We start from the raw sequence: 57,671 nt of genomic DNA, 5'->3' as shown, positions 1-57,671 counted from the left end.
CGTTTGTTTCTGCATTCAGTTCGTCGTATCTTCCCTTCTTCGGCACCATAATATAGTCACTGTTTTGCATTGCCTCCTTGTCGATGATGATGGCAGAGCCGCCAATGTGGTCGTAGGGGAGGAAACTGAATGTTCCTGCAACGGGATAGTCGGTTTGCATTTTCAGCATACCGTTGTGGATTATGTCTAATTCCTTGTATCTCCTATACGTACTCTCATTAAGCAACACAAATCTGCTGCGGTCGGCATTTCCCGGCAACCATTTCACGTCGATATTCATGAATTTCAAGAATGCCATATCACTTACGACATACGAATACAAGTTTCTGGTAACGAGTTGTTGATCTTTCAGGTCTTCCCTTTCGTGCAGTTCGTTTATGTACATCCAACAGGTTTGCATGGGAATCAGTTTGTCGATGCTTGGCAATTTGCTGAGACTATCCTTGAATTCGATGCCGTTGTATTCTCCGAACGGGACGCACAACAGGCATTTCTTGTAGAAGCTGTCGTTGTCAGGAATCTGGTATTGCTTATATTCCAGCTCCGTCGTCTGATAAATGTGGATTGTGGAGCAAACGAAGAAGATGCTCACAGCCAACTGTATGGTGAGCATGGCATTGCGCATAAAATGGGTGCGACTGCGACGCAACGATGCGGCAAGTCCACCTTCCGACTTGCATATACGCCTGATGGTGAGCCAAATAATGAGTGAGCTGATGACAAATAAAATGGCTCCGATAATCAGAGCGGAAATATATATCGAGGATGTTTCGATATAGTCATGTTTAGTAATATGCAAAAGGTTTGACCTGTAGAACCCTTCAAGCCATACGCCCAACAATATCGACATAAGCATCGAAAGCAGCAAGACAATCGTCACCTCAGTGGAAAGAGTGAGGAATATCTGACTGCGCCTCGCACCGTTGACGATGCGCAGGGAAATCTCGCGCCGGCGCATCCACAGCAGTTGCATCTGCATACGCAGGAAACCTATGATGGCAGCAAGAAGTATCAGTGAGCCAACCACATACACACCGCTTATGACGGAGAAATAAAATCGCTCGTATTTGTCGTTATAAAATAAGGGTCTTGTCACCTCGAAGGAGTAGTTGTGAGGTTTCAGCACTCGTCCGATTTCTTTCTTCAGTTGCTCCACGGTACGTCCTTCGTGCATCACAACATACATGCGGTAGGAATAATAAATCTCATTCTCCGGCATTCCCGTATATTGGGTGGAAACACACAGTGGGCCGGCACTATAATATATGTTACTTGATTCAATGAGGTGTTCAATCAGTGAGACATCCTCAAAGACATCGCAGATAGTGAGAACAGGATTTTTTGACCACGTCTTATTGTCGTTCTTAATCTTTATTCCCACGGGATTGATGTCGCCGAAGAGCTGCTTTGCCATACGTCTGCCGATGACGGCCTCGCCGGGTTTCAACACCTTTATCTTCTTGCCTGTCAGAGCCGAACGTATGCCAAAGATATTCAGGTAGTTGTCGTCTGTGGCAATAAGCTCAATGTCCTGTTTGGCTATGAGTTCGTCTCCGAGGTAAAACGCAGGCAAGGAGTATGTCTGCAAACCGTTTGGAAACGTCACTTTTTCTGCTGAGGGCAATGCTCCCGCTGCCTTCATCTCGCGCATTATTTCGAACGAGATGTTGTTGCGCAATTTGTTTTCGCCTGACTGTTCCTTGTCAATAATTGCCACCTCATACAGTCGGTCGAAATAAGGCTCGTTTATCACGGCAGGTCTCTTGAACTCGTGCAACACGGTATGCACGACGGCGAGGGTCAATATGCCGATGGCTATCGACAGTATGCTCACCACGGTCTGCAACTTGTACTTCATCAAGTTGCGCAATGCTACTAATAAATTGTGTCTAATCATATTTTTAATTTAAGTTTCGTATGTGCTCAACTCTCAGAAGTTAAGGAAGTTAAAGAAGTTAAAGACAATAGTCTTTTCGCTTCCTTTCGGGAGTTTTCTGGGCTTTGACATACGTCTTTAACTTCCTTAACTTCTTTAACTTCCCTTTCCTGCGAAAGTTGAGTTTTTAACTATTTCGATTTGGGGAAGTCTTTTCATTATTTAACATATACTTCATTCTCACCATTTAACTTGTCGTAATCCCCGATGATCACTCGGTCGCCAGCCTTCAATCCTGATAGGATCTCTATCTGCTGCGGATTCTGACGTCCCGTCTCTATCTCCGTCTTCACGGCACGACTACCGTCTGCATCGAGCTTGTATATCCACAGACCTCCGGTGGTGGAGAGGAAGTCGCCTCGGGGGATGACAAGCGTGCGCTCCTTAATGCCAAGCCCTATCTGCACACGATAGCTCTTGCCTATGCGGATGTTCTCAGGCATCTCACCCGTGAAGACGAGGGAGCAGTCGAACTTCTTCTCCTTCACCTCGGGCACCACCTGCGATATGCGCATGGGATAGGTCTTCTCCTCATATTTCACACTCGCGGGAAGTCCGTTGGCTATGCGGTCGATGTAAAATTCATTCAACGACACCTTTATCTTGAATTGAGTCATAATCTTTATCTCTCCCACCTTCACTCCAGAGCCCACTTGCTGACCGGGAGTGACGCCGAGGAAACTAAGTTGTCCTGCCACTGGTGCCCTCACCACGAGATTTCTTGTGCGAGCGGCGGAGCGTGCTCTCTTCTTGTCGCTCGCCTGTCGGTTGGCTACTGCCATCTCGCGCATCAGTCGGGCGGAGACGGAGTCATGTCCGAGACTCTCCAACTGCAGCAACGCCTTCTTCTTCTGATACTCATAGTTCTTCTCGGCAACTTCCAGTTCCGCCTTGCTCTTTATGCCCATCCGATACTCTTCACGGCTCTGTTGCAAGGATTTCTCGATGCTCGCCAACTGATAATTGGCGTCGAGAGACTGCTGGCGCAACACTATCGACTTCTGCTGCATCTCTATCTCCTGTTCGCGATACCGCCTCTCGCTGTCTTCCCAAGCGTCGTTCTCATCCTCGATGGAGTGGAGCAGTTCGGGATTGCCCAATATGAGTATTGTGTCGCCCTCGTTGAGCATCGCCCCGTCTTCTGCCACTATGCGCTCCACGAATCCGCTTTCCATCGTGTTCACCTGTATGGTCATTATCGGTTGGACAATTCCCTCCACGTCGAGATATTCAGTGAAATCCCTCATTTCCGCCGAAGCCAGCACCTCCTTGGTGTCGGATAATTTTACCTTCTGAGGCTCAAGGCTTATTATAGTGGCATATATCACCAATGCCGCCAATGCGGTGCCTCCTGCGATGTGGTACAAGTACCGCCTGTACCAAGGCTTTTTCTTTATTCTGATATCCATAATTCCGTATTGTTTTCAAAGTCATATCCAGTGATGCTGCGCAGTGTGTGATACAGTGTCCAGTATGTCTGCTGCGCTGAGATGCAGTTGCGGTGGGCCGCGTTCTTCTCGCTGACGGCGGCATTGAGGTCGAGGATGGAGTTGCGCCCCATCACGTAGAGCCTTTGCGCCACAGCATGTCGCTGGGTGGCTCGCTGGTCGGTGAGGCGCGACATCTTCACTCTTCGCACCTGCATGTTGAATTGCGCCACTATGCGCGCCACGTTCTGTCGGAAGTCGCTCATACCCTGTTCCACCTGGGTGTTCGTCAGTGCGAGTTGCGACTTAGCCACTCTTATTCGTCCTTTCCCCCGTCCCCAGTCGAGGATGGGCAGTGAGAGGGAGATGCTGGCATATTCCTGATGCATTGGCGAGCGATAGGAGTCAGAGATGTTAGGTCCTGTCTGCGAGAGTCCGAACTGCATGTATATGTCAGCCCTTAATCCCGCATTTGCCCTTGCCACGGCGAGGTTGCTCTTGCTCTCCTGCATAATCCTGTTGTAGTATTCTGGGTCAGGACTCTTTTCCATTGCCTTGCTCATTGCGATGTCTATTGGCACCTCAAACTGCGGTACGGAGTCGGGCAGGGTGAGCGCAATATCCATGTCGTTATCTATTCCGAGGAAGGAGCGCATGGCGAGGGTTTCTTCCCTCAGTGCGATGTCGGCGTCCATCACGTTTGTCTCCTCGTTCAGTCGGTTTATTTCAAGTTGAAGCATCTCGTTTTCGGTGATTGTGCCGATGGCATATCGTCCCTGAGCCATACGGTAGAGAGTGTCGGCAGCTGCATAGTTCTGCCTTGCCATTTCAAGTTCCATCTGTGCCGAGGCGAGGGTGAAAAAACGGCTGCAGGTATTGGCAGCTACGAGTTCGATAGCCTCGGCATACCGTTTTCTTGCCTCGCGGAATCTCACCGGCTCTATGCGCTTGTCCCATTTCAGTGAGTTATATCCGAAGAGACTTTGCTCATATCCCACGACGAGCGGTTCGGCACTATACTCCGTGGTGTTCATCTCTCCCTCATGCAGTCGCGAGAGACTGCTTTTGAGAAACAGACTACCACCCGTCAACGGTATGTTTTGTGCTATCTTCAATGCCATGTCGCTGCCTTGCTGGTTTTGCTTCAGGAAGAGAGCCGTACCGTCGGATTGCGTGATTTTGTTCACCACCTTGTTTATATAATGCGAGGAGGTGAGAGTGACAGATGGCAGATAATTTGCGAGATGATAGCGGTAGTTCCACTTTGCCGCAAGATACGCGTTGCGCGCACTCTGCACAGATGGTGATTGCCTTTGCGCAAGCTCCACGGCATCGCGCAAGGTGAGTCGCAATATGTCCTTTCCCGTTGCCACTTGCCTTTCTGTTGCTCCGTATATGGTTGTCATCACCATAAGGAGCACTCCCGATGCTACTATATGTTTCTTTATCTTCATACCAATACCTAAGCAATATCCGTGCCAAACTGATAATTATCTAATAATCAGTACATTAATGTTTTTTGGGCGATTTCTGTAGCGTGCGAATCCGCACGATGAGTGTGCGAAATCGCACGTTCTGCACTTCTATATTCATGAATCATCGCGTAAGCGTCTCCACGATGACGTATTGCATATATCAAAAAAACCGCTAAGAGGCGAGCTTAGCGGTTTTCTTTCCATTTGTCAGGCAGAAGCATCCTGTATTTTTCCAGCGGCGTGTTTGGCGGCAAGGCTGCCGCCTTGTTAATCACGTCTGATATGTATTCGAAGAAGTTCACGCCGTTGAGTCTGTCTTCACGGTCATCTTAAGTGCCTCATTGAGTTTTTCGAAGAGATTCTCTGTTTTTGCCAGAAGGCCGTGCGCCGTTGTTGGTGTGCGGTCTCTCCTTTTTGCCATGAGACTCTTCCGTTGCTGTATTATTGTTGTTGCCGGGTGTTTCAGTCTCCTGTGCGGGCGGTGTCTGCTTCTCCGACTTGTTGCGGTTGAGCTTGCCGAGGACCTTCAACGCCCTTTTCGTCTTTTCCTCCTCATCTCCCTTTTGGACGAGAAGCACCTTAAGGCTTGCCCGCGGATCCTTGTTGAGAAGCTCAAGATAACTGTTCCAAGTCTCCTCATAACGTCCTTCTGCTGTTTTCATTGTTACCTCTTTAAAAAAACGCGGCAAAGGTAAACAATTAATTTGGACAACGCAATACGTCATCGTGGAGACGCTTACCACCCCACTATCCTTATATGTATCGTATCGGTATCATAATGGTTAGTCCTCATTATCCTCTGTTGGTGGCAACAGATAGTCGCTTGCCTTTGCTGACGAGATAGCCGACTTGCCTGTCTTGCTTTCCAATTGCTTTCGCGCAGCCTTTGCAACACTGCCACCCTCCTTGGCTATTTTCGCACTCTGCGTGTAGCCTTTGGGATTCTTTTGTTTGGATATTTCTGTAGTCGAAGCCTCTGCCAACATATTGAGAGCAAGCTCCACGTTGGTCATGTTGTCTCGAAGATTCTCTTTCTTCAATCCCTTGTATTGCTTGTACTGACGTGTGGTCATGCCGCTCCATTCACGTGTGATGATGTCGGTCAGTAAAGCGTACTGTTGTCCTTGCTTTGACATCGCCAGAACACCTTCTTTGTCAGTGCTCAATGCAAGACGCTGAAAGAGGGAACTGTTGATTTGTCTTTTCAGTTCTTTTACCTTCCATCCTTCATTGATGGCTTGCACCATGTAGAACTGCATTTCGAGAGAATCATCACATTTGAGAAGTTCGAAATAATGGCTCCATGTCAATTTGTGAGAAATCGTCTCACATTTTGGGAATGCAAGATAGAACTTACGCATATATGTGAGGTTGGAACGACTGAAACCACGTCCCCTCAGTCTTGTTAAGTCCTTGGAAAGGTTCACAAGGAGTCGTTCGCCATATCGCGCCTTGGCATTACCTTCTTGCTCAAATTCTACTATATATTGACCTGTTTCCCAACTTGCCTTCAGCAATGACTCGTTAACAGCTGTAATGGCATTGTTGCGAGCATCTTCCCAAAGATTAGCAATATGTGAGACGAGACTCACATATTCTTGTGTAGGTTCCGGGGTAATTACGACTAATTCATACGTTTACTTCATTATTTCGTCCAACAATTCATCGGTATCGCGCTCTATGCTGCGGATGTCCTCCATGAAGGCATTTTAACCGATAGAACTTCTTAACTTCCATCTTCGTATTATTTATGGTGCAAAATTACACAATAATAATGAATAATGCAACTGTTTGGTTGTATTTCTTCTATTTTACGAAGAAAAACTTGTGAAGGACACAGAGTTTCCATGCGGCAAACTATCTCTTAAACTCTGTGGTTTTATAAACATTTGCAAAAGTTGAGTAATATAATATAGTATGTAGTCGCTCGAAACATGCCTTTTTTATATCGTTTTTGAACGGTTTTGAGCGTGTTTTCGCTGAATTAACATAATTTTAACACGGAAATTGATGCAAATTTGCTCATAATTGCGCAGAAAATGCTCAAAAAATAGCCATTTTTATCAAAAAATGGCCTTCTTCTATCACTTCTATCACTCTTCTATCACTCCTTCTATCACTCATTAACTCTATGAGTATTAGATATTTAACCCCTATAGTGATAGTAGTGATAGTAAAATTAATAAAAAACATAGTATAGGGGAGGAGTGACAACAGTCTTAATGACGTTATCATAATAGTAGTAATAAAGGTATATGGACAAGGGAAGTGAAGTTATAAAAATAGTCGAGTGGAATTTAAAAGGGCAGGGTACTTGTTTTATATTCCGCACTGCGGAACGTACGTTCCCCATTGCGGAATATACGTTCCCCACTGCGGAATGTACGTTCCGCAGTGGGGAACGTAAACAAGAAACTCTATCCTTGCAAATTCAAGACGGGTTTATATAGAAATTGTAATAGTAATAACTCAAAGATTCAAATACCGCAAAATTATGGTATCTTTAATAGGTAGGCATTTGGAGAAAGCAGTGGCTGATGCATCCTTTGGAATGCCTTTGTAGGCACCGTCGTTTCCTACATTGCAGTCAACGGCAGTGGGATTGGCATCCATGTCCCACAATGGCACCCAATCGTCAGAAGTCTCTTTCAGACGCTTCAGGTAAATGTCGGTCACCTTCTCTGCAAAGTCTAAGAACTTTCTGTCCTTTGTGAAACGATAAACCATAGTATATCCATATATTGCCCACGACTGTCCTCTCGACCACATGGAATAATCAGCACATTAGTGTCCCGTTAAAATCGGGACACTAATGTTTTTATCATACAAATGTAACTTTTCCAAGGTATTTTGCCTTCATTTATGTAACTTTTCCAAGGTGTTTTACCCCTGTTTGTGTAACTTTTCCAAGTTTTTCTGCAGCAAAGATAAGGTTTTCCCTTGAATAATCAATAAAAATAATGAGTAAATCATTCATTATTTACATACCTTTAACGGACATTATTTTAAAGTGATCTTCTGTTGTCTCTGTTGTCGAAAATTACATTGGCAACTGCAAGGAGAAGACGGTGTTTTTGCCTGGAGTGGATGACGCGGTGATGGTGCCGCCGTGCAGGGAGACTATCTGACGGCAGATGCTGAGTCCAATGCCTGAACCATTGGACTTTGTGGTGAAGAAGGGGACGAAGATGCGGTCTAGAACTTCGGGCATGATGCCACAACCGTTGTCCTCCACCTTTATTAGTATGACATGCTGAGACTTATCTGCTCTTGCCGATAAGGTGATGGCTTTTTCTTCGACATCCCTTACCGCCTCCTGAGCATTCTTCAAAAGATTGATAAGCACTTGCTCTATCTGACTGCGGTCGATATGCACTGTATCTTCCGCCTCTTGAAGATCGAAGTGGAAATAGGGTTCAGGGAAGAGTTGGCGAAGGTCGGAGATTAGTTCCGAGAGTCTTACGTCTGAGAATTGCGGAGTGGAGATATGTTGCAGTTTGCGGTAGTTCTCCACAAAATGCAGGAGTCCGCTGCTGCGCCTGTTGATGGCTTGCAATGCCTGGGTGATGTCTTCTTGCGAGAGAGAATCATCCTTCATCCCTTCGGCGATAGTGTCACTCAGCGAGATAATTGGCGTAAGGGAATTCATAATCTCGTGGGTAAGTACCCTCACAAGTTGCTGTTGCGCCTCACTCTCACTCTTCTGCACCACCTCGTGAATGTTTTGCAGCGAATAGAGCTTATAATAGAAGCCACGGTCGAAGAAGTATGTGACGGTGATGGAGAATTCCTTTTCCTCTGTATTATTACCGTTTCTTACTCTCAACTTTGTCACCTTTTTTATTCCGGGACGCAGGTCGTGCATCAGTTGCGGCAAACTGCTATTGACAGCGGCAAGGTTGTCGATGTCAGAAATACGGAATCCACAGAGACTGTTGATAGCCATGCGGTTCATCCAATGGATATGTCCTTTGTCGTCGGAGACAATCAGACAGTCGCCTACGGTATTGAGCAGTGTGTCGAAATATTGGTATTGTGACTCTTGTTGTAAAGTTTTCTCCCTAAACTCATTCACCACGGCATTGATTTCCTCGGCAAGCAATCGCTCCTCTCCATGCAGTTTGTCGAGCGCAAAATGCAGTGAGAAGTCGCGAGTGCGAATGGCATGTATCATCTGCCTGAGGCGACGGATGCTTTTGTTGTAGAAAGGATTTAAAGAGAATGTCATAACTAAATGCCGAGTTTGTCAATCTTGCGATACAGTGCAAAACGAGTGATGCCAAGTAGTTCGGCAGCCTGGGTGAGATTGCCGTTGCTCATAGAGACGGCACGCTTGATGGCGTTTCTCTCCAGTTCCTCAAGGTTGAGAGTCTGCCGAGTGTCTTCGTTGCCGGCAGATTGAGTGTTTGGAGTAATCTGAATGTCAGAAGCCGAAAGTGTGGGGGAGCTGCAAAGGACTAATGAACGCTCTATCGAGTGTTGCAGTTCGCGCACGTTGCCAGGCCACGAATGGTTAAGCAACTTGGTGCGGGCATCGTCAGCGAGGCGCACTCCTTTCCGGTCATACCGCATGGCGTAGATGCTCAGGAAGTGTTCAGCCAAGAGTATGATGTCGTCGCCACGCTCGCGCAGTGGCGGGATATGCAGTTCGATGGTGTTGATGCGATAAAAGAGGTCCTGACGGAATGTGCCTTCGCTTATTCTCGCAGCAAGGTCAGCATTGGTGGCGGATATGATTCTCACGTCCACCTTTTTCTTCTTCGACGAACCAATGCGCAATGTCTCCCTTTTCTCTATCAGTGTAAGCATTTTCTGCTGCATCTGTAGCGACAGGTTGCCAATCTCGTCGAGAAACAGCGTACCGTCATCTGCCTGCTCTGCACGTCCTTCCTTTGCCTCGCGGGCATCGGTGAAGGCACCTTTTTCATGTCCGAAGAGTTCACTTTCGAACAGGGTCTCGGGAATACATCCGAGGTCTATACTCACAAAGGGTTTTGTCCTTCTGTGTGACAGTTGGTGAATGGCATGAGCCACCACATCCTTGCCCGCTCCGTTCTCGCCAGTGATGAGCACATTAGCGTCCGTGGCTGCCACTATTGCTATCTGCTGTTTCAGATTGCGCATGGCATCGCACTCACCAATGAGGTTGGGGAATAACACCTCGTCGTCAGATGTCCCGGGATCAGAGTCTTCGGTGTTGCGTGACTGCCTCAGTTCCAGGGCACTCCTCACAGTGTCGAGCAGTTTCTTTCTATCCCATGGCTTTGGTATGAAATCCACCGCTCCCGCCTTTATCGCCCTCACCGCCTTCTCGGTATCCACGTATGCCGTGATGAACAGCACCACGCTCTTCGGGTCGTGCTCCAATATGCGGGCGAGCCATTCATATCCCTCCTCGCCGCTTATTGCATCGCGGCTGAAGTTCATGTCGAGAATGATGACGTCGGGATGGAACGAATCCATAAACTCGATGACACGCTCCGGCTTGGCCGTCACCCTTACTGCCTCCACGTATGGCTTGAGCAGCATATTGAGCGACAGCAACACATCCTCGTTATCATCGACAACAAGTATTCGTCCTTTGGGAGATTCTACAGTTTTCATCACTATGACTTATGAGAATATATTTAATTTCACATTTGCCCAACCTTAGTAGTTAAAAGGAGTTCCTTGAGCATTGCGAAAAAAGTTGAATAATCAATACTTTTTTATAACTTATCGGGTGCAAAAGTAATATATAAAGGTAATATATGCAAACCTGTTGACATGTTTTAATAAGATTATCCATTTTTTTTATTGAAAATCTATTTGCCGGATGGCAGAAAAGCTGTAAATTTGCAGTCAGAAACTAAAAACATTTGTTTATGAACAAGAGATTTATATATTTTATCTGTCTTGTGGCTGCCATAGGCGGACTGCTCTTCGGCTACGACTGGGTAGTGATAGGTGGTGCAAAGCCATTCTACAAAGTATTTTTCGGCATTACCGACAATCTCAAGGTGACGACATCATATATGGCTGTAAACTCGAAATACGACTTTGAGGGCGGCTACGAGAACAACACCAAAGGCGGCATGCTCCACGTAGCAAACCACCATCTCAGTCCTGGAAAGAAAAAATGGACATCAACCATATCGGAATAATGCAATTCAAGTCGATGATAGAAAAAATATAAATCATGAAACATATAAAGAAAACAATTACTACGTGCCTTGCTGCACTATGCTTAACCGCTCAGGCTTACGCCACATCAGTACCTGAAGTGAAATGGGACAGCAAGAGTTTGATAATCGACGGACGGCGAGTAGTGCCCGTCATGGGCGAGGTGCATTTCTCGCGCATTCCCGCAACGGAGTGGAAGGACGAGGTGAGGAAGATGAAAGAGGGCGGAGTGACCATTATTGCCACCTACGTATTCTGGAACCACATCGAAGAACAGGAGGGCATCTTCAACTGGAGCGGACAGCGCGACCTCAGACGCTTCATAGAGATATGCAAGGAGGAACAACTGCCTGTAATATTGCGCATCGGCCCGTTCTGCCACGGCGAGGTGCGCAATGGAGGTATTCCCGACTGGGTTTTTGCTACTGGATGTAAGACTCGTTCGCAGGATCCTGTGTTCCTGTCATTTGTAGATAAGCTCTACCGACAGATATTCTCACAGATACAGGGACTGCAATGGAAGGACGGCGGACCGCTTATGGCTTGCCAGTTTGACAACGAATATCGTGGGTCGGGCGACTATCTAATGGCACTGAAACGCATTGCCAAAGGCATAGGTTTCGACCTTCCTTTCTACACCCGCACCGGCTGGCCGGAACTCTCCAAGCCAGTGCCATTCGGCGAGATGCTGCCTCTCTATGGCGACTATGCCGACGGATTCTGGGAAAGGTCGATAGAGGAAACGGCGGGCAACTACTTCAAAGCTTTCAATTTCAAGGCGTTCCGATCCTCCACAGCCATTGCCACCGAGCAACTTGGCAAGCAAAAAGAACAACTCAACGAGGGCGACGAGCAGTATCCGTATTTCACTTGCGAGCTTGGCGGTGGTATGATGCAGGCCTATCACCGTCGTCCTTTTGTCTATCCCGAAGATGCCTATTCCATGGCTTTGGTGAAACTCGGCAGCGGCTCCAACCTTCTCGGATACTATATGTATCACGGAGGAACAAACCCTGAAGGACTGACATGGCTGAACGAGATGCAGCGCACAATAGCAACCAACTACAACGACATGCCGGTGAAGAACTACGACTTCCAGGCTCCGCTTGGCGAATTCGGACAAACACTGCCCCACTACTACCAGCTGCGCAAACTGCACCTCTTTATGCACGACTACGGCGAAATGCTTGCCCCGATGGAAGCCACATTTCCTTGCCCGCAGGACATCAGCAAGGGCGACGACTCTTTCCTCCGCTGGTCATACCGCTCGCAGGACAACAGCGCGTTCATCTTCATCAACAACTACGAACGCCTCCAAAACCTCAGTGCGAAGCGCGGTGTGAGGCTCTCGGCATGCGGTGTGAAATTGCCAAAGCTTAACATACCGGCTGGCACAATGTGCATACTGCCTGTGAACATCGACGGCATCAGGTACGCCACGGCGCAAATCATAGCAAAGCGCGACGGAAAGATATACATGGAACAAATAAAGGGCATACCCACTACCATTGCAATGCAGAACGGCAAGGTGCTGAAAAACCTCAAGCCGCAAGGCACCACAAAACCTGTCTGCGGAAATATCTATCTGCTGACAAGCCAGGAAGCCGAGCGACTTTTCCTTCCGCCACATGCCAAAGAGGACATTCGGATTGAGGTGGAATACTCTAAGGTGAAAGAAGCAGGGCAGCTGCGCAAGATAACCATCGGCGCAAAAGGAGTGGCGGAAGAGCCCACCGACGAGGACTTTGATAATGCCGCAGTGTATAAGATTACACTGCCTTCAGAGGCAATCTCAAAGTCGAACCGACTGCTCAGCATAGAATACCAAGGCGACTGCGCCCGCCTCTATGCCAACGGTAAGCTCATTGCCGACCAGTTCCAATACGGTCGTCCCTTCATGTTTGGTCTGTGGCGACTACCCGAAGGCACCACAGAGCTTGAGCTCCGCATCCTGCCACTGCAACCCGATATGCCCGTCTATCTGCCGCGAGAGGCTGACAAAACTGCGGGCGAAGGAGTGAAGAGGATATACGTTCAATGTAAAAAGTCTTTTATCACTCCCATCGACTCCTCAAACTCATGAGGCTTGAAGCCGTGGCCGGCACCGGAGATAACATGCAGGCTGGAAGTCTTGTAGTTCTTAACGGCACGGCGTGAGTCGTCCATCGACACAACAGCATCGGCATCGCCCTGCACAATCAAAACCGGCTTCTTAAACCGCTTTATGGTCTTGAACACGTTCATGTCGCGAATTTCCATGAAGAAACGGCGACCCATGGGCACGTTCCACAGCTTTGTGGTCTCGGGAATGTCGGACACCTTCGGATAGCGTTTGTTCCAGTTGTCGGGAATGCACAATGCGGGGAACACGAGCACCAGCTTCGCCACATCCTTAGACAGCGAGGCGGCGGTGAGCGCCGACACCAGTCCGCCCTGGCTCTCGCCTATCAAGACGATGTTGTCGGCGTCGATGTCGGGTTGTCCCTTGAAGTATTTCACTATTGCCTCCAGGTCGCTTTGCTCGTCGAGGATAGACATGTTGTGGGTGTTGTTGTCGCTGCGGCTGTTAAGCGAGCCGCACGGGAAGTCGAAGGCGTAGCACTGGTAGCCCATCTTGTTCAGCTCGTTGAAATAGGCGAGCGAGTAGGCGTGGGTGCCGTTGAAGCCGTGGGCAATTATGGCTATAGGCTGTTTCTTTCCCGTGTAGCGCGGCTTGCCGATGATACCGAAGATGTTGCGGTCGCCGTTCTTTATCCAAAGGCTCTTGAAGTTCTTCGTGGCACGCTTCAGCGCATCCACAAGAGCTGGTGTTACCCATTTGCCGTCGTGTGCGCCTTCATCGACAAACATAGAGAAGTCTATGCCCTTCGTCTGCAAGGCTTTTGCAAGATCCATATTGCCCTGGAGCGTGAAGTCGTGGTCGCCCACCGAAATCTTCCAGTCCACCTTTCTCCACGCGTCAACGTCCTCGTCCGACCCGTTCTCAATGCGCGTCACGGGGTCGTTGTCGGCAATAGCCTGCTGGCGCCATTCCGCCGAGGGATCATCCTTGAGGAAGTCGAGCGGCTGGCGACGCAAGTAGCCCGAAATGTCATATACCATGGAGAACATCTCCGGATGATGGACACCATACACCGTGGCAGCGCCGCCGCCCATGGAAAAACCAGCAATGGAGCGGCCTCCCTTGTCGGTGCGCGTCCTGTAGGTCTTTTCGATGAAGGGTATCAGCTCTTTGAAGAAGTAGTCCTCATACTGCCAGTCGGGTGCTCCCGCCCTGCCTTCCACGGTGTTGAAATACATCATGTTCTGCTTGTTGCCTTCGGGCATCACGATTATCATGTCGCCGATAGCCCCGCAGTCGATGAGGCTGTCTGCCATGTGCGAAATCTGGTGGTAGTGCTCGAAGTCGGTGTGCGCCCCGCCTCCGCCGTGCATGAGGTAGAGCACGGGGTAGCTCCGCAGCGTGTCGGTGGCGTAGCTTCCCGGCAGGTAGATGGAGTAGTCGCGCTCCTTGATGCCCTTAAGCAATTGGCACGGCATTTTCAGCGACATTAGCTTGCCCGGACGCTGTTTGAAGTTCTTTGCCTTCACGTCCCATCCCTTGTAGTTTTTCAGGTCGCCCTTAAGGAAAATGTCGGCATTCTCTTTCTTTCCCTTCAGCTGCCAGTCGAGCCAGTCGATGACCATTCGTCCGTAGTCGCCGCCGTATTGCTCGTGATAGGTGCCGCCGTGTCCCGATGCGGGGTGGTTGGCAAGAGCCACGGGCACGTGGTGAATCCTGTCGTAGTCAAGCTGCGCGTTCTGGTACGCCACGTCGTCAGGACCTCCCACGACATAAAGTATCGGGGCGTGGACGTTGGGCAGCGACTCCTTGCTGGCGTCAGCCATCTCCATGTCGCCCATACCGGCATTTAATATAAGATAAGTCTTGAGACGTGCATCGGCGGCATTGGCGAGCACCTGTGCGCCGCCGCATGAATGGCCTGCCGCCGCCACACGGTCGGGGTCGATGTTCTGATAGTAGTCGCTTCCCTTGGTCTTGCTCTGCTCGACAATCCAGTCGAGGCCGCGCTTGAGTTCCGACGAAGGGGTGTGTCCCTCCGGACGGTCAAGACGCTTGTCCTGCATCTCGCCGATAGCCACCACCACATATCCGTGTGACGCTATTTCGGTCAGCATGCGTTCGTAGCCGATGCTTGTGTCTGAGCATCCGCCGTTGCCGAACATGAGTATTGGCAATGCACCTTGACGCGCGTGGGTATGCAGGAAGTCCTTCGGGCGGTAGATGACGAAGTCGGGCAGTCCTTTCTCCTTCACTGCCACAGCCTTGAACATGCCGCTTCCTCCTTCGTCAACAATCTTTTGCTTCAGAATCTGCTTGCTGACCAGCTTGTCACCGCCTTGCGCCACGACCATCATGGCAACCGCAAAGAGGCTCAGTAGGGTAATAAATCTTTTTTTGTTCATTGTTGTTATTGTTTTAATTGGTTTGTATGCTTGATATATGCTGACGGCGTCATGCCGTAAGCGTCTTGGAAACATTTGGAGAAGTAGCCCGACTTGGTGAATCCCACCATGTACATCACCTCGGAGATGGAGAATTTGCCTTCCCTCAACAGCAGTCCTGCTTTTTCCATCCTTATATTTCTGATGTATTCCACGGGCGAGACACCCGAGAGCTGCTTGATTTTCCTGTAGAGCAACTTCTGGCCCAGGCCCGTGATTTCCTGAAGCTTTGCCACGTTGAAGTCGGAGTCGATGAGGTTGCGCTCGATGGCTATCGTGATGTCGCGCAGCAACTTCTCGTCCCTCTCGCTGATTTCCGCCGAAGGCTTTTCCGCGTTTCCGCCAGAAGTGTCAAGAGCGCGCTTCACTTCCACTGCCATCGTGTTGAACGTCATGACGAAGTCGGCTCCTCCATCCGTGGCGGTTTCCACGGCAATCTTTCCGCCCAGTTCGTCGATGAACGACTTTGCCTGTGCGAGTTCCGACACCATGCCTATCGTTTCCACGGGCGACTCCTTGGCAGGCGCGAAATACTGGAAGAGGTGGGGGACTGCGGTTTCGGGTATGGAGAGCGAGTCGCTGTTGAGGCGTATCGTCAGCTTCCGCCGGGGCTCGTCGTGCGTCAGCGCGACGGTTATCCTGCTGTCGGGGCGCGAGTTGCCGATGATGTTTTGCAGCAGGATTGAGAGGATGGCGTCGAATTTCAGCACCTCCGTCTCCATCGTTATCTCCTCCTTGTCGGAGCGGAAGGTGAAGCTGGCGCCGCGAGTGTCGGCTTGCTGCCTTATAGCCTCCATCGTCTCCTTGCAGAACCTGACGGCGTTTATGTGCGTCGGTTCCAGCTGACGGCTTGACTCGGAGATGTCGCCCATGTCGAACGCCTTGCGGATCAGGGTGTTCATCTGCGTCGTCTGGCTTCTCACCGCCGAGACGGTGCTGCCGCAGTCCGCGGTTGCCTGTCCGTGGGTTTCCGCTGCGAGCGTCATTATCTTGTGAAGTGCCTGGCGGAGGTTTTGCGACACGTTGTTGTAGAAGTCCATGCGGGCGCGCGACTGTTCGAGGAAGAGTTGTTTTTCGCGTTGCTCCTTTGCCAGTTGCTTGCGCATCAGCCAGAAGCGCGCTGTCCACACGCCGGCTGCCAGTAGCAGCAGCACGTACAGGGACTTCGCCCACCACGAGAGATACCATGGGGGCAGGATCTCGATGTCGGCGCGAAACACTTCCTTGCCGTTGTCAAGGTCGCTCTCTATCGAACGTATCGTCAGCGTGTATCGCCCGTGCGGCAACGCCCTATACACCAATGGCTCCTTGATGGACCGCATCAGGTGCCACCTGTTGTCGATGCCCTTCAGCTTGTAGGCGTAGGAGAGCGACACGTCGCCGCTGTGGGGAAGGTCGGAGAAGCACAGGTCGATATTGTTCTCGTTGTGGCGCAGCGTGACCGAGCTGCCGGAGAAGTGCAGCTGCCTGCCGTTGACGTGGAAAGCCGACAGCAGGAGGTTTCTTCGCTTTATCCTCCCGTCGATGCCCGAAGGGTTGACGGCAACCATGCCGTCTTGACCGCCGATGAAGTAACGACGCTCGGAAGGGGAGTAGAATGCACCGTAGGCGTTGACGATGGGGATGCGCAAACGGCTGTAGCGCCGGCTCTCGGCGTCGCTCAGGATGATGCACTCGTCGCTCGTGCAGACCCACATCTTGCCGTCGATGTCGCAGAGGGCGACGGCCTCCACGTCCTCGTTGTTCATGCCGTACGGAAAGTGGCGGATGGAGCCTGACGGGCCGTAGCACGTCAGCTCGCCGGTGTTGGCGGTCCAGATGTTGCCGTGCCGGTCGGCAGCCATGCGTCCCGGGGGAGTCTTGCTGACGGTGGTCACTTTCAGCGTCGCGATGTCGATGCGTTCGAGGCCGTCGGCGGTCCTTGCCCATACGTGTCCGTTGCCGTCCTTGGCCAGCTGTCGCACCCACACGTTCTTTGAAGCTCCGCGGTCGAAACTTATGATATTGTCGGCGACCACAAACTCGCCGCAGCCCGTCAGCCTCTTTTTTGACACGATGAAAATGCCGCCGCTGTAGGCAGCTACCCACAGCCTGCCCGTTCCGTCGTCGATGATGTCGTAAGCCCAGCGCGCGTTCACCTCGTTGTTCTTGTCGGTGATGATGATTGTGTGCATCCTGCCCGTCGCCTCGTCGTAGAGGTTGATGCCGTTGTCGGTGGCTATCCACACGTTCCCCGTCAGGTCCTCATACACTTCCCTGATGCGGTTGTGGGATATGGGGTGGAGCTTGTCAGCCTGCCTGTACCATCGGCAGTTGCCCTTTTTCAGGAGAATAAGGCCGTTGCTGCCTCCAAGCCATTTCCTTCCCTTGCTGTCCACTAATATCTCGCTGAGCTTGTTGCCCTCCTTCTCTCCCGTCAGACGGTCCATCGGTGTATAGTCGTAGTAGTAGTGGGCAGGAATGACCGACACGCCGATGTCGGTGCCGAGGACTATGTTGCCCAGTCCGTCAACCAGCGTGCTCCACACCACGTTGTCGGCTATCGAGTGCGGATTCTGCGAGTCGTGCTTGTCGTGGCTCAGGAGTTTGTCGGAGTAGGTGTAAAGGCCGTTGTCGGAAGCTACGTAAAGGGTGTGGTCATCGCCCAGCGACATTGCCTTTACCGACACGTCCTCCAGTTCCGTCATCTTGGTCACCCTGCCGCTCGCCATGTCGTATTTGTAGAGCATCTCCCCCGCACCTGCCCAAAGGCACCGCCGCTGCCTGTCAGCCAGCAGCACGAAGACGGAAGAGGTCTCGCGCTCGTTAAGCGTGATGGGCGAGGGCTTGCCGTCGGAATAGGCGAACAGCCCCTTCAGCGTACCAGTATAGATTGTGCCATCAACGCAGGCGATGGAGTAGATGTCGTGAAGCTTGTCGCACAAGGTTTTCATCGTACGGCTCGCCGGATCGTACTCCTTCAGCCCGTCGTGGCAGCCGAGCAGAATCTTCTGCCCCCTTTTCTCAAGCGCCCTCACCTCCTGCCGCAATGGTTGAGGCTCGGAGTAGGAGCCGCTCGCGATGTCGTAGATGTAGAAGCCGTTGGTGGTGCCTAAATAGAGCTGGCGGCCGTTTGCCATCATGCTGTAGATGGTCGCACGAATCTCGTCGGAAAGGCCGCGCTTGGGGATGGCCCTGTAGCCGTCGTAGCAATACAGCCCGTTGCCCGTCCCCAACCAAAGGAGGCCGTCGTCGGTTTGAGCCATGCAGCGTACGGGCGTGTCGTTGACGCGCACATTATAATAATAGTGCGCGCGAAGGGCTGCAGCCCATGCAATCATAAGCAAAGATAAGAGTAATCTGATGTTTTTAGTCATGTCGTAATCGTTATTCTCCTGCAAAAATACAATAATTATCCAACAAAACAAAGCTGAAAAGCCATAAAATGCGCCTTTTGTCCACTTTAGGGCCGAAGTTGTCCAATATGAGGTCAGCCGTTATTGCCAAAAGACGTAATTTTGCAGCCGAAATCCTATTATCAAAAAAACGATTAGATAAAACAATTATGAAACAAACAAAAGGAAATTTCTTTCAAAGTCTTTTCTTAAAGACGTTGTTCCTTGCCTTGTCGGTCTGCTGCGCATTGGAGACGTTTGCGCAGGGCAACAAGGTGACAGGACGAGTGGTCGATGCACAAGGCGAGCCTGTCATCGGCGCGAGTGTTATGGTGAAAGGCCAGCAGAAAGGCGTGGTCACGGACATCGACGGCAACTATTCTATTGACGTTGCCAAGGGCGAGACGCTGCAGTTCTCCTACATCGGTTTCCGAAACGTGCAGAAAGTGGTCAACAAGGCGACACTCGACGTGGTCATGACCGAGGACGCCAATGTACTCAACGAGGTTATCGCTACCGGTTACGGAGCGGTGTCGCGCAAGAACCTGACCACTGCCATCGACAAGGTGAAGGGCGACGACGTGATAAAGACCGGTACGACAAACATGTCGCAAATGCTGATGGGTCGCGCTGCCGGACTTCAGGCCACCGTGTCGAGCGCGCAGCCTGGCGGTGGTGTGAACATCAACATCCGTGGCGGCGGCGAACCTCTCTATGTAGTGGATGGAGTGGTGATGCCTTCAGACGCTCTTGAAGGTTCGTCGGGTGGTTCGGCGACGGTGATGCCGAGCAGCGTGAACCGTTCAGGACTGGCTGGTTTGAACCCCGAGGACATTGAGAGCATTGAGGTGCTGAAGGACGCATCTGCCGCCATCTATGGTATCAATGCCGCCAACGGCGTCATCCTCATCACCACGAAAAGCGGCAAGAAAGGGAAAATGAAAGTATCGTACGAGGGCTCGCTCTCGATGGTGAGGAACTACAAATACATTGAGTCGCTCAACGCCACGGATTTCATGAACTATGTGAATGTGTTCAAGAAGGAGCAATACCTTTATAATAACAAGATGGCCCCATACGGACCGAACACTTACGACGGCGGCAACGACGACGCCTACACCCCGGACCAAATCAGCAAGGCGGAGACCATGGACTGGGCGAGCTATATACTGAAGAACGGCAGCATCTCGTCGCACAACATCACCATTCAGGGTGGTGCCGACCGCCTGTCGTACTATCTCTCCGGCAACTACTACCAGCAGGACGGAACGGTGGCAAATTCGTCTTACGAGCGCTTTGTGCTTCGTGCCAACATCGGCGCGCAGGTGTTCAACTGGCTGAAGCTGACCACCACGCTCAACTACAACAAGAACAACAACAACAACGGTCTGGTCGGAGGAACAAGCTCAGGCCGTGGAGCCGCGGCTTCGGGAGCCTTGACGGCCGCGCTCTCCTACCCGAGCAACCTGCCCCTCCGCGACGAGGACGGCAAATACTACGCGTTCTCCACTATTCCAAACCCTGTGGGAATGCTCGACATGACCAACCGCTCGTTCAGCGACGGCTTCAATGCCACTTTCGCCCTCGACTTCACGATTATTCCCGAGATGCTGACGGCACGTGCTCTTTACGGATATAACAAGGAGCACGCCAAGCGCGACGTGTATATCCCCTCCGACGTGTATTTCGACCAGATGTACAAGGCTCGCGGAAGCCTTAACAACGTGGAGCGCGACAACAGCACGATAGAGGCTACCGTATCGTTCGACCACAGCTTCTTCAACAACGCGCTCGCGGTGAACGTGGTTGCCGGTATGGGTCGCTACCTCTCCGCAGGCTCAGGACTCGGCGTGACCTACAACGACATCAACGACGTGATAGGCAACGACAACATCTCTGCCGCCACAGGCGACGTGAAGCAGTCGTCGGACAAATGGGCCAACGAGAAGCGCTCGCAGTTCGGACGCTTCAGCCTCGACATTCTCGACCGCTACGTCATAGCCGGGACATTGCGCCGCGACGGCACCGACAAGTTCTTCAAGGACAAGAAGTATTCGTGGTTCCCCTCGGCATCGGTGGCATGGAAGATATACAACGAGAAGTTTATGGAGAACGTGAAATGGGTGAACATGCTGAAACTGCGAGCCTCTTACGGACAGACGGGCAACGACAATCTCGGCTCCACCCTCTATGGCGTGTACAGCGCGTCGGGCAACAAGGTGGCTTTCGACAACAACTCCATAAAATACGTGGCTTACTATCTCTCGTCGAAGGACTATCCCGACGTTACCTGGGAGAAGACCATAATGAAGAACGTGGGTCTCGACTTCTCTGTATTGAAGGACCGCATCTACGGTTCGTTCGACTACTTCTGGAACGACGTGACCGACATGCTGGGCTACGCCTCCACCGAGGGACTCTCGATGTTTGCCTCACGCCCAATCAACGGCGGACACATCCGCCGCTACGGATGGGACGCCACGCTGAACACCGTGAACGTGGTGACTCCCGACTTCCGCTGGACCTCGATGCTGACCTTGTCGCACTATAACTCAATCTGGAAGGAACACTTCCCCAACACATACTTCGAGGAGTATCGCCAAAAGGACGACGAGCCGGTGAACGCGCTCTATTTCTATCGCACCGACGGCATCATCAATTCCGAGAAATCAAACATGCCAGTCCACCAGCCCAAGGACTTCCAATATCCCGGCTGCCCGATAATCAGGGACTTGAACGGCGACGGAGAGATAACAACCGCCGACGTTGACATGGTGAACGTGGTGCCCGCGCTCTATTGGGGATTGGGAAACACCTTCTACTACAAAAACTGGGATCTGAACATCTTTGTCTATTCACAGCTCGGACTGAAGAAATACAACTATTCTTACGACTGGAGCGACGGAAGGGAACTGGCAAACCAGACCTCGAACCAAAGCACCATCATCGGCGACGCATACAACTCGCAGACCAACCCCAACGGCACCCTGCCCGGCATTGCCTTCCGCCTGTCGAACGTTTCGCTGCCCGGCGGCGCGGGAACCGACGTGTATTACCAGAACGCCAACTTCCTCCGCGTGCGCAACATAACGCTGGGCTACACCTTCGACGCCCGCACGCTCGGCCCGCTGAGCAAATACGTGCAAAGCGTTCGCCTCTACGCCGACGCGCAGAATCCTTTCACCTTCACCAGCTTCGACAACTTCGACCCGGAGGTGCAGACCGGCGGCAGCTACAAGGGTGGAAAGGCGGAATATCCAATGACACGCACATTCTCATTCGGTCTTAAAGTTCAATTCTAAAAAACAAGCAATATCATGATACGTAATATTATAAAATCCACTTTTGTCGCTTGCGTTCTTGCCTTCTCACTCGGCAGCTGCGAGAACGACTTCGACGCAAAGATATACGGAAAACTGTCAACGACAAATTTCCCCGCCACGGCAGCCGACTACGAGAGCTATCTCATGGACTGCTACATACCGTTCACCGTCACATGGTCGTACAACCTCTCCGGCTCCAACATGCACAACTTCTACGTTTCGGAAGGTGGCCTGAACCGACTTTTCGACATGACCACCGACGAGAGCTCGCCTTGGCGCATCGGTTCGTGGGGAGGCGCGTTCACCTACTATGGCGAAGCGCAGTTTGAGGACATGAAACTGGCGGGACGCGGCTCCATGGTGCCTTCAAACCACTATGAGAAAATCAGGGACGTCACCAGATTCACGAAAATTATCGGCGACATTGAGGCGGCTGACCCCGCTGTGCTTCCGACGGAACTGCAGCAGGAGTATCTCGGCGAGGCGCGACTGCTTCGAGGCCTCATGATGTATTATCTGCTCCACATGTACGGTCCGGTGCCGGTGATTCTCGACCCGTCGCTTGTCGGCGACGACGCGGCGGAGGCCGCACTGGAGCGACCGACGCTCGACGAGATGACACAGTATATCGCCGACGACCTGGAGTTTGCCGTAGGCCATGTGGCGGAAACCCAGTCGGAAAAGGGACGATACACCGCCGACTACGCACGCTTCTGCCTGATGCGCCACTACTTGAACGAGGGCTACCACGTGAACGGCTACTACCAGAAGGCATACGACCTCTTCGGCCAGTTCAAGGGCTCTTACTCGCTATTCCAGAACGGCGACAACCCTTATGCCGCACAGTTTATGATTGCAAACAAGTTCAACTGCGAAACCATCATGGCCGTGTCGTGCAACGAAAACGCAACAGGCAACGGCTCGGAGGGCAATTTCAACCCGTTCTCATGGTACGCGCTTTCGTGGGAAGTGTCAAAATACGACGATAAGGGCAATCCAACACCCTTTGTCAAGCAAGGCGGAGGATGGGGACAGACATTCAACATCTCCAAGCATTTCTACGACACCTTCGAGGAAGGCGACAAGCGCGCCGAAACCATCATAACACGTTTCTTCCACATCTTTGGATATTGGGTGACCGAGGAGCATCTCGGTAGCGTATGGGACGGCTTCATCATCAACAAATACCCCATCGAGACCGAGACTCCTTTCCAGGGAACAGACATACCGCTGGCGCGCTGGGCCGACGTGCTGCTGCTCTATGCCGAGGCTGACGTGAGGGCACACAACACCGTGTCGGCACAGGCAATCGACTGCGTGAACCAAGTGAGACAGAGAGCCGGACTGCATAATCTCGACCCCGAGAAGACCGCAAGCAAAGAGGCTTTCCTCGACGCACTGCTCATTGAGCGCGGACACGAGCTCTACTATGAGGGATGCCGCAAGATTGACCTCATCCGCTTCAACAAATACTACACCCTGCTGAAGGAAGCCGGAAAAGATCCAAGCAGCCAGTATTTCCCTCTGCCAGACTATGCCGTTAAGCAGGCGGAAGAATGTGGCAAGACGCTGACACAATACTTCACTCGCGACAACTATGACGGCCCAAAGAGATGACAGGCAGAAGAGACAACAAAAACTGGGAATGGTTACAATTCAGATATGAACAATGTTGTTAGTTAGTATTTTGTATGTGGTGCGGCCACCCTTGGTCGCACCCTTACGGTAACAACATGTATTTACCTTTTCTAACGATACAATGAACAAGATTTGCAAGACAATGTTATTGGGGTGCGCGGCAGCGCTGATGTCTGCACAGGCGCACGCCTCGGAGGCCCCCGAAGTAAGATGGGACAGTAAGAGTTTGATAATCGACGGACGGCGGGTGGTGCCCGTCATGGGCGAGGTGCATTTCTCGCGCATTCCCGCCGACGAGTGGAAAGACGAGGTGAGGAAGATGAAACTCGGGGGCGTGACCATTATCGCCACCTACGTATTCTGGAACCACATAGAGGAACAGGAGGGCATCTTCAACTGGAGCGGACAGCGCAACCTCAGACGCTTCATCGAGATATGCAAGGAGGAGCAGCTGCCCGTAATTCTGCGCATCGGCCCCTTCTGCCACGGCGAGGTGCGCAACGGCGGCATTCCCGACTGGGTCTTTACCAAGGGATGTAAAACGCGCTCGCAAGATCCTAAGTTCCTGTCTTTTGTGGATAAGCTCTACCGACAGATATTCTCACAGATACAGGGACTGCAATGGAAGGACGGCGGACCGCTTATGGCTTGCCAGTTTGACAACGAATATCGTGGGTCGGGCGACTATCTAATGGCACTGAAACGCATTGCCAAAGGCATAGGTTTCGACCTTCCTTTCTACACCCGCACCGGCTGGCCGGAACTCTCCAAGCCAGTGCCATTCGGCGAGATGCTGCCTCTCTATGGCGACTATGCCGACGGATTCTGGGAAAGGTCGATAGAGGAAACGGCGGGCAACTACTTCAAAGCTTTCAATTTCAAGGCGTTCCGATCCTCCACAGCCATTGCCACCGAGCAACTTGGCAAGCAAAAAGAACAACTCAACGAGGGCGACGAGCAGTATCCGTATTTCACTTGCGAGCTTGGCGGTGGTATGATGCAGGCCTATCACCGTCGTCCTTTTGTCTATCCCGAAGATGCCTATTCCATGGCTTTGGTGAAACTCGGCAGCGGCTCCAACCTTCTCGGATACTATATGTATCACGGAGGAACAAACCCTGAAGGACTGACATGGCTGAACGAGATGCAGCGCACAATAGCAACCAACTACAACGACATGCCGGTGAAGAACTACGACTTCCAGGCTCCGCTTGGCGAATTCGGACAAACACTGCCCCACTACTACCAGCTGCGCAAACTGCACCTCTTTATGCACGACTACGGCGAAATGCTTGCCCCGATGGAAGCCACATTTCCTTGCCCGCAGGACATCAGCAAGGGCGACGACTCTTTCCTCCGCTGGTCATACCGCTCGCAGGACAACAGCGCGTTCATCTTCATCAACAACTACGAACGCCTCCAAAACCTCAGTGCGAAGCGCGGTGTGAGGCTCTCGGCATGCGGTGTGAAATTGCCAAAGCTTAACATACCGGCTGGCACAATGTGCATACTGCCTGTGAACATCGACGGCATCAGGTACGCCACGGCGCAAATCATAGCAAAGCGCGACGGAAAGATATACATGGAACAAATAAAGGGCATACCCACTACCATTGCAATGCAGAACGGCAAGGTGCTGAAAAACCTCAAGCCGCAAGGCACCACAAAACCTGTCTGCGGAAATATCTATCTGCTGACAAGCCAGGAAGCCGAGCGACTTTTCCTTCCGCCACATGCCAAAGAGGACATTCGGATTGAGGTGGAATACTCTAAGGTGAAAGAAGCAGGGCAGCTGCGCAAGATAACCATCGGCGCAAAAGGAGTGGCGGAAGAGCCCACCGACGAGGACTTTGATAATGCCGCAGTGTATAAGATTACACTGCCTTCAGAGGCAATCTCAAAGTCGAACCGACTGCTCAGCATAGAATACCAAGGCGACTGCGCCCGCCTCTATGCGGGCGGCAAACTCATTGCCGACCAGTTCCAGTACGGTCGCCCATTCCTCTATGGTCTATGGCGACTACCCGAAGGCATCACCGAGTTTGAGCTCCGCATCCTCCCACTGCAAGCCGATGCCCCCATCTATCTGCCAAGAGAGGCGGACAAGACTCCGGGCGAAGGAATAAAAAGCATCACCATCAAATAACTACAAGCAATGGTAATCTGTGGTGAATGACAATAGGTCAGCAAAGATTAAAAAAATTATACTTTGCCGACATTATGGCATTATGACAAACATTGGCACAGAGATTGCTTTGCATATAAGTGAAAGCGGAAAGCTACTAAGAGCTACAGAAGCTTGGAGATAGCTGGAAGCTAAAAACATTAACAGTATAACAATATTAAAATAGGAGGTTATTATGTTACCAGTAATGAATTCAAACAGTTGGTTCCCAACAGTGTTCGACGACTTTTTCAACAGTGATTGGATGCCAAAGATGAAGGCCACAGCGCCAGCAGTCAACGTGAAAGAAGATGCAAAGGCTTACACCATGGAAGTGGCAGTGCCTGGTATCAAGAAGGAATTCTGCAGGGTAAACATCAATGCCGACGGCAATCTCGACATTGCCATCGAAAACAAGATGGAACACAAGGAGGAAGACAAGAAGCAGCATTACCTGCGCCGCGAGTTCAGCTACTCCAACTACCAGCAGACCTACGTGTTGCCAGAAGACATCGTCAAGGACAACATCGCAGCCAAGGTGGACAACGGCGTTCTAACCATCACCATGCCGAAAGTTACCAAGGACGAAGTGAAGAAGATACAACGTCAGATCGACATAGCATAATGCTATGCACCACACCCGCGACAGGCGAGGATTACACAAGTTAATCCCCGCCTGTTTTTTTATATAAAGATAGCAAAACACAACATTGTAGTTTAATAATTATGTTGACTCTACTTATCGTCTTGTTGATAAGTGTTTCAAAATCTTATCTCGACACTTCAATCACATCGCCAGCCTTTGTCTCAATGTCGTACTCATAGACGCGAGGAAGGATGGGCGACTGAGGACGTATATCTGCTGAGACAAGAGGCTTGGATATGGCAGCTGGAGCCAAGAGGGCATTAGGACAACTGCCTTGGGCTGTCTTCAGACCATGACCTTTCAGCGGCACATAAGAACGCAGACGAAGAGTGCCTCCGCGACGAGACTCGATGCGTGCCTTGGAGAGCTGTCCGCCTTGCCAATCCATATCCACTACGAAAGCTCCACGAGCCACAAGTCCCTTTACACTTCCCTCACCCCACTGCTCAGGAAGGGCGGGCAGAAGGTGTACGGCGCCGTCGTGACTCTGCAGCAGCATCTCCGACACACCTGCCGTGAAACCGAAATTGCCGTCGATCTGGAATGGCGGATGGGCGTCAAACAGATTGCGATAGGTTCGGCCATTAGGATAGTTCTTTGCTTCGGCATCGCTCGGCAAGAGACAGAGCATATTGCGGATGATGCGGAAGGCATGGTCGCCATCAAGCATACGCGCCCAGAAATTTATTTTCCAACCTATACTCCATCCTGTAGCCATGTCTCCACGCTGCAGAAGAGTGTTACGTGCAGCCTGGAAGAGTTGGGGATTCTGTCTTGGAGAGAGCTGATTACTTGGATAGAGTCCATAGAGATGAGATATATGACGATGGTCGTCGCGAGGATTGTCGGCATCTATTATCCACTCTTGAAGCTGGTTATGGCGGCCTATCTGCATGGGAGCGAGCTGCGCTATGGTCTGCGAGAGCGAGTCTTCATATGCCTTGTTGCCTCCAAGCACCCGTGTGGCAAGAAGTGTTGAATTAAGTGCGTCAAAGGCAATCTGGTTGTCCATTGTACAACCAGCTGCAATGCTCGCCCCGTCGTTGCTATATCCATGTTCGGGCGACATGGAAGGTGCGGTGACGAGATATCCGTATCGTGGATGCTTGACAAGATAACTCATGAAGAAGTCGGCAGTGCCACGCAATGCTCCATAGTGACGACGCAAGAAGTCGGTGTCGCCCGTAAAGAGATAGTGCTGCCACAGATGCTGCGCCAGCCATGCGCCACCATTAGGCCACATACCGAAATAAGCGGCATCGACGGGACCAGAGATGCGCCAGATGTCGGTATTATGATGAGCCATCCAACCCTTTGCCCCATAGAGCACACGCGCTGCCTCGGCACCAGTATGTGTCAGGTCGTCGATCATCGAGAAGAGAGGTTCGTGACACTCGCTGAGATTAGCCACCTCAGCCGGCCAGTAATTCATCTCAGCATTGATATTTATGGTGTATTTGCTGTCCCAGGGAGCATACATGCCGCCATTCCACACTCCCTGAAGGTTTGCCGCCTGTCCGCCAGGCTGCGACGAGGAGATAAGGAGATACCTGCCATATTGGTAGAGGAGTGCTATGAGGTTCAAGTCGTCGCTTTGGTTGAAGAGTCTCACGCGCTCGTCGGTCTCAGCCTCTGAAGCCTTGGTCATGGGTATATTGAGTTGCACCCTATCGTACTGTTGGCGATATTTCTCCGTATGGCGTGCAAGGAGCTCCTCGTAGCTCATCTTCAATGCGGGCTTGAGTATTTTGCTGCATCGCGTGGCAGCATTTGCTGTCACGTCGTGATAGTTCACAAAGTTTGTCGCCCCAATGATAAATACTGTTGCCACAGAGGCATCTTTCACTGCTATGGCTTTCCCCTCCGCCTTTATCTTTCCATCGGCTTTTACCACGATGCGACATTCGGCATTGAGGGCTGCCTTTATTCCCTCTTGCTCCACTCCAGTGCAACGCATGGTGAGCTGACTACCCTTAGCCTCAACGACGGGGTTCAGTTCCTTGGCACAGTCGTAACCAAGGCCGAAGGAGAGAGCCTTTGGCTTGTTTGCCTCTACGCGAAGCACGATGACATTGTCGGCAAGAGAGGCGAACGCCGTACGCGAATATTCAACATCGCCAATGGCATAATTCACCGTTGCCGTAGCATTGGCAAGATTGAGGGCGCGAGTATATTGCCGAGGAGCGGCATCAGAGGCGACGCCACTATAGTCGAATGTCAGGCGAAGACTGCCCAATGGTAGGAAGCGCATGCCATGCTGACCTGTAAAGAAGGTCTTGTCTATCTTGTCTTGGGCTTCTTTGCACTTGTCGGCAAACACGAGTTGGCGTATGTCGTCAAGAGCGTCATGGGCAGTGGCATTTAGGTTGTTATGCGGTCCGCCTGCCCAAAAGGTCTCTTCGTTGAGCTGCAGTTCTTCCTTATCCACACCTCCAAACACCATCGCTCCCATGCGGGAGTTGCCAATGGGTAAGGCGTCAGTCCATACTTGTGCCGGACGGCTGTACCATAGTTTCATGTCCTGTGCCATTACCGACACCGAGAAGGCCAACAACAGGCCGAGTAATAGGTTCTTTCTCATTTTTTTGATAATAATTCAGGATTGGTTAATATAGTGATAAAAGTCACGTTAATCTTACTTCCTTCTGGTCACGACGGAAAACTCCTTTATTTGTGAAGTGATGTCGTTCTTACCTTGACGTACAGCCACCCTTATCACGGCTTGCCCGTCCTTTAGCTTCTTGTCGCCACGTATAGTGGCAGTATATTTCACACCCTTGCCAGGCATGATGCTCTCCACGAGTATGCTCGGCGAGATGTGTACATGCTTGTTGCCCGACGTCTCAACTACCATGGGCAGGACATCATAGATGACAGCCGACGAGCGATTCATAATCTCGAACGTCACCTTTGCCTCTTCTCCTGCATTAAGTATTCCGTTGCCGTCGCGATCCACGAATGTAGCATTACGCATTACCACGTCCTCGTTATAGTTGACGTTATATCCTGGCATCATCTGCTTCAGCTGGTCGAGCGACACCTCGTCGGGCTTGTATGACTTTGGCTCGACAGTGGAATAAGGTTGGCCAGATTTCGAGCCATGCTCAAACTCTATACGGTCGTCACCGCTATTTGTAGGGTCGAAACCGCTTTCGTCATTAGAGTATTGTCTGTTGTTGTAACGCTGATAATCGCGACTGTAAGGCACGGTGCGCTGCTCTTGGTACTCACGGTATTTCTGCTGTTCGGCACGGTCAGCAGCCGAGCCTATGGCAGCGCCGACGACGGCACCTCCTGCCATACCTATCAACGTGCCGATATCACTACCGCGCGGTCCGTCGGAGATACCTCCAATGGCCGAACCAATTATTGCGCCGAAATATGCGCCAGTACCTGCTCCTTGCGAAGCTAACGAGCCGTCACAACTCGATATCATGAGGCTGCCACATAATAATAGTACAAAGAGTTGTTTCATATTCATTCGATTTAGACGCCACAAATATACGCACTTTTCTTAAAACCACAAAAGTATTGGCAAGTTTTGTTTTTGTTGTTTAGATTATTTAGTACTAATAATATTCTATTGGTAGTTTTTCACTTACGGGGAAGTCTTCGTGATAGCCATCGTCAAAGACATAGCGTATGCGCCATCCGCGATAGGCTTCAGGCACGTGAAGAGTGTCAACAAGATGCCAACGGGGGCAACCGTAGTCGTGTGACTGGCGATAGAGGATGAGGCACGACGAGAGATAGTCGAGGTCGTAAAGCCCGCCTCCGATACAATCCTCTCCTTGGTTGACCAACTCAGAATGGAGAGAGACCATGCCTAAACGAAGACGGCCATCCATGGTGACAATGAATTTAGGTAGTGACATAAGTGAGTATTTTATTTAATGCTGCAGTACGAAAAAGGCTGGCACGAATGCCAGCCTATGTCTATTAAACCCGAAAACCCGGAATTAGTTTGCGAGCTTGCCGTCTGAACCCAGTACGTTCACAATCTTGTGGATGTACATCTTCTTCATGTTCTCGCGAGCTGGCTTCAGATACTGACGTGGGTCGAAGTCGCCAGGATGCTCAGCAAGGTGCTGACGGATGGCAGCTGTCATGGCCAGACGAGAGTCAGAGTCGATGTTGATCTTGCAAACAGCCGACTTAGCAGCCTGACGGAGCTGGTCTTCTGGAATACCGATAGCGTCTGGCAACTTGCCACCGAACTTGTTGATGGTAGCAACCTCGTCCTGTGGTACAGAAGAAGAACCGTGGAGAACGATTGGGAATCCAGGGAGCTTCTGCTCTATCTCGGCAAGGATGTCGAATGCCAATGGAGGAGGAACGAGCAGACCTGTCTTCGGGTCGCGTGTGCACTGTTCTGGAGTGAACTTGTATGCACCGTGAGAAGTACCGATAGAGATAGCGAGTGAGTCGCAACCTGTGCGTGTAGCGAAGTCGATTACTTCCTCAGGCTTTGTGTAGTGAGACTCAGCGGCAGAAACCTCGTCCTCAACACCTGCGAGAACACCGAGCTCAGCCTCTACAGTCACGTCATACTGGTGAGCGTAGTCAACAACCTTCTTTGCGAGAGCCACGTTCTCCTCGTATGGGAGGTGTGAGCCGTCGATCATCACAGAAGAAAAGCCCATGTCGATACAGTCCTTGCAGAGCTCGAAGCTGTCACCATGGTCGAGGTGAAGAACGATTTCAGGATGCTCACAACCGAGTTCCTTAGCATACTCTACTGCACCCTGAGCCATATAGCGGAGGATGGTAGCGTTGGCGTAATTACGTGCGCCCTTAGAAACCTGCATGATAACTGGAGACTTTGTCTCAACGGCAGCCTGTACGATAGCCTGCATCTGCTCCATAGTGTTGAAGTTGAATGCTGGAATAGCGTAGCCACCTGCTACTGCTCTCTTGAACATCTCGCGGGTATTCACGAGACCCAATTCTTTGTAACTTACCATAATAATTAATTTGTATATTTATTGATTTTATAAACCTATTATTTCTTTTTCGGCGACAAAGTTAGCATTTTTATTTCTGAAATACAAACGTTTTGTCGTTTTTTATCAAGCAAAATCTACAATTTTCACATAAATCAAACGTGATTTGTCTTTTTTGTGCGTTTTTGCAAAGTGAAGGTTGCAGATGAATTTTCATATTGCCGGTATATGCTAATGCTGATAGTCGAAGGATTTAAAGTCGGCTGAGCCGTTGCCAGTGGCGTAGATGCCAAGGATGACACCTGTGAAGCCTCCCACCACTTCAGTGCTCATCAGCTGAGGAGCGATGGTTCCGAGCGACTTGAGCGACTTCTCATCCTTGCCACAAAGGAACTCGTAGTTGTCGGGGGTGGCGCGGAGCACGAGCAGCTGCTTTGCGCTGTCGAGCCATAACCTCTCCTCTGTCTTCTCCAGGTTTTTCATGCGATAGCGCACGGTGGCGTATAGCTTGCCGTCATCGGCTCTGCCTACAAGTACTTCGCTATGTCCGTCGTGTATCTGGTAAGCGGTGAGTCCAGCCTCGTCGCCGGGCTTGAGCAGCGTGGCGTCGAGAGAGACGGTGACTGTCATGTCGGCATGCTGTTGGCGACGCCCCACGAAGGTTGGACGGTCGTTTTCGGTAAGCGAGCTTTTCGAACCATGAAGTCTCAGTGTACTGCCTCGCCGTTCGTATTTCGACGAGTCGGGGTTCTGGATATAGAGCCACTCGTGTCCCATGGCCTTAAAACCCTTTGCCGCCGTATTGGCAATGGCAGCCTGAGGGAGCGACGCGAAGTCGGTGTCTTTGTTTACTGGCTGAAGCGGTTTGCCATGGTTGACTACAGGCCATCCGTCGGCATCCCATTCCACAGGCACGAGGAAGGTCTCGCGTCCGAGGTGGTGATAAGTTCCGTTGTAGAGGCGGAAGGCGAGAAAGGTCATCCACCACTGTCCGTTAGCATCCTCCACGAGGTCGCCATGACCTGTTCCCTGTACCTGACTATCTTGTGCGGACAGGCAGCAATGGGTGAAGATGGGGTTGTGCGGACAGCTTTCATAAGGTCCATAGATGTTACGGCTGCGTGCCATGGTGAGGCGGTGGGCTATCTCTGTACCTCCTTCTGATATGAGCAGATAGTAATATTGGCCTTTCTTATATATATGTGGTCCTTCGGGATAGCGTCCGCCTGTGCCTTGCCATATGCCGCGGCTCTCCGTGAGTTGCTTTCCTGTGGTAGGATCTATCTCGCAGAGCGTGATGGTATTGTCGGGATTGCTGACCATATAGCATTTCCCGTCTTCGAAATACAGCGAGGGGTCGATGCCTTGCTGTTGCAACCACATAGGTTCGCTCCACGGTCCTTCGGGCGATGTGGCAGTGACCATGAAGTTGCCCCCATTGCCCACATTGGTAGTAATCATATAAAAGGTACCGTCGTTATAGCGTATTGTCGGCGCATATATTCCAAGCCACGACGATGCACCTTTGAGAGGCAACTGGCTATTACGGTCGAGCACATTGCCTATCTGTTCCCAATGAACCATGTCGTTGCTTTTGAAGATGGGCACACCGGGAAAATACTGGAACGAGGAATTAACGATATAATACTCATTGCCTACCCGGCATACAGACGGATCAGGGTGATAGCCTGGTATGAGCGGGTGTGCTGAAGCAGTCTTATCGGACATAGTATGAAGCGTGGCGGTTTGAGAATAGCTCTGTGCTGATAGCGACAAGGCGAGCAGAGCGGTAAGTACTGTTTTCTTTTTCATCGTTTAATATTTCAATAATTCAATTTTTCAATTTTCATTCACCACCACTCCGATTTGCCTTTTCCCGTCCATCATTATCTTCAAAGGATGCGGGAAGCGGACGTGTCTCACGAATTCTGTCTCTTCCACGGCAGGCATCTGGTCGAGGATATCCTGTCGGAAGATGCCGTCGTTGTTGTAAGTGTTGATGGTGAAATAGCCAACACCGAAGGAGGTGAGATTCTGGAAGAAGTGTGTTCCTTGGCTTGGATCAACGCGATAGTTTTTCAATCCCGACTCCACGATAAGACGTGCGCCACTAATGTGCGGCCACTTCACTGGTATGCCGAGCCAATAGTCGCTTGACCCCCATCGTCCTGGTCCCACGAGGATATATCCACGTTTCTCGTCGAGGAACCGCCGGTTAATGCGTTCCACCTGTTCGGCGATGGCAGGATTGTTAGCTGCGGTGAAGTCGTCGCCGGTCTTCACATAAACCACGTCGCAGACATCCTCGTTGATGCCATGTCCGAGGGAGTTGTATGAGCGTAGCAGACAGTTGTCGTCAGGAATAGCCGCCACGTCCTCGTCAAGCATCTGTTTGCTATCGACGATAGGTCGTATCTGCAGCAGATAGAACTCGCCTGTCCGGTCGGCATTGACATTACATGCGAACTCTATTTCCACTGGTCGTTTCATATCTCCTGCCCCGAAAGTCTGTGCCATCTGCAACAGTTCGGGAAGTGGAAACACGCCTTGTTGGAGTACTCCACAGAAGGAGATAACCTTACGTCCGCCTTCGTAGATGCCATCGCGGATTACCTGGTCATAAGGATCATAGGTAGAAGCTATATAGTTGAGCGCGCCGTCCTTGTCGGCTTCCTTCACGCGCAGGTTAAGTATGTTGAAACCATCGTCCACCTTGAAGTCTTCGCTCACGTTTTTCATGTCGAGAGCATAGAATCGTGTCTGTGTCTCGCGCAATGCAGTTTCCATCTCGCTTGTCTGCAGCACCTGGTGAGGATGATACGGACTAACCCTAAGTGTCTGTCCTCCATCGACAATATACTTGCCCAATCCCAAGGCGAGACTGGCTATGCCCTCTTCTGCCTTCTCGTCGCCGATAGGATAATAATTTATGGAGCGTAGCACACCGCTAAAGTTTGGGTAATACCGGTCGCCATACTGTTTTCCCACCACTTCCTGAAGAATAACTGCCATCTTCTCTTGGTCGATAACGTTGCTTGTGGCAGTCATATAGGCTTTCGAGTCCTTATAATACACTGAGGCATAGACGCCTTTGATAGCGCAGGCAAGCATTCGCAGCATCTCGTATTTATCCTCACGGTAAGGTACCATATATGTGGAATAGATACCGGCAAACGGCTGGTAATGACTGTCTTCGAGCAGCGACGACGAGCGTACAGCTATTGGTGACTTGACGGCGTCGAAGAACGTGAAGAAGTCGGCTATCAGTGAGTCTGGCAGTTGGGCGTGGAGGAAGTGACTCAGTATGACATCGTCAGGAGCGTCGCTCAGTGCTATCTGATAGAGGTTGTTCTTGTCCATAAACTCGTCGAAGATGTCGGTACAAAGCACCACGGTACGTGGTATCGACACCTGTACTCCTGGCAGTTGGTTCATCTCCGGATGACGTTTGATGATATTGTCGAGGAAAGCCAATCCGCGTCCTTTTCCTCCGAGCGACCCGTCGCCGATACGCGCGAAATGGCTATAGGCATCAAATTTCCCTCGGTCGAAGACGGCGACGATGCCTATGTTTTTCATCTGTCTGTACTGTACGATGGCATCGAAGATAATCTTACGATGCGCCTGCACGTCTTGTAACTTATGCCATGTGACGTGTTTCAGGAATTCCGACACGGGGAAGATGGCACGTGCGCAGAGCCAGCGGCTCATGTGGTTGCGCGAGATGTGGTAAAGCATCGAGTCGTCGGGTATCTTGAAGATATTGTCTTGAAGTTCCTTCAGCGAATGGATGCGCATCACCTCCTCTTGTGTTTTCGGGTTGCGGAAGATGAAATCGCCGAATCCCATGTGTGTCTCCATGAGATTTCTGAGATCGATATTCATCTTCTTTGAGTTTTTGTCAACGAAGCGGAATCCCTCTGCCTCAGCCTTTTTCCTGTTTTCGCTTTCCGAGCTCTGCAGTATGAGCGGCACAAACTCGTCGCGTCGTCTTATCTCACGTAGGAGCATCAATCCTGCTTCAGCCTCTTTCTCACTGCCTTTGTTTCCGTCCATGGGGAAACGCGTGTCGCTGATGACGCCAAGGGTGTTGTCATGATAACGCTCATAAAGCGCCATTGCCTCCTGATAGTTTCTTGCGAGCACCACCTTTGGTCGTCCTCGTTTTCGTTGCGATGCGGCATGCGGATTAAGAGCCTCGGTAGAGAATCGCTTGCTCTGTTGTAGTATATAATTATAGAGGTTTGGCAGAACGGATGAGTAGAACCTGATGCTGTCTTCTACAAGCAGTATCATCTGCACCCCGGCCTCGTTGATGTCGTGGTCGATATTCATCTTGTCCTCTATCAGTTTTATTATTGAGAGTATGAGATTGGTGTTGCCAAGCCAGCAGAAGATATAGTCGAACATCGAGAGATCTTCGTCTTGCATACGTCGGGTGATACCATGTGAGAAAGGTGTGAGCACGACGCAAGGGATATCGGGCGAGTCTGCTTTTACGGCACGTGCCACATCGAAGGCGTCGTTGTCGGCGTTACCCGGCATGCATATCACGAGGTCGATATCCGTGCTGCGCAGCACTTGGTTGGCCTCTTCCGTTGTACTCACCTGTGTGAAGGTGGGTGGATAGCGTAGTCCGAGGTCCATATACTCGTCGAAGATCTTCTCATCCACTCGTCCATCGTCTTCGAGCATAAAAGCGTCGTAGGGATTGGCCACGATGAGCACGTTGAAGATGCGTCGTGTCATGAGGTTGACAAACGAAACATCTCGTAGATAGAATTTATTCCATTCCTGTGGTATGTTTGTGTTCATTCTTTCACCTCCCAATGCATTATCTTTGATATTTGCGGTATCAGTGTCATGGCTATCTTTGTCTGTCCCTGATAGTTGGGATGCCAGTCCGATCCAAGATCCACATCGTCGTTGATGATATTATTCATGAGCATTGCAAAATGCACGTTAGGATAGATGTTTGCAGTGCTCTCCTTGAGCAGCTGTATGGCTGCACGCAGATAGTGGTTGGAAGAATGTGGTGTGATGCAAAGTATAGGCACGTTGTCGTATCGTTTGCTGATAGTCTCTATCATCTTGATATATGCCGCCACATATTTCTGTGCTTCGGGTATTGCCGTAGGCGAGAAATCGTTGGTTCCGATATTGATGGTGACGATATCTGGTCGTCGCTGGTTGTAATCGAAGGCCTTAGTTGAGAAGTCGTCGTATAGTTGTGTGTAGCGTGTTGACATGTTGACGGACGACTGTTGTTTCTTGTCACCCCAGTTTCTCACCATACCGTTGCCAGAGTGTGCTATGATGCGGTAGTCGGCGTCAAAATAGCGTGCCATGATAGGGATATATGCCTTGTTGCAGTTTTCGGTATCGAGTCTGAACCGTTCGCTTGCTGTGCGTCCCTCGGTACCATAGCCACAGGTGTATGAATCGCCGTAAGCCTCGATGAGTCGTTTCTTCGGTTCTACTGGTGTCAGTGTGCCATTGTCAGCTATTTCTATGGAATGTATTGTGGTACAACCATATTCGCCTTCTGTGCATTTCTGCAACATCAGTTCGTGTGAATCTTTTGAGAGATCGCTGGCAAGCACGTATTTTTGCGGACTTGTTCCCGTAATCTTCATTTTCTTTGTTACCTTTCCATCAATGATGACATTGTAGTAGCTTGTGCCTGTCTCTGAGGCGATGACGGCTATGTTTCCTCCTGTGAATCTTGTACGAAGGTATGTTCCCACCCAGTCGTATCTCACGCTGCCGTCGGCAAGTGTCTCAGTACGTCCGATGAAAGAGACGGCTTTATCGTTTGCCTTGACGTTTTTGCCTGCGGCAAGTGCCATTATGGGGAATAGAAGTAAAGCTATTGACAATAGTTTCTTGTTCATAATTAAAGTAATGTTATTAGTTCGACGCTGCAAACTTACACATTTTTTTTCAATTATGAGCAAAGATAGAGGGAAAAAATCACTTTTCGAACGAAAAAAGTGTTAGCTGCAAGGTGAATATTACCTTACGGCAGTGCGTTTTTGCGAGACACGCGATTTGTTAGGGTTCTTGTCTATCTCATCAAAAACGTTTGTCGATGCCTTTTCGGCGCCTTTTGTACCATTGTCAAGACTTGCCGTTTTATGCTTTTGCGCCAACGATTGTGTGGTTTGTTGTGTGACATGGCCTGTAGCATGCTGACGTTTGTCGCCCAACTTGTTGAGCGGTTTCGACGGTTTTTTATGTGCCTCTTTCAGCTCTTGCCATATAGGAGTGATGGAAGGCTCTGGAGCTGGTGTCTCGAAGTCGATCTCATATACGGCTTTGTCTTCCTTCGGCTTGAAGGGAATGATGAGTTCGTTGGCAAGTTCAACGGTGACCATTGCCACTCCTTGCGACAATATGCCGAGTTCGCGTGCAGCCCTATAAGAGAGGTCGATTATGCGTCCTCGTCCAAACGGACCGCGATCGGTGACTCTGACCACCACTGTGCGCCCGTTTTGTATGTTAGTCACCTTCAGCATCGTACCAAATGGATGTGTCCTGTGTGCGCATGTGAGGCTGTCGTGATGCAGTCGTTCTCCACTGCTTGTGCGGGTTCCGGTAGCGCGTTTTGAATAATAAGAGGCCTTACCCTTCTGTGGTTCTTGAGCGTATGAAGAATAAGGAATTAGGAATAAGGCATTAGGAATGAGGAATGCTAATATAAGCAGTCCTATGTTAAACTTTCGGTTTGCGCAGTAATTCCTCATTCCTAATTCCAATTATTAATATTATACGACTCCTTGTGCCATCATTGCATTGGCAACCTTCATAAAGCCAGCGATATTGGCACCTTTGACATAGTTAATGTATCCGTTTGGCTCCTTGCCGTACTTGACACACTGCTCATGGATATTGTGCATGATCTGATGTAGATTCTTGTCCACCTCTTCCTCGCTCCAGCTCAGACGGATGGCGTTCTGTGTCATCTCAAGACCTGATGTGGCAACGCCGCCGGCGTTTACTGCCTTGCCAGGAGCAAATAGCTGGCCTGCAGCGATAAACTTGTCAACAGCCTCGGCAGTACAGCCCATGTTAGACACTTCGGCTACGAGCAATGGTTCGTTGGCCAGAAGAGCATCGGCATCCTCACCGCTCACCTCGTTTTGTGTAGCGCATGGCAGTGCGATATCGCACTTCACTTCCCATGGGCGCTTGCCAGGAACGAATGTAGCTTCTGGGAATTCCTCTGCGTAAGGAGCGCAGACATCGTTTCCGCTGGCACGAAGCTCGAGCATATAGTCGATTTTCTCTCCACTGATGCCCTCGGGATCATAGATATAGCCGTCAGGACCCGAAATGGTGATTACCTTGGCACCTAATTGTGTCGCCTTGGTTGCCGCTCCCCAAGCCACGTTGCCAAATCCGCTGATAGCCACTGTTTTGCCCTTAATATCGAGACCATGAGTCTGCAACATCTCGTCAACGAAATAGAGTGCGCCGAAACCTGTTGCCTCAGGGCGAATCTTTGAGCCGCCCCATTCGAGTCCCTTTCCAGTTAGCACACCGCTCCATTCGTGCTTCAGTTTCTTATACATGCCGAAGAGGTAGCCGATCTCTCGTGCTCCCACACCGATGTCTCCTGCTGGAACGTCTTCAGACGGACCGATCACCTTGTATAGTTCAGTCATAAAGGCTTGGCAGAATCGCATTACCTCATTGTCTGAACGTCCACGGATAGAGAAGTCTGAACCTCCCTTGCCTCCGCCCATCGGCAGAGTGGTGAGTGCGTTCTTGAAAGTCTGCTCAAAGCCAAGGAACTTCAATATAGATAGGTTTACAGAAGGATGAAAGCGCAAACCGCCCTTATACGGACCGATGGCGCTGTTGAACTGCACACGATAGCCGATGTTGACGTGTACTTCGCCTTTATCGTCAACCCAAGGCACGCGGAATGTCAACACTCTCTCGGGCTCTACTATGCGCTCGATAATCTTTGCCTTCTCAAATTCTGGATGTTGGTTGTACACATCTTGAACTGACAAGAGGACTTCTCTCACTGCCTGCAGATACTCCAATTCACCAGGGTGCTTCTGCTCCAACTGTTGCATAATTTTTTCTACTTCCATAACGGTAGGTTTTTAAAATTGTTTCACTAAATGTCAATGTGTAATATATATGCCGCAAAATTAGGTTATTTTCCACAATCCTCCAAATGTTTCGGGTAATATTTTTGGTCTTTAACTTACATTTTGTTAATTATTGGCATTAAACAACATTTCTTAAACCTTTGCGCACCAAAGTTCGGGCTTTTCCGAGCTTTTTCTCCACGTATTTATACTTTAATCCGAGCGTTTCGGATATTTCCTTTACTTGCATCCCGTCGTAGAGGTTCATCTCGTAGATTTGTCTGTATGCCGGCGGCAAGGAGGCTATCTTGCTTTCGGCTACATTCACCATGTCTGCCATCACAAGGCGTAGTTCTGTATGTTCAGCCTGCCTTTCTGCTACCGCCGTCTCCGTCTTATTATATTGTCGTGCCACAGCCTTTCGCCTCACTATACTTATCGCCTTGTTTCTCACCATGGAGTGGGCCATGGCGGGAAGGGTGAGTGGAATGATGGACTGTTTCATACCTAACATGCGCACAAAACACTCCTGGACGACATCCTTTGCGTCTTCGAGGTCGTCGAGTATCTTATTGGCATATAGCCGAAGCTCGTTGAGATTGGCTACATAGTATTCGGTTATGATGTCTTCTGTGGTCTTTTGCATTGCTTGATATTTGTTTGGCACGATATGTAGGGCTTGTGCAATAGCGCACGAGCGACACTGCAAATTTAGCAAATCTTATCGTAATTTACAAACGTTTTTAGGTGAAAAATACACAAAAGTAACAAATGGCATTGGTTTTTGTTACATTTTCAAAAGTTTTTTGTTACATCTATGCCTCCGTTTCAGCAAATCACGGTCTTTTATCCATACACGGGAAACAAGACGACACATGGTAAATGGCGGGTGACATGAAGTGATAATAAAAAAAACTTAAACGCTTGCATATTCGGAAATGAATGTGTAACTTTGCAAAAATTTCGTATAAGTACTAACAAACAAGCTATCGTTTCAACTCATGAAAAAACTATTCATTACTGCCGTTGCGGCATTGTCGCTGTCGATGGCAACGGCGCAAGAAAGTGCTAAGACCTCCAATCCTATTCTTCCCGAGTTTCATGCCGACCCTGAGATCCTCTACTCAAAGATGACTGGCAAATATTACATCTACAGCACCACCGACGGCTATGAGCGTTGGGGCGGATGGACATTTAATGTCTTCTCATCTCCCGATCTCAAGAGATGGACCGACGAAGGACAAGTGCTCGATGTAAAGAGCGAGCAGGTAAAATGGGCGATGGGCAACGCATGGGCTCCAGCCGCTATCGAGGTGAGGCAGAAGGACGGGACATACAAGTATTATCTTTACTTCAGTGCCAACGCGGGGAAGAGGAAGGAGATTGGAGTGGCCGTGAGCGACTCGCCGACAGGTCCGTTTGTGGATTTCGGACAGCCTATCATTAGCGACAGTCCGGTTGGATGGGGACAACAGATTGACGTGGACGTGTTTCAAGACCCGAAATCGAAGAAATACTATATCTACTGGGGCAACGCTTATATGGCGGGAGCCGAACTTGAGAACGACATGACCACCGTGAAGAAGGAGACCATCAAGGTGATGACACCTGAAGGCGGCACTCTCCAGACATGGAAATATCGGGAAGCTCCATACGTGTTCTACAGAAAGGGGAAATACTACTTCCTCTGGTCAGTCGATGACACCGGGTCGCCTAACTATCACGTATGCTACGGCACGTCCTCCTCGCCCTTAGGTCCAATCAAGGTGGCCGACGATCCTATCATTCTTAAGCAAGATCCTGGACAGCAGATCTACGGTACCGCCCACAATTCTGTGCTAAAGGTGCCTGGCAAAGACAAGTGGTACATTGTTTATCACCGCATCAACAAGGACTACATAGATCGTGCCAAGGGTCCGGGATATCATCGCGAGGTATGTATTGACCGTATGACTTTCGACAAGAAAGGGAACATCGTCAAGGTGAAACCGACGTTATAATGTAGCTGACGAGTTGACAAGCCGTTTGCCTGTTAACTCGTCAGTTACACCTTATTATATATATTGCTATTTCGTTTATGCTCAACAGGGGAGGGGGAAAGGAGCCAAGTATGTATGGGAAGTCGAGTTACCTTTTGTATTTCTTGTTTAGCTTCTCAAGTCTCTTATATTCCTTCTTTGTCAACCTCATAAACGATCCATGCTGCGGACCGTTGACTCCTTTTATATCTACAGGGTCGGAGAAATTGCGCATGTTGCGATCGGCACGGCAGATGCGGTAATGCTTCGGACGCGACGAATATTCGATATACCCTATTCGCCACGTATCATCGCCGACAAGTTGGAAGGCTGACACTCCCTCGCATTTTTTATTTCCTTCGAAGTCAACATAGTCGTCGTCCACAGGCAAGCTCCACGGGCCAGTAAGAGACGGGGCGGTAGAAGTAAACAATCCGGGACGCCCGCCCTCTTTCTTTATCATCATGTGATAGAGATTGTCTGAAGGCAGCAAGTTGATGTCGGCATCGATGGTAGCATACCCCCAGTCAAACAATAGTCGTGGTTTTGTGATACGAGTAAACGACAGGTCAGCATACGAATAGTACATACGGTCGTAAGCCTCTTCCTCGCGGTTCCACATGGAATAATAGATGAAGTAACCGCCCTCGGTACCGTCGGGCCAACGATAGGAAGGATCCCAGAATATCTGCGGTGCCCATACGCGGTTCACCTTCGACCAGTCATTATACACATCGGGCGACTCTGGATCGCAGAATATCGACGAACCACTGCGGAAATCAAACGTCACCGACTGCCAGTTGACAAGGTCGTCTGAGCGATGCAGATTGATTCCATAGTTGTCCCAGACCTTGCTCTTCCTCACACACATATCGGTTGTCACCATGAGATATCCCTTGGCATCGTGCGTGCGGCAGATGTAAGCGTCGCGCGTTCCTCCTTCTATCTTCGCATGCTCGTATGGCGAGAAGATGCTGTCACCATTGATGATGTCGTGATAGTTCATTCCGTCACGACTCACGGCGTATGCCGTCCACTCTCCGCGGTCGCTCATGTGGCAGAAGAGATAGCCATAATCACCTTTCTGAGGATTTTGGGCAATGGCGGTGGCAGAAACCGTAAAAACTGCAAAGCCAAGTAGTTGTTTTCTTATTCTTCGTATCATTTGTATGTTATTAGTTAGTTTGTAAATGTTTGCAAAGGGAATGCAAGTCGAGCGCAAAATCAACAAACTCGCTTGATTGTTTTGCCGAACCGATGGAGCAGCGAGTGAAGAGCCGAGCTTACTCGAGCTATTCCGAGTCGCGACAGAGGTCGACGAAGTCAAATGCAACTTTCCTTATGCAAAGGTAATGCTTTTATTATTTATCTCACCCCATTTAACATTATTTATTTGGAAACGATGTGTATTTTTGCAAAATAATCTGTATTTTTGCAGTCCTAACAAAAAGAAATGTCATGAATCACCTCTTGTTGATATTCGTTGGAGGAGGCGTAGGAAGCGTCCTCCGCTATCTCGTAGGAAGGATGGTCAGCGGTTCGTGCCAAGGCTCATTCCCATGGGGCACCTTCACAGCAAACATCATCGGATGCTTGCTCATCGGGCTCATCACGGCTGCCATCGCCCGATGGCACCTGACAGAGGAGATTAGGTTGCTGTTGGTAGTGGGTCTCTGTGGCGGCTTCACCACTTTCTCCACCTTTAGCAACGAGACCTTCCAGCTCCTATCCTCTGACCATGTAGCCACGGCATTGGCATACGTGGCAAGCAGCATCGTCATAGGCGTGACAATGACCATGATTGCCATCAAACTCAGTTAATAACTCAAAAAACGCTATGAATACTAAGACAAAATCATCACTTATCATTAGGCTGTCGCTAATATTAGCAGTTCTCCTATTCTCCACCGACCAGGCATCGGCAAAAGACAAGGGCGACTGGTGGATGGAGGCGGAAGACAAGGCTTCGACAGTCACCAACCGTGACGGGATAATCGATATCGTCGCACCAAAGGGACTCACGCTCTGGAACACCAACCTCATGCAGGGAAACACCGTCATCGAATACGAGGCACGCATCGTCAGCGACCCTCGTTTCAAAGACGACAAAGGCAACAATCGCATCAGCGATCTCAACTGCTTCTGGATGGCGGAACGATGTGGCGGCTGCGGAGGCAAGTTCGTCAACAACTACGCCCTGAGACTTTATTATATGGGATATGGCGGCAACTGGAACACCACAACCCGCTTCCGCCGATATACCGGCTACCCGATGACCACCGACAGTCTTTGGCTGCGCCCCGTCATCCTTAAGGAATATACCGACCCTGCCCACCTGATAAAGGGCGACCACTGGTACAGCATACGAATCGAGGTAATCGACGGACGGGTAAAATACTTCATCGACGGCGAATGTCTCGTAGATTATGTCGATCCACGACCACTGACACGAGGGTATTTCGGTTTCCGCACCACGCTGTCTCATGCCCAAATGAGAAACTTCAGATATACTTGCTCCGACCCCGACAAGGAAGGCGTCACCATCGCATGGATAGGAGCAAAAGGACAAGGACCGCAGACCTTCGGCGTGCCTTTCGCACAGGGCGAGACTCGAGGCGAGGACTTTACCCTAACCACCGACAAAGGTTTGCGTCTGCCTTTTGAGAGCCGCAGGTTGGCATCATGGCCCGACGGTAGCGCCAAGTGGCTTTCGTTCACGGCTGTAATACCTAATGGCACTGGCTCTTGCCTTCTCACCAAATCCTTTGCAGAGGGAAAAGGCTCTAAGGCCAAGAAAAACATTAAAGACAAGAACAAGACTGAAGTTAATGACAAGGCGACCGCCTTCCCTTCTTTCTACGTCACCCTCAACCATCGTATCTGCCCGGTGCTGCGTCATGAGACCGAAAGGCAAGGAAGGATATGCACTGTTGAAAAATACGTCGGAAAGAACTTCATCATCCGAACCTATTCATACAAGGGGAGCAAAGAGAAGAAACTCGTCCACACGCTACTCGTTGACAGCGCCCTCAACAGAGAAGGACTGAACGAGCTGTCGCTCCACTTCCGTGTCCCCATGCACGGCGAAGCTTACCAACGCTATGTAAGATTCGACGATCACAAACCTATGTCGGTACAGCCTCTCATCGCACGACGCAAGATTGATCTCGATCAAATGGATAGCATCACCAAGGTAACACTGACACAAATAGCAAAATGGGACTGTTTCAGACTCAGTCAACTGTCGCCAAATGGATACTCCATACGCAAACGAGCCACCGAAAGGTCGCCATGGATAGGAACCATCGAGGGGACAAGAAGCAACGGTCTCGTCACCGTTGGCGACAACAGCTCATTTTCCTCCTTCCGTCTGAAAGACTTCTGGCAGAGCTATCCCTCAACTATTGTCGTTGACAAGATGCGCTCCGACACCGCCATCGTGACCATCAGCCTCTATTCGCCCGAGGCAGAACCTTTCAGCTTCGAACACTATGACACCGTCGCCCACAGTCTCGAATCGGCCTACGAAGACGTGCAACCAGGCATGAGCACCGCATGGGGCATCGCTCGCACATCTACCATCTTCATCGACGCCGAAACAGACAACGATACACAGATGCTTCCCACACCCGAATACCTGCACCGCAAAAGGGCATTCGGCATTTGGAGCTTGCCCGTACGGCTGACGCCACGCGACTGTCTTGTGGAAAACACCCTCGACAGTATCATGCGCTTCTATAAGACCGAAATAGAACGCCACGGATGGTACGGATATTTCAACTACGGCGACGTGATGCACGCCTATGACAGCTCACGCGACGAGTGGAGATACGACGTGGGCGGATATGCATGGGACAACACCGAACTCGCCTCACCCACCATGTTCTGGTACCAATTCCTGCGCACTGCCGACCCCGAGGTGTGGCGAATGGCCGTGGCCATGACACGCCACTGCTCAGAGGTCGATACTTACCACATTGGCCCTCACGCCGGTCTCGGCTCCCGACATAATGTGGTTCACTGGGGATGCGGAGCCAAAGAATCGCGCATCAGCGAAGCATGGTGGAACAGATTCTATTATTACCTCACGGCCGACGAACGTCTGGGCGACATAATGCACGAGGTGGCTGACGCCGACACGTTGCTCTACACCCTCGACCCCATGCGCCTCGCACAGCCACGCAGCCTCTATCCCTGCTCGGCACCGGCACGACTCAGAATCGGCCCCGACTGGATGGGATATGCAAGCAACTGGTTTACCGAATGGGAGCGCACTGGAAGCAGACGCCACCACGACAAGCTTCTCGCCGGCATCACTTCTATCACACGTCTGCCACACGGATTCTTCCAAGGTCCCATGGCCCTGGGTTACGACCCCGCCACCGGCATCCTTTCCACCGATATGCCCGACGCACAAACCACCAATCACCTGATGCCTATCATGGGAGGATTCGAACTTATGGGCGAAATGATGCTTTCCATAGACAGTCCCGAGTTCTTCTACTGCTGGGGGAAACATAACAGCACCTACAAGGAGATGGCGTGGAAGATAAAACACAACAAGTTCCGCATCCCCAGACTGCAGGCATGGGCTGCATGGCAAGGAATGGCTCCATTGGCACAACAGGCATGGGACAGTCTGCTCGAAAATCTCCCCCTCGCACCAAAACCTTCACTCTGGACTAACGACTGCGCCACATGGACCATGGATGCCATCTTCATGCAAGAGACAATAAGACTTTATTAACAATAAACATTCAAACAATGAAAACTATTCTCACAACTATCATTACACTCGCTTCGTTCACTGTCAGCGCACAACAGGTGGTGAACGACGCCACCGCCCCACTCCACCTTATGAAGCCCGCATACACCTATCCCTACGGTGTGCCCGACAAAAAAGAGGTGAAGGCAAGCATCGACCGCATATTCGACTATCTCGACAGGACGACATTCGCCGAACTCGACGTCTCGGGCAAACAGCTGCGACGCGGCGACTTCCGCCTCACGTCATACGAATGGGGTGTGACTTATTCCGCCATGATGAGGGCAGGCGAACTCACCGGCGACACACGCTACACACGCTACGCCGTCGATCGCATGAACTTCCTCGCCGAACAAGCGCCACGCTTTATCAAAATGAAAGAGAAAGGCGAACAGATTGACAACCTCATGGAACAAGTCGTCTCCCCCGACGCCCTCGACGACTGCGGAGCCATCTGCAGCGCGATGATCAAGGCGAGAAACACCGGATATAAGTCATTGGACATAAAACAGCCCCGACTGTGGGACGAACAGATCGACCGATACTACGACTTCATCGCCAACAAGGAATACAGATACACCGACGGACAGTTCGCCCGACTCCGTCCTGTAAAAAACACTGTGTGGCTCGACGACATGTTCATGGGAATACCGGCCCTCGCCTTCAACGGCAACTGGGACGAGGCCGTAAGGCAGTTCCGACTGTTCCGCGAAAAGATGTGGGTGGCCGACAAACAGCTTTACCGACACGGATGGACACCTACGGCCGACAACTACCACCCATCGTTCTTCTGGGGACGCGCCAACGGATGGGCGCTCCTCACCGCCTGCGAACTGCTCGACGTGAAGGAAGACCCTTTCGTCCTCGACTGCTTCAAACAGCACCTTGCTGGGCTTCTTGCACTACAGTCACACGACGGCGCATGGCATCAACTCCTCGACCGCAACGACACCTATCTCGAGACATCCTGCACCGCCATCTATGCATACTGTCTGGCTCATGCCATCAACAAGGGATGGCTCGAACCTGAGCCATACGTCGGACAAACGCTGCTGGCTTGGCATTACGTCAACGCTCACATCACCGCCAATGGACAAGTGGAAGGCACATGCGTAGGCACAGGACTGGCTTTCGACCCTGCGTTCTATGCCTATCGCCCGGTAAACAACTATGCTGCCCATGGCTACGGCCCCGTGATATGGGCTGGAGCTGAAATCATCTGCCTCCTCGACTCACTGTGCATCAAGACCAACGACAGTGCCGTACATTTCTACCCCGAAGATCCCGGCACCGATGAACCTATTTTTTATGTAAAATAAAAACGAGCTTAGCTCAAATCATGGATATTTAGAAGTTAACTTCCTTAACTTCTAAATATCTCCTTTCTTCCCTACCTCCTAAGAGTTGAATGAAAATTTGAAAAAACATCCAAAAAGATAGTTTTTTGGACAATAATTGCAGTTTGATTCATTTTTTTCCTGCTAACTTTGCAAAAAATTAGCAATCATTTAAAAAAAAATGAAATCAATTATCAGAAAAACCCTTCTTATGGCAGCTCTCGCAACAGCAGCCATGACGTCAGAGGCAATGCCAAAGGTATTCGACCTCACAAAACCGCAACCAACATACAACGACTCCATCGGCTATGGTTACGACATCAACACTAAAAGCCGCAAAGACGGCGACGGATTCTATTTCTCTATAAAAGTGCCCGACGGCAACTATCTCGTCACCGTCACCTTAGGCTCGAAGAAACATCCCGCCGTCACCTGCGTCAGAGCCGAGTCACGACGCCTCATGATAGAAAACTGCAAGACAAAGAAAAAGGAACTGCAGACCTTCTCCTTCGTGGTAAACAAACGCTCGCCATATATCAACGAGAAGATGAACGTTAGACTCAAACCACGTGAACACGACTACCTTAACTGGGACGACCGCCTCACACTTGAATTCAACGGCGAGAACCCCGCCGTCACCTCTATCGAGATCCAGCCAGCCTCCGATGGCGTGCGTACCGTCTATCTCTGCGGCAACTCTACCGTCGTTGACCAAAACAGCGAGCCTTACGCCTCGTGGGGACAGATGGTCACCCGATGGTTTGGCAACAATGTAGCCATATCCAACCATGCCGAGAGCGGACTTACCGCAGGCTCATTCCTCGCCGGCAACCGACTGGAAAAAATCCTCACTACACTCAAAAAAGGCGATTATGTCTTCTGTGAGTTCGGACACAACGACCAAAAAGAAAAAGGCGCCGGAGCTGGTGCATGGTACAATTTCCAATACAACCTTAAGATATTTATAGATAAGGTGAGAGCCAAAGGCGCTGACATAGTCTTCTGCACACCCACACAACGAAGGGCTTGGGACAAGGACAACCTCCACATCATCGAGACTCACGGCGACTATCCCGACGCCATGCGCTCTGTGGCACAAAGGGAACATGTGCCCGTAATAGAGATCCACGACATGACACGCACATTCTTCGAGACACTCGGATACGAAAACAGCAAGCTCTCGCTCGTACACTATCCTGCTGGCACATGGCCCGGACAAGACAAAGCCCTTGCCGACAACACCCATTTCAATCCTTATGGTGCCTACGAGGTGGCAAAGATGATCGTCATGGGCATCAAACAGCTCCAACTGCCAGGTCTTGCTGACAACATCCTACCCGATTGGCAAGACTTCGACCCGGCACAGCCCGACAACTTCTCTGCCTTCAAATGGTATCCCGCTGCTGTCAGCGACACAACCAAACCCGACGGCAACTAACACAAAAAACTCGATAATGCCAAAAAACAAGGAAAGGAAATCAAAAAACCTTGTTTTGTATCGGGTTTTGTAGCTACCTTTGCAGCAGAATAATAAAAATCGAAGAAAACAAATACCTAAAAAATGAATCAAAGAAGTTACTATTTCGCTGTTGATCTCGGTGCCACCAGCGGACGAACCATAATAGGAAGCATCACCGACGGCAAACTTGAGCTGGAAGAACTGACTCGTTTCGACAATGCCATCATCGAGACTGGAGGACACTTCTACTGGGACATCTTCGCCCTGTATAACGAGATCATCAAGGGACTGAAACTCGTTGCACAACGCGGCCTAAAAATTACAAGTATCGGTATCGACACCTGGGGATGCGACTTCGTATATGTAGGAAAGGACAACGCCATACTGCGCAATCCTATGGCTTACCGCGATCCTCACACCGAGGGCATCATGCAGCAGTATTTCGACGAGAAGATCGACCGTCAGACTGTGTACGACAAGACTGGCATCCAGTTCATGAACTTCAACTCGCTGTTCCAAATCTATGCCATGCGCAAGGCGGGCAACACCGCCCTGGAGAATGCAGAGAAAATACTGTTCATCCCCGACGCCCTAAGCTATATGCTCACCGGCAACGCCATTTGCGAATATACTGTGGCTTCAACCTCGCAGATCCTCAATCCCAAGACCGGCGACCTCGACGCCACACTCGTCGAGAGCCTCGGACTTAATAGAGAGCATTTCGGCGTCATGACGGCTCCCGCCACCATCATCGGCACCATCACTGAAGAGGTGCAGAGAATGACAGGACTGGAGGCTGTACCCGTAATCGCCGTGGCTGGTCACGACACGGCAAGTGCCGTAGCCGCAGTCCCCGCCGCCAACGAGAAGTTCGCCTACCTCAGCTCCGGCACATGGAGTCTCATGGGCATCGAGACTCGCCACGCCATAATCAACAGCCACAGCTTCGACCTCAACTTCACCAACGAGGGCGGCATCGACGGCACCACACGCTTCTTGAAAAATATTTGTGGCATGTGGATCTACGAGCGTTGCCGCAAGGAATGGGCCGATGCCCCTAAGTCTCATTCAGAGCTACAAGCAGAAGCTATGAAGCAACCGGCTTTTGTCAGCCTCATCAACCCCGACGATGCCGCGTTTGCCAACCCATCATCGATGACCGAGGCCATACGCAGCTATTGCAAGCGAACCTCGCAGCCCGTACCTGAAGGCTACGCGGCACAATGCCGTTGCATCTTCGATAGCCTCGCACTGCGCTATCGTCAGGTATTCACATGGCTGAAAGAGTTTGCCGACTTCGACATCGACATCCTCCATATCATCGGCGGCGGCTCGCTCAACAACTACCTCAACCAAGCCACGGCCGACAGTTGCGGCGTCACCGTGTTGGCAGGTCCACAGGAAGGCACCGCCATCGGCAATATCATGCTCCAGGCAAAGGCATCCGGCTCAGTAAGGGACATCTGGGACATGCGCAAGATTATCGCCCAGTCTATCGAAATGCGCCGCTTTGAGCCAAAAGACAAGGCTTTGTGGGACGAGGCATACGAGAAGTTTATGAATATGATTAAGAGTTAAGGAAGACGTTTCCTTTGAAGTTCAAGAAATTGAGTGATTATAATAAAGCATTAACATTAAATCAAAGACATAAATATGAAAGAAGAATTAATCCTTAAGAACTATGAGATTGCCAAGGAGCGTTATGCAGCTCTTGGTGTTGATACCGACAAGGCTATCGAGACTTTACAGAAAACCCCCATCTCGCTGCATTGTTGGCAGGCTGACGATGTCGTTGGCTTCGAAAGCGGCGCGGCAGCATCGGGCGGCATCCAGACCACAGGGAACTATCCTGGCAAGGCTCGCAACATCGAAGAGCTCCGTCAGGACATCGACAAGGTACAGTCACTGCTCGCCGGCACCTACCGTCTTAACCTCCACGAGATTTATGGCGAGTTTGGCGGAAAGTTCGTCGATCGCGACCAGGTAGGCGTAGAGCACTTCCAGGGATGGATTGACTGGGCAAAGGAGCACGACATGAAGCTTGACTTCAACTCCACCTCATTCTCTCATCCAAAGAGCGGCAACCTCACATTGTCAAATCCCGACAAAGCCATACGCGACTTCTGGATTGAGCACACTAAGCGTTGCCGCCACATCGCCGAGGCAATGGGTAAGGCTCAGGGCGATCCATGTATCATGAACATATGGGTTCACGACGGCTCGAAAGACCTCACCGTAGAGCGTCATCGCTATCGTCAGATCCTCAAGGAGAGCCTCGATGAGATCCTTGCCGAGGACCTGCCAAACATGAAACCTTGTCTTGAGGCAAAGCTGTTCGGTATCGGCCTTGAGGCATACACCGTAGGTTCACACGACTTCTATGCTGGCTACTGCTCAAAGAACAATGTCATCTACACCCTCGACACAGGCCACTATGAGCAGACGGAGAACGTCGCCGACGCCATCCCTTCGCTGCTACTCTTCGTTCCTGAGCTCATGCTTCACGTGTCTCGCCCCATGCACTGGGATTCCGATCATGTCACACTCTTCGACGACAACACCCGCAACCTCTTCTCGGAGATGGTACGCGCCAATGCCCTCGACCACTGCCATATCGGTCTCGACTATTTCGACGCCTCCATCAACCGCATCGGAGCCTACATCATCGGTGTACGCGCTGCACAGAAGTCTCTGCTCCAGGCCTTCCTCGAGCCTCTCGACCTCCTGCGCAAGTACGAGGACGAAGGCAAACTCTTCCAGCGTCTTGCCCTCCTTGAGGAAGAGAAGACCCTGCCGTTCGGTGCTGTTTACGACTATTTCAACCTCAAGAACAACATTCCTGTTGGCGAGACATTCATCGCTGAGGTAGAGAAATACGAAAACGAGGTTCTCTCGAAACGAGGATAATCACAATGGATATCATACTCGGTCTAATAATAATAGCCATCGGAGCCTTCTGTCAAAGCAGTTGCTACGTGCCCATCAACAGGATCAAAGACTGGAGTTGGGAGAGCTACTGGATTGTACAAGGAGTCTTCGCATGGCTTCTCCTACCGCTGCTGGGAGCGTTGCTCGCAGTGCCGGCAGGACACTCACTCGCTGAACTGTTCTCTTCCGACAACTCTTTCAACATCCTCATGACCGTCGTCTTCGGTATGTTGTGGGGTGTTGGCGGACTCACCTTCGGCCTCTCTATGCGTTATCTCGGAGTAGCTTTGGGTCAAAGCATAGCCCTTGGCACATGTGCAGGACTCGGCACCGTGATGGGTCCCGTACTCCTCAACCTCTTCTTCCCCGAACAGGATGCCCTTTCCTCTCTTACGTTTTCTGTCATCGCCGGAGTGTTGGTAACACTCTTAGGCATCGCTATTATTGGCGTTGCGGGCAGCATGAAGTCTGCCTCCCTGTCCGAAGAGGAGAAGAGAGCTGCCGTCAAGGACTTCAACTTCCCCAAGGGACTCGCCATAGCCCTGCTTGCAGGATTCATGAGCGGATGTTTCAACGTAGGTCTTGCCTTCGGAGCCGACATCAACTTCGGCGAGCTTACGCCTGACATGTACAAGACCCTTCCCGCCACGCTGCTTGTCACCGTGGGCGGATTCCTCACCAATGCCGTCTATTGTTTCTGGCAAAACAGCCGCAACAACACATGGGGCGACTATAGCAAGGGCTCGGTATGGGGCAACAACGCCCTCTTCTGTCTCCTTGCTGGCGGTCTGTGGTACAGTCAGTTCTTCGGTCTGTCGCTCGGCAAGGGCTTCCTCACCGAGTCGCCTACACTGATGACCCTATCCTTCTGCATACTCATGGCTCTCAACGTAGTGTTCTCTAACGTCTGGGGCATCATCCTCAAGGAGTGGCAAGGCTGTTCACGCAAGACCATCACAGTGCTCGTAGTCGGTATTGCCGTCCTCGTCCTATCCTGCTTCCTTCCGCAGATGATATAGTAGTTAGTTGACAATGAGGCGATGGTGGCTCCAATGCCCGCTGATGTAGGGTCTTACTTCATGTAAGACCGCCCGCTGCGAAACCTTCACGAAACCACCACGTAACCGCCGCGAAACCGCCGCGAAACCACCGCAATATTCCTTAAAACGAACAAAAAAATTGAACAATGAGAAGATTTGCATTTAAGATGTACCTCAAGCCTGGATGCGAAGAGGAATACGCCAAGCGCCATGCAGCAATATGGCCAGAGCTAAAACAGATGATAAAAGACCAAGGCGTCAGCGACTACAGCATCTTCTGGGATCGCGACACCAACATTCTCTTTGCCGTACAGAAATGCGACAAGGACACCAACAGTCAAGACACCACCGATGTTGACCCCATCACCCAGCGTTGGTGGGACATGATGGCTGATATCATGGAAGTAAATCCCGACAACTCGCCTGTCAGCATCCCTCTTGACGAACTGTTCCACATGGATTAAATAAGGTAAAAAGATAAAGGGTTTATTATTTGAGAATCCCTACAGCCGTGGCAACCACACCACATGCTGTAGGGATTTCTCTCTCTTGTCTGTTGATGAGAATGAGGAATTAGTCGAGAGTGTCGAAAAAACACATATCTTTTGTGATTGTCACCCAAAAACTTGCATAACAAAAAGAAAAGCATTACCTTTGCATAAGGTAAGCTACATTTGACTTCGTCGACCTCTGTCGCGACTCGGAATAGCTCGAGTAAGCTCGGCTCTTCACTCGCTGCTCCATCGGTTCGGCAAAACAATCAATCAAGCTTGTTGATTTTGCACTCGATTTGCATTACCTTTGCATAAGGTAAGCTACATCTCGGCAAAACAATCAAGCAAGCTTGTTGATTTTGCACTCGATTTGCATTACCTTTGCAAAAATATTTGAAACTAAAAAAGGAAAATTATCGTGAGAGTAAAAATTCAGACTTCATTAGGCGACATCATCGTGCGCCTTTATGACGAGACACCACGTCATCGTGACAACTTTGTGAAACTCGCTAAAGAGGGATATTTCGACGGGACGCTGTTCCACCGTGTAATCAAGGACTTTATGATACAAGGCGGCGACCCAGACTCCAAAGGTGCACCGGCAGGAAAGAACCTGGGCACAGGCGGTCCCGACTACACCATCCCCGCAGAATTTGTGTTCCCGCAACTGTTCCACAAGCGTGGCGCACTGAGTGCCGCACGCACCGGAGACGAGGTGAACCCCGAGAGGGAGAGCAGCGGCAGCCAGTTTTATATCGTATGGGGAAAGACATACAAGCCAGCTGAACTAAAGCAGATGGAGAGGCAGATGGCCATGCAGCAGGAACAGGCCGTGTTTAACAGGCTTGTGGCCGAAAACAAGTCGAAGATCATGGAGTTGCGTCGCAACCGCGACCGTGCCGCCCTTCAGGAACTGCAAGACGACCTCATCGCCCAGACGCATGCCATCACTGCCGAACAAGGCGCACCGAAGTTTACCGACGAGCAGGTGCAGGCCTACACCACAATCGGCGGCACGCCGTTTCTCGATAACCAATATACGGTGTTTGGCGAAGTGGAGGAAGGACTCGATGTAGTGGAGACGATACAGAACGTAGCCACTGGCCGCAACGATCGTCCTGTAGATGACGTCTCGATGACGGTGATGATGATTTGACAGCGACGGCAACGTGTACGTTATTTTATACACCCACAGTTCTTGAAAGCGCAATTGTCGCACTTGGCGGCGCTCATTCTGCCGTTATGTATCACAAATGTTCATGTTGTCAACAGTTGTATTTTAAAGTAATGCACAATACATATTAAGGGTAAAAAAAAGCGGCACAGGGACTTGAGTCCTGTGCCGCTCTATATTTTGTAGCAAGGGAATGCTACTGAGCAAAGGTGACGTGTGTCAAAGCTGCTATAGTCAAATGTTTTTTATTTCATATATCTTCTTATTTCAAGTATTCAGCCAACGAAGAACGGATATCCTTTAGGCCCTTTGCCACGCTCTTAGCGTTGAGTTGCGCACCCTTGAACGAGGTGTGGGTATGGTCGTGGTTGTAGTAAGCCTTAGCTTTCTTTTGTCCCTTACGGTCGAGATAGTCGGCAGAGATATTGTGGACATCCACAAACTCCACTCCCGTTTCAGCAACCACCTCGCGATACCACTTGCCATAGGTGTCGTTACGGCGCTCTATCTTTCCTCCCGGCCATTCGTTGCGCGGGGTAAGCGAGACGAGGATGGGCGTGGCACCCTTTTCCCTCACGTCCTGTATGAACTTCTTCAAATACCATCCGAAAGAATAGACCACCTCATACTGTCCGCTGCCTTCGAGCTTATAGACATGACTGGTGTCTTTGGTGCAGGCAATGGTACCACGCATCTTTTGCTTGTCGATAGGTCCGATATCGTTATGTCCGAACTGGATGAGTACGTAGTCGCCCTTCTTCAGACTGTTATATACCTTGTCCCATCGGCCTTCGTTGAGATAGGTGCGTGTGCTGCGTCCCGCCTTGGCACAGTTGACACAGGTGATCTTCTTCTGGTCAAACACGGTGTAGGCCTGCGAACCCCATCCCCACATGCCGTCGGGGTTGGAGTCCTCGTTTTTCACGGTGCTGTCGCCGGTGATGAACACTACGGGCTTTCCCTCCTCGCGTTCTACATCGACGGTAGGCAGGGCTACATTGACCATCATTGCCTTCAGCGCGGCGAGTTTCGGGTCGTCGCTCTCAGCTATGCCTTCAGCCGCCGAACGCGCGTTCATCATCGCTCCGAAACGACTGGTGTGTATATGGTCGGTGTAGAAGTGATATTTCTCTTTCCATGGCCCGTAGCTGTCGAGCTTTGCCGCCGAGCGTTCATTGAGATCGACGAAAGGCACGTTTTCCTGCTGAGCTACCTGTCGAGCCCAAAGTCCGAAGGTCTTATCGACGCGGACAATCTTTCCATTGTCATCATAGGCGTCGCGAGGCGTTAGCGACATGAGTATGGCATTTGCGCCCACTGCCTTACAGTCGTTGATATAGCGGCGGAGATATTCGCCATAGGTATATACGGTCTCCTTCACGCCCGTCTCCTTGATGGTCACGGGCAGCGAGTCGTTGCCTATGCCAGGTATGCTGGCGCGCGCTCTTCCGCTATCGTACGGTCCGTTGTCGTTATGTCCGATGGAGATGATCACCCAGTCGCCTTTCCTTAATCCCTTTCTCACGTCTGGCCAAAGTCTGTTGTAGAACGTGCGGCTACTGGTGCCGCCGAGTGCTTGGTTTTCGACGGTGATACGGTTTTCGTCGAAGAAGGCATGGGCATAGAATCCCCATCCCCACTGTCCGTTGTTGCCGTTACCGAGGGTTCCGTTACGCATGGTAGAGTTTCCCACGAGGAAGAGCACGGGGTTGTCTCCCTTTCGGCTGGAGCCTGCGGGGACGCGTGCGGTCTCCGCCTTTCCGAGACTGTCGAGTGTGAGGTCAACGACTTTGTTGACGTCTTCCATTGGAGCAGTCACTTGTGCGTTTATTGCCGGTGCTGACATCACGAGGGCAGCACCAAAAAGTAGTTTTCTCATTTTATCAGTTGTTTTATGTTCTTTACATGTGGAGGTTGGTTGTACGACACGTTTTGCCACGCCACGCCCATGCGGTAGATATGGTCGTGCATGAGGGTCACTACCCTGTAGTCGGTGGGGATATTTGTCGTGAAGATGTTGAGATGCGAGGCGTCGTTCTTGTCCCAGAAGATGAGTTCCTCGCGCCAGTCGCCGAAGATATCGGCCTGAAGGTTAGGCGTAGCCTTGGTCCAGTTGCAGGAGGTGGTGTTGCCCATCTCGTAGAGGTGACGGCAGTTGCTCAGTGGCAGCGGCACGGCTTTCTCGCCGTCCCATTTCTGCAGGTATGGTGGGAACGACGGTCGCCAATTCATGTTGGCAAGCAGCTCTTCCTGCAGGTCGCCGTCCCAGTAGATACGGAAATTGACTGCGGGCAGACTGTCGGCGATGGCATTTCCCTTGATGTCTTTCACCGTGTGGCTGCCTATGTGCCACATCTCGCATCCCTCGTGGTGGGGGTCGATGTCGGCAGCCAGTCCGCGTCCGGTGTCAAAGTCGGCCGGCTCGCTCCATATTATCTCTCCCGTGCGTGCGTCGCGCAAGTCGGCACCATAGGGGAACGACTCGTGTACCATGAAGTATTCGAGTCCTGGACGGGCAGGGTCGAGGTCGGCCAGATGCTGTGCATCGCCATGTCCGAGACCTGTGGAGTAAAGCAGCGAGCCGTCGTGGTCGATAGCAGCCGAGCCGTAAGTTATCTCGTCGCATCCGTCGTCATCGACATCAGCCACGGCAATGCTGTGTGCCCCTTGTCCGTAGGCAGTAGCCTTGAGGTGTTTTGCCTCGTTCACTATCTTACCAGTGCCGTCAGCGAGGGTCCAGTGGCTGGAGGAGAGCGA

General features: G+C 50.8%; 38 protein-coding genes and 1 pseudogene (2 of these 39 cut by a window edge). 16 read left to right on the top strand and 23 right to left on the bottom strand.

Annotated features, from left to right (window positions below):
• From CIK99_RS03065 to CIK99_RS03025, 8 genes and pseudogenes are all read right to left on the bottom strand, one after another.
• Window positions 1-1,897: the 5' portion of an ABC transporter permease gene (locus tag CIK99_RS03065; RefSeq protein WP_094379642.1), read on the bottom strand. Its footprint begins 476 nt before the window's first position; the window shows 1,897 of its 2,373 coding nt (coding positions 1-1,897); the start codon lies at window positions 1,895-1,897; its stop codon lies beyond the left edge, outside the window.
• Between the two features lie 197 nt (window positions 1,898-2,094).
• Window positions 2,095-3,345 (bottom strand): efflux RND transporter periplasmic adaptor subunit, encoded by a 1,251-nt coding sequence (locus CIK99_RS03060; RefSeq protein ID WP_094379640.1) that lies wholly within the window; start codon window positions 3,343-3,345, stop codon window positions 2,095-2,097.
• The gene (locus CIK99_RS03055; protein WP_371590828.1) at window positions 3,330-4,775 is read right to left on the bottom strand and encodes a TolC family protein; all 1,446 of its coding nucleotides are present in this window, start codon (window positions 4,773-4,775) and stop codon (window positions 3,330-3,332) included. The genes CIK99_RS03060 and CIK99_RS03055 overlap by 16 nt, the downstream gene beginning before the upstream one ends.
• 401 nt (window positions 4,776-5,176) lie before the next feature.
• The gene (locus CIK99_RS03050) at window positions 5,177-5,500 is read right to left on the bottom strand and encodes a hypothetical protein (RefSeq protein WP_094379635.1); all 324 of its coding nucleotides are present in this window, start codon (window positions 5,498-5,500) and stop codon (window positions 5,177-5,179) included.
• A 120-nt stretch (window positions 5,501-5,620) separates the two neighbouring features.
• Window positions 5,621-6,430 carry a DUF1016 N-terminal domain-containing protein gene (locus CIK99_RS03045; protein WP_371590825.1) on the bottom strand — a complete coding sequence of 270 codons (810 nt, stop codon included), beginning with the start codon at window positions 6,428-6,430 and terminating at the stop codon, window positions 5,621-5,623.
• Between the two features lie 934 nt (window positions 6,431-7,364).
• Window positions 7,365-7,619, bottom strand: a pseudogene (locus CIK99_RS03035) (hypothetical protein); the annotation flags it as partial.
• 259 nt (window positions 7,620-7,878) lie between these two features.
• Entirely contained in the window at window positions 7,879-9,066 is a 1,188-nt protein-coding gene (locus CIK99_RS03030) for a PAS domain-containing sensor histidine kinase (RefSeq protein ID WP_094379628.1), read from the bottom strand.
• 2 nt (window positions 9,067-9,068) lie between these two features.
• Entirely contained in the window at window positions 9,069-10,442 is a 1,374-nt protein-coding gene (locus tag CIK99_RS03025; RefSeq protein ID WP_094379625.1) for a sigma-54 dependent transcriptional regulator, read from the bottom strand.
• 260 nt (window positions 10,443-10,702) lie between these two features.
• Here CIK99_RS03025 and CIK99_RS15140 point away from each other — a divergent pair, with 260 nt between their 5' ends.
• Both CIK99_RS15140 and CIK99_RS03015 read left to right on the top strand, forming a co-directional pair.
• Entirely contained in the window at window positions 10,703-10,981 is a 279-nt protein-coding gene (locus CIK99_RS15140) for a hypothetical protein (RefSeq protein ID WP_094379623.1), read from the top strand.
• Window positions 10,982-11,016: 35 nt separating this feature from the next.
• On the top strand, window positions 11,017-13,083 hold the full coding sequence (locus CIK99_RS03015) for a beta-galactosidase (RefSeq protein WP_094379621.1): 2,067 nt from the start codon (window positions 11,017-11,019) through the stop codon (window positions 13,081-13,083).
• Here CIK99_RS03015 and CIK99_RS03010 read toward each other — a convergent pair.
• A complete protein-coding gene (locus CIK99_RS03010) occupies window positions 13,035-15,467 on the bottom strand; it encodes an alpha/beta fold hydrolase (RefSeq protein ID WP_144007880.1) in 2,433 nt (810 codons plus the stop codon). The genes CIK99_RS03015 and CIK99_RS03010 overlap by 49 nt on opposite strands.
• 5 nt (window positions 15,468-15,472) lie before the next feature.
• Complete coding sequence (locus tag CIK99_RS03005) at window positions 15,473-18,862, bottom strand: helix-turn-helix domain-containing protein (protein ID WP_144007879.1); 3,390 nt, start codon at window positions 18,860-18,862, stop codon at window positions 15,473-15,475.
• A gap of 188 nt (window positions 18,863-19,050) precedes the next feature.
• On the opposite strand from CIK99_RS03005, the gene CIK99_RS03000 reads away from it, so the two are divergent.
• The 4 genes from CIK99_RS03000 (at window position 19,051) to CIK99_RS02985 (ending at window position 26,630) form a co-directional block, all read left to right on the top strand.
• Window positions 19,051-22,182 (top strand): TonB-dependent receptor, encoded by a 3,132-nt coding sequence (locus CIK99_RS03000; protein ID WP_094379614.1) that lies wholly within the window; start codon window positions 19,051-19,053, stop codon window positions 22,180-22,182.
• Window positions 22,183-22,197: 15 nt separating this feature from the next.
• Entirely contained in the window at window positions 22,198-23,820 is a 1,623-nt protein-coding gene (locus CIK99_RS02995; protein WP_094379612.1) for a RagB/SusD family nutrient uptake outer membrane protein, read from the top strand.
• A gap of 142 nt (window positions 23,821-23,962) precedes the next feature.
• Window positions 23,963-25,987 carry a beta-galactosidase gene (locus tag CIK99_RS02990; protein WP_254047704.1) on the top strand — a complete coding sequence of 675 codons (2,025 nt, stop codon included), beginning with the start codon at window positions 23,963-23,965 and terminating at the stop codon, window positions 25,985-25,987.
• A gap of 226 nt (window positions 25,988-26,213) precedes the next feature.
• Window positions 26,214-26,630: an Hsp20/alpha crystallin family protein gene (locus CIK99_RS02985; protein WP_254047703.1), complete on the top strand. Its 417-nt coding sequence runs from the start codon at window positions 26,214-26,216 to the stop codon at window positions 26,628-26,630.
• A gap of 145 nt (window positions 26,631-26,775) precedes the next feature.
• Here CIK99_RS02985 and CIK99_RS02980 read toward each other — a convergent pair whose 3' ends face one another.
• The 10 genes from CIK99_RS02980 to CIK99_RS02935 all read right to left on the bottom strand — a co-directional run bounded on the left by CIK99_RS02980 (window position 26,776) and on the right by CIK99_RS02935 (window position 40,345).
• On the bottom strand, window positions 26,776-29,232 hold the full coding sequence (locus CIK99_RS02980; protein ID WP_094379607.1) for a glycoside hydrolase N-terminal domain-containing protein: 2,457 nt from the start codon (window positions 29,230-29,232) through the stop codon (window positions 26,776-26,778).
• Between the two features lie 54 nt (window positions 29,233-29,286).
• Window positions 29,287-30,126: a hypothetical protein gene (locus CIK99_RS02975; protein WP_158215880.1), complete on the bottom strand. Its 840-nt coding sequence runs from the start codon at window positions 30,124-30,126 to the stop codon at window positions 29,287-29,289.
• A 94-nt stretch (window positions 30,127-30,220) separates the two neighbouring features.
• The gene (locus tag CIK99_RS02970; RefSeq protein ID WP_094379603.1) at window positions 30,221-30,526 is read right to left on the bottom strand and encodes a hypothetical protein; all 306 of its coding nucleotides are present in this window, start codon (window positions 30,524-30,526) and stop codon (window positions 30,221-30,223) included.
• An 84-nt stretch (window positions 30,527-30,610) separates the two neighbouring features.
• Entirely contained in the window at window positions 30,611-31,615 is a 1,005-nt protein-coding gene (locus CIK99_RS02965) for a class II fructose-bisphosphate aldolase (RefSeq protein WP_094379601.1), read from the bottom strand.
• A gap of 210 nt (window positions 31,616-31,825) precedes the next feature.
• Window positions 31,826-33,406, bottom strand: coding sequence for a glycoside hydrolase family 43 protein (locus tag CIK99_RS02960; RefSeq protein ID WP_094379599.1), 1,581 nt, complete (start codon window positions 33,404-33,406; stop codon window positions 31,826-31,828).
• A gap of 27 nt (window positions 33,407-33,433) precedes the next feature.
• Window positions 33,434-36,409, bottom strand: a complete 2,976-nt coding sequence (locus tag CIK99_RS02955; protein ID WP_094379597.1) for a PEP/pyruvate-binding domain-containing protein — start codon at window positions 36,407-36,409, stop codon at window positions 33,434-33,436.
• Complete coding sequence (locus CIK99_RS02950) at window positions 36,406-37,488, bottom strand: SGNH/GDSL hydrolase family protein (RefSeq protein WP_094379595.1); 1,083 nt, start codon at window positions 37,486-37,488, stop codon at window positions 36,406-36,408. The genes CIK99_RS02955 and CIK99_RS02950 overlap by 4 nt, the downstream gene beginning before the upstream one ends.
• A gap of 120 nt (window positions 37,489-37,608) precedes the next feature.
• Window positions 37,609-38,340, bottom strand: coding sequence for a septal ring lytic transglycosylase RlpA family protein (locus CIK99_RS15700; RefSeq protein ID WP_254047702.1), 732 nt, complete (start codon window positions 38,338-38,340; stop codon window positions 37,609-37,611).
• 21 nt (window positions 38,341-38,361) lie between these two features.
• Entirely contained in the window at window positions 38,362-39,699 is a 1,338-nt protein-coding gene (gene gdhA / locus CIK99_RS02940; protein WP_094379593.1) for an NADP-specific glutamate dehydrogenase, read from the bottom strand.
• Between the two features lie 139 nt (window positions 39,700-39,838).
• Window positions 39,839-40,345 carry a sigma-70 family RNA polymerase sigma factor gene (locus tag CIK99_RS02935; RefSeq protein ID WP_144007877.1) on the bottom strand — a complete coding sequence of 169 codons (507 nt, stop codon included), beginning with the start codon at window positions 40,343-40,345 and terminating at the stop codon, window positions 39,839-39,841.
• A 355-nt stretch (window positions 40,346-40,700) separates the two neighbouring features.
• Here CIK99_RS02935 and CIK99_RS02930 point away from each other — a divergent pair, with 355 nt between their 5' ends.
• A complete protein-coding gene (locus tag CIK99_RS02930; protein ID WP_094379589.1) occupies window positions 40,701-41,699 on the top strand; it encodes a family 43 glycosylhydrolase in 999 nt (332 codons plus the stop codon).
• Window positions 41,700-41,826: 127 nt separating this feature from the next.
• Here CIK99_RS02930 and CIK99_RS02925 read toward each other — a convergent pair whose 3' ends face one another.
• Complete coding sequence (locus CIK99_RS02925) at window positions 41,827-42,882, bottom strand: glycoside hydrolase family 43 protein (RefSeq protein WP_094379587.1); 1,056 nt, start codon at window positions 42,880-42,882, stop codon at window positions 41,827-41,829.
• A 293-nt stretch (window positions 42,883-43,175) separates the two neighbouring features.
• Between CIK99_RS02925 and crcB the strand changes: the two genes are divergently transcribed.
• The 9 genes from crcB to CIK99_RS02880 all read left to right on the top strand — a co-directional run bounded on the left by crcB (window position 43,176) and on the right by CIK99_RS02880 (window position 54,896).
• Window positions 43,176-43,538: a fluoride efflux transporter CrcB gene (gene crcB, locus CIK99_RS02920; protein ID WP_094379585.1), complete on the top strand. Its 363-nt coding sequence runs from the start codon at window positions 43,176-43,178 to the stop codon at window positions 43,536-43,538.
• Between the two features lie 16 nt (window positions 43,539-43,554).
• Window positions 43,555-46,464: a DUF6250 domain-containing protein gene (locus CIK99_RS02915; RefSeq protein ID WP_094379583.1), complete on the top strand. Its 2,910-nt coding sequence runs from the start codon at window positions 43,555-43,557 to the stop codon at window positions 46,462-46,464.
• Window positions 46,465-46,466: 2 nt separating this feature from the next.
• Window positions 46,467-47,801: a glycoside hydrolase family 105 protein gene (locus CIK99_RS02910; protein ID WP_094379670.1), complete on the top strand. Its 1,335-nt coding sequence runs from the start codon at window positions 46,467-46,469 to the stop codon at window positions 47,799-47,801.
• A gap of 199 nt (window positions 47,802-48,000) precedes the next feature.
• Window positions 48,001-49,257, top strand: a complete 1,257-nt coding sequence (locus CIK99_RS02905; protein ID WP_371590824.1) for a rhamnogalacturonan acetylesterase — start codon at window positions 48,001-48,003, stop codon at window positions 49,255-49,257.
• Between the two features lie 123 nt (window positions 49,258-49,380).
• Window positions 49,381-50,856 (top strand): rhamnulokinase, encoded by a 1,476-nt coding sequence (gene rhaB, locus CIK99_RS02900; protein ID WP_094379581.1) that lies wholly within the window; start codon window positions 49,381-49,383, stop codon window positions 50,854-50,856.
• 75 nt (window positions 50,857-50,931) lie between these two features.
• Window positions 50,932-52,185 (top strand): L-rhamnose isomerase, encoded by a 1,254-nt coding sequence (locus CIK99_RS02895; RefSeq protein WP_094379579.1) that lies wholly within the window; start codon window positions 50,932-50,934, stop codon window positions 52,183-52,185.
• 5 nt (window positions 52,186-52,190) lie between these two features.
• On the top strand, window positions 52,191-53,225 hold the full coding sequence (locus CIK99_RS02890) for an L-rhamnose/proton symporter RhaT (protein WP_094379576.1): 1,035 nt from the start codon (window positions 52,191-52,193) through the stop codon (window positions 53,223-53,225).
• A 167-nt stretch (window positions 53,226-53,392) separates the two neighbouring features.
• On the top strand, window positions 53,393-53,710 hold the full coding sequence (rhaM, locus tag CIK99_RS02885; protein WP_094379574.1) for an L-rhamnose mutarotase: 318 nt from the start codon (window positions 53,393-53,395) through the stop codon (window positions 53,708-53,710).
• A gap of 442 nt (window positions 53,711-54,152) precedes the next feature.
• Window positions 54,153-54,896: a peptidylprolyl isomerase gene (locus CIK99_RS02880; RefSeq protein WP_094379572.1), complete on the top strand. Its 744-nt coding sequence runs from the start codon at window positions 54,153-54,155 to the stop codon at window positions 54,894-54,896.
• Between the two features lie 280 nt (window positions 54,897-55,176).
• Here the strand turns inward: CIK99_RS02880 and CIK99_RS02875 are convergent, their stop codons facing one another.
• Together CIK99_RS02875 and CIK99_RS02870 are read right to left on the bottom strand one after the other, a co-directional pair.
• Entirely contained in the window at window positions 55,177-56,793 is a 1,617-nt protein-coding gene (locus tag CIK99_RS02875; RefSeq protein WP_371590823.1) for a rhamnogalacturonan acetylesterase, read from the bottom strand.
• Window positions 56,790-57,671: the end of a rhamnogalacturonan lyase gene (locus CIK99_RS02870; protein ID WP_094379570.1), read on the bottom strand. It continues 1,047 nt past the right edge of the window; the window shows 882 of its 1,929 coding nt (coding positions 1,048-1,929); its start codon lies off the right edge, out of view; its stop codon occupies window positions 56,790-56,792. Before CIK99_RS02870 ends, CIK99_RS02875 begins: the two co-directional genes overlap by 4 nt.

Origin of the sequence: Prevotella sp. P5-92, assembly GCF_002251245.1 — a bacterium.
In the GTDB taxonomy this organism is placed as follows: domain Bacteria; phylum Bacteroidota; class Bacteroidia; order Bacteroidales; family Bacteroidaceae; genus Prevotella.
The sequence above is the reverse complement of the archived record's forward strand: the minus strand, read 5'-3'. Positions and strand labels throughout refer to the sequence as shown.

Bases quoted from the DNA above. Each gene is read 5' to 3' on its own strand.
- CIK99_RS03060 (WP_094379640.1), bottom strand. From the start codon at position 3,345: ATGGATATCAGAATAAAGAAAAAGCCTTGGTACAGGCGGTACTTGTAC.
- CIK99_RS03055 (WP_371590828.1), bottom strand. From the start codon at position 4,775: ATGGTGATGACAACCATATACGGAGCAACAGAAAGGCAAGTGGCAACG.
- CIK99_RS03050 (WP_094379635.1), bottom strand. From the start codon at position 5,500: ATGAAAACAGCAGAAGGACGTTATGAGGAGACTTGGAACAGTTATCTT.
- CIK99_RS03030 (WP_094379628.1), bottom strand. From the start codon at position 9,066: ATGACATTCTCTTTAAATCCTTTCTACAACAAAAGCATCCGTCGCCTC.
- CIK99_RS03025 (WP_094379625.1), bottom strand. From the start codon at position 10,442: ATGAAAACTGTAGAATCTCCCAAAGGACGAATACTTGTTGTCGATGAT.
- CIK99_RS15140 (WP_094379623.1), top strand. From the start codon at position 10,703: ATGAACAAGAGATTTATATATTTTATCTGTCTTGTGGCTGCCATAGGC.
- CIK99_RS03015 (WP_094379621.1), top strand. From the start codon at position 11,017: ATGAAACATATAAAGAAAACAATTACTACGTGCCTTGCTGCACTATGC.
- CIK99_RS03010 (WP_144007880.1), bottom strand. From the start codon at position 15,467: ATGAACAAAAAAAGATTTATTACCCTACTGAGCCTCTTTGCGGTTGCC.
- CIK99_RS03005 (WP_144007879.1), bottom strand. From the start codon at position 18,862: ATGACTAAAAACATCAGATTACTCTTATCTTTGCTTATGATTGCATGG.
- CIK99_RS03000 (WP_094379614.1), top strand. From the start codon at position 19,051: ATGAAACAAACAAAAGGAAATTTCTTTCAAAGTCTTTTCTTAAAGACG.
- CIK99_RS02995 (WP_094379612.1), top strand. From the start codon at position 22,198: ATGATACGTAATATTATAAAATCCACTTTTGTCGCTTGCGTTCTTGCC.
- CIK99_RS02990 (WP_254047704.1), top strand. From the start codon at position 23,963: ATGAACAAGATTTGCAAGACAATGTTATTGGGGTGCGCGGCAGCGCTG.
- CIK99_RS02985 (WP_254047703.1), top strand. From the start codon at position 26,214: ATGAATTCAAACAGTTGGTTCCCAACAGTGTTCGACGACTTTTTCAAC.
- CIK99_RS02980 (WP_094379607.1), bottom strand. From the start codon at position 29,232: ATGAGAAAGAACCTATTACTCGGCCTGTTGTTGGCCTTCTCGGTGTCG.
- CIK99_RS02975 (WP_158215880.1), bottom strand. From the start codon at position 30,126: ATGAAACAACTCTTTGTACTATTATTATGTGGCAGCCTCATGATATCG.
- CIK99_RS02970 (WP_094379603.1), bottom strand. From the start codon at position 30,526: ATGTCACTACCTAAATTCATTGTCACCATGGATGGCCGTCTTCGTTTA.
- CIK99_RS02965 (WP_094379601.1), bottom strand. From the start codon at position 31,615: ATGGTAAGTTACAAAGAATTGGGTCTCGTGAATACCCGCGAGATGTTC.
- CIK99_RS02960 (WP_094379599.1), bottom strand. From the start codon at position 33,406: ATGAAAAAGAAAACAGTACTTACCGCTCTGCTCGCCTTGTCGCTATCA.
- CIK99_RS02955 (WP_094379597.1), bottom strand. From the start codon at position 36,409: ATGAACACAAACATACCACAGGAATGGAATAAATTCTATCTACGAGAT.
- CIK99_RS02950 (WP_094379595.1), bottom strand. From the start codon at position 37,488: ATGAACAAGAAACTATTGTCAATAGCTTTACTTCTATTCCCCATAATG.
- CIK99_RS15700 (WP_254047702.1), bottom strand. From the start codon at position 38,340: ATGAGGAATTACTGCGCAAACCGAAAGTTTAACATAGGACTGCTTATA.
- gdhA (WP_094379593.1), bottom strand. From the start codon at position 39,699: ATGGAAGTAGAAAAAATTATGCAACAGTTGGAGCAGAAGCACCCTGGT.
- CIK99_RS02935 (WP_144007877.1), bottom strand. From the start codon at position 40,345: ATGCAAAAGACCACAGAAGACATCATAACCGAATACTATGTAGCCAAT.
- CIK99_RS02930 (WP_094379589.1), top strand. From the start codon at position 40,701: ATGAAAAAACTATTCATTACTGCCGTTGCGGCATTGTCGCTGTCGATG.
- CIK99_RS02925 (WP_094379587.1), bottom strand. From the start codon at position 42,882: ATGATACGAAGAATAAGAAAACAACTACTTGGCTTTGCAGTTTTTACG.
- crcB (WP_094379585.1), top strand. From the start codon at position 43,176: ATGAATCACCTCTTGTTGATATTCGTTGGAGGAGGCGTAGGAAGCGTC.
- CIK99_RS02915 (WP_094379583.1), top strand. From the start codon at position 43,555: ATGAATACTAAGACAAAATCATCACTTATCATTAGGCTGTCGCTAATA.
- CIK99_RS02905 (WP_371590824.1), top strand. From the start codon at position 48,001: ATGAAATCAATTATCAGAAAAACCCTTCTTATGGCAGCTCTCGCAACA.
- rhaB (WP_094379581.1), top strand. From the start codon at position 49,381: ATGAATCAAAGAAGTTACTATTTCGCTGTTGATCTCGGTGCCACCAGC.
- CIK99_RS02895 (WP_094379579.1), top strand. From the start codon at position 50,932: ATGAAAGAAGAATTAATCCTTAAGAACTATGAGATTGCCAAGGAGCGT.
- CIK99_RS02890 (WP_094379576.1), top strand. From the start codon at position 52,191: ATGGATATCATACTCGGTCTAATAATAATAGCCATCGGAGCCTTCTGT.
- rhaM (WP_094379574.1), top strand. From the start codon at position 53,393: ATGAGAAGATTTGCATTTAAGATGTACCTCAAGCCTGGATGCGAAGAG.
- CIK99_RS02875 (WP_371590823.1), bottom strand. From the start codon at position 56,793: ATGAGAAAACTACTTTTTGGTGCTGCCCTCGTGATGTCAGCACCGGCA.